50 protein-coding genes, 1 pseudogene and 1 riboswitch (1 of these 52 running past the window's edge) are annotated in these 57,230 nt (G+C 69.5%); of the genes and pseudogenes, 34 read left to right on the top strand and 17 right to left on the bottom strand.

Going from position 1 to position 57,230, the window contains the following annotated elements; all coding sequences use genetic code 11:
* The 3 genes from ACYVLQ_RS06590 to pheT all read left to right on the top strand — a co-directional run.
* Nucleotides 1-538: the final stretch of an FAD-dependent monooxygenase gene (locus ACYVLQ_RS06590; RefSeq protein ID WP_460696483.1), read on the top strand. It extends 905 nt beyond the left edge of the window; the window shows 538 of its 1,443 coding nt (coding positions 906-1,443); its start codon lies beyond the left edge, outside the window; its stop codon occupies nt 536-538.
* Between the two features lie 530 nt (nt 539-1,068).
* On the top strand, nt 1,069-2,130 hold the full coding sequence (gene pheS, locus ACYVLQ_RS06585) for a phenylalanine--tRNA ligase subunit alpha (RefSeq protein WP_460696482.1): 1,062 nt from the start codon (nt 1,069-1,071) through the stop codon (nt 2,128-2,130).
* Between the two features lie 36 nt (nt 2,131-2,166).
* Entirely contained in the window at nt 2,167-4,668 is a 2,502-nt protein-coding gene (gene pheT / locus ACYVLQ_RS06580; protein ID WP_460696481.1) for a phenylalanine--tRNA ligase subunit beta, read from the top strand.
* 52 nt (nt 4,669-4,720) lie between these two features.
* Here pheT and ACYVLQ_RS06575 read toward each other — a convergent pair whose 3' ends face one another.
* Together ACYVLQ_RS06575 and ACYVLQ_RS06570 are read right to left on the bottom strand one after the other, a co-directional pair.
* Complete coding sequence (locus ACYVLQ_RS06575) at nt 4,721-5,167, bottom strand: 6,7-dimethyl-8-ribityllumazine synthase (RefSeq protein ID WP_460696480.1); 447 nt, start codon at nt 5,165-5,167, stop codon at nt 4,721-4,723.
* A 75-nt stretch (nt 5,168-5,242) separates the two neighbouring features.
* Nucleotides 5,243-5,409, bottom strand: a riboswitch (FMN riboswitch).
* Nucleotides 5,410-5,434: 25 nt separating this feature from the next.
* A complete protein-coding gene (locus tag ACYVLQ_RS06570) occupies nt 5,435-6,175 on the bottom strand; it encodes a DUF899 domain-containing protein (protein WP_460696479.1) in 741 nt (246 codons plus the stop codon).
* A gap of 89 nt (nt 6,176-6,264) precedes the next feature.
* Here ACYVLQ_RS06570 and ACYVLQ_RS06565 point away from each other — a divergent pair, with 89 nt between their 5' ends.
* From ACYVLQ_RS06565 to ACYVLQ_RS06535, 7 genes are all read left to right on the top strand, one after another.
* Entirely contained in the window at nt 6,265-6,750 is a 486-nt protein-coding gene (locus tag ACYVLQ_RS06565) for a winged helix-turn-helix transcriptional regulator (RefSeq protein ID WP_460696478.1), read from the top strand.
* 100 nt (nt 6,751-6,850) lie between these two features.
* Nucleotides 6,851-8,176 (top strand): ABC transporter substrate-binding protein, encoded by a 1,326-nt coding sequence (locus ACYVLQ_RS06560; protein ID WP_460696477.1) that lies wholly within the window; start codon nt 6,851-6,853, stop codon nt 8,174-8,176.
* Nucleotides 8,173-9,069 carry a carbohydrate ABC transporter permease gene (locus ACYVLQ_RS06555; RefSeq protein ID WP_460696476.1) on the top strand — a complete coding sequence of 299 codons (897 nt, stop codon included), beginning with the start codon at nt 8,173-8,175 and terminating at the stop codon, nt 9,067-9,069. The genes ACYVLQ_RS06560 and ACYVLQ_RS06555 overlap by 4 nt, the downstream gene beginning before the upstream one ends.
* A 77-nt stretch (nt 9,070-9,146) precedes the next feature.
* Nucleotides 9,147-9,926, top strand: coding sequence for a carbohydrate ABC transporter permease (locus ACYVLQ_RS06550; RefSeq protein WP_460696494.1), 780 nt, complete (start codon nt 9,147-9,149; stop codon nt 9,924-9,926).
* 84 nt (nt 9,927-10,010) lie between these two features.
* Nucleotides 10,011-10,793 (top strand): alpha/beta hydrolase, encoded by a 783-nt coding sequence (locus ACYVLQ_RS06545; RefSeq protein ID WP_460696475.1) that lies wholly within the window; start codon nt 10,011-10,013, stop codon nt 10,791-10,793.
* A 92-nt stretch (nt 10,794-10,885) separates the two neighbouring features.
* Entirely contained in the window at nt 10,886-11,368 is a 483-nt protein-coding gene (locus tag ACYVLQ_RS06540; RefSeq protein WP_460696474.1) for a hypothetical protein, read from the top strand.
* Between the two features lie 27 nt (nt 11,369-11,395).
* The gene (locus ACYVLQ_RS06535; RefSeq protein WP_460696473.1) at nt 11,396-12,415 is read left to right on the top strand and encodes a hypothetical protein; all 1,020 of its coding nucleotides are present in this window, start codon (nt 11,396-11,398) and stop codon (nt 12,413-12,415) included.
* Between the two features lie 28 nt (nt 12,416-12,443).
* Here ACYVLQ_RS06535 and ACYVLQ_RS06530 read toward each other — a convergent pair whose 3' ends face one another.
* The 3 genes from ACYVLQ_RS06530 to ACYVLQ_RS06520 are packed head-to-tail and all read right to left on the bottom strand — an operon-like array spanning nt 12,444 to nt 14,718.
* A complete protein-coding gene (locus ACYVLQ_RS06530; RefSeq protein ID WP_460696472.1) occupies nt 12,444-12,851 on the bottom strand; it encodes a RidA family protein in 408 nt (135 codons plus the stop codon).
* The gene (locus ACYVLQ_RS06525) at nt 12,844-13,617 is read right to left on the bottom strand and encodes an IclR family transcriptional regulator (protein ID WP_460696471.1); all 774 of its coding nucleotides are present in this window, start codon (nt 13,615-13,617) and stop codon (nt 12,844-12,846) included. The genes ACYVLQ_RS06530 and ACYVLQ_RS06525 overlap by 8 nt, the downstream gene beginning before the upstream one ends.
* A 60-nt stretch (nt 13,618-13,677) precedes the next feature.
* Nucleotides 13,678-14,718, bottom strand: coding sequence for a sugar kinase (locus ACYVLQ_RS06520; protein ID WP_460696470.1), 1,041 nt, complete (start codon nt 14,716-14,718; stop codon nt 13,678-13,680).
* Between the two features lie 130 nt (nt 14,719-14,848).
* Here ACYVLQ_RS06520 and ACYVLQ_RS06515 point away from each other — a divergent pair, with 130 nt between their 5' ends.
* From ACYVLQ_RS06515 to ACYVLQ_RS06470, 10 genes are all read left to right on the top strand, one after another.
* On the top strand, nt 14,849-16,153 hold the full coding sequence (locus ACYVLQ_RS06515; protein ID WP_460696469.1) for an alanine racemase: 1,305 nt from the start codon (nt 14,849-14,851) through the stop codon (nt 16,151-16,153).
* A gap of 14 nt (nt 16,154-16,167) precedes the next feature.
* On the top strand, nt 16,168-17,772 hold the full coding sequence (locus tag ACYVLQ_RS06510) for an N-acyl-D-amino-acid deacylase family protein (RefSeq protein WP_460696468.1): 1,605 nt from the start codon (nt 16,168-16,170) through the stop codon (nt 17,770-17,772).
* 8 nt (nt 17,773-17,780) lie between these two features.
* Nucleotides 17,781-18,389, top strand: coding sequence for a bifunctional 4-hydroxy-2-oxoglutarate aldolase/2-dehydro-3-deoxy-phosphogluconate aldolase (locus ACYVLQ_RS06505; protein WP_460696493.1), 609 nt, complete (start codon nt 17,781-17,783; stop codon nt 18,387-18,389).
* Between the two features lie 8 nt (nt 18,390-18,397).
* Nucleotides 18,398-19,840, top strand: coding sequence for a GntP family permease (locus ACYVLQ_RS06500; RefSeq protein WP_460696467.1), 1,443 nt, complete (start codon nt 18,398-18,400; stop codon nt 19,838-19,840).
* A gap of 450 nt (nt 19,841-20,290) precedes the next feature.
* A complete protein-coding gene (argC, locus tag ACYVLQ_RS06495; protein WP_460696466.1) occupies nt 20,291-21,349 on the top strand; it encodes an N-acetyl-gamma-glutamyl-phosphate reductase in 1,059 nt (352 codons plus the stop codon).
* A complete protein-coding gene (gene argJ, locus ACYVLQ_RS06490) occupies nt 21,346-22,542 on the top strand; it encodes a bifunctional glutamate N-acetyltransferase/amino-acid acetyltransferase ArgJ (RefSeq protein ID WP_460696465.1) in 1,197 nt (398 codons plus the stop codon). Before argC ends, argJ begins: the two co-directional genes overlap by 4 nt.
* 35 nt (nt 22,543-22,577) lie before the next feature.
* Nucleotides 22,578-23,462, top strand: coding sequence for an acetylglutamate kinase (argB, locus tag ACYVLQ_RS06485; RefSeq protein WP_460696464.1), 885 nt, complete (start codon nt 22,578-22,580; stop codon nt 23,460-23,462).
* Nucleotides 23,459-24,649: an acetylornithine transaminase gene (locus ACYVLQ_RS06480; RefSeq protein WP_460696463.1), complete on the top strand. Its 1,191-nt coding sequence runs from the start codon at nt 23,459-23,461 to the stop codon at nt 24,647-24,649. The genes argB and ACYVLQ_RS06480 overlap by 4 nt, the downstream gene beginning before the upstream one ends.
* Nucleotides 24,649-25,581 carry an ornithine carbamoyltransferase gene (gene argF / locus ACYVLQ_RS06475; RefSeq protein ID WP_460696462.1) on the top strand — a complete coding sequence of 311 codons (933 nt, stop codon included), beginning with the start codon at nt 24,649-24,651 and terminating at the stop codon, nt 25,579-25,581. The genes ACYVLQ_RS06480 and argF overlap by 1 nt, the downstream gene beginning before the upstream one ends.
* A gap of 16 nt (nt 25,582-25,597) precedes the next feature.
* Entirely contained in the window at nt 25,598-26,089 is a 492-nt protein-coding gene (locus tag ACYVLQ_RS06470; RefSeq protein ID WP_460696461.1) for an arginine repressor, read from the top strand.
* Nucleotides 26,090-26,251: 162 nt separating this feature from the next.
* On the opposite strand, the gene ACYVLQ_RS06465 is transcribed toward ACYVLQ_RS06470, so the two are convergent.
* Nucleotides 26,252-26,509 (bottom strand): hypothetical protein, encoded by a 258-nt coding sequence (locus ACYVLQ_RS06465; RefSeq protein WP_460696460.1) that lies wholly within the window; start codon nt 26,507-26,509, stop codon nt 26,252-26,254.
* 252 nt (nt 26,510-26,761) lie between these two features.
* Between ACYVLQ_RS06465 and ACYVLQ_RS06460 the strand changes: the two genes are divergently transcribed.
* The 5 genes from ACYVLQ_RS06460 (at nt 26,762) to ACYVLQ_RS06440 (ending at nt 32,505) form a co-directional block, all read left to right on the top strand.
* Nucleotides 26,762-27,964: an argininosuccinate synthase gene (locus ACYVLQ_RS06460; RefSeq protein ID WP_460696459.1), complete on the top strand. Its 1,203-nt coding sequence runs from the start codon at nt 26,762-26,764 to the stop codon at nt 27,962-27,964.
* A gap of 96 nt (nt 27,965-28,060) precedes the next feature.
* Nucleotides 28,061-29,482, top strand: coding sequence for an argininosuccinate lyase (gene argH, locus ACYVLQ_RS06455; RefSeq protein ID WP_460696458.1), 1,422 nt, complete (start codon nt 28,061-28,063; stop codon nt 29,480-29,482).
* A gap of 197 nt (nt 29,483-29,679) precedes the next feature.
* A complete protein-coding gene (locus ACYVLQ_RS06450; RefSeq protein WP_460696457.1) occupies nt 29,680-30,441 on the top strand; it encodes an ATP-binding cassette domain-containing protein in 762 nt (253 codons plus the stop codon).
* Nucleotides 30,438-31,502 (top strand): ABC transporter permease, encoded by a 1,065-nt coding sequence (locus ACYVLQ_RS06445; RefSeq protein WP_460696456.1) that lies wholly within the window; start codon nt 30,438-30,440, stop codon nt 31,500-31,502. Before ACYVLQ_RS06450 ends, ACYVLQ_RS06445 begins: the two co-directional genes overlap by 4 nt.
* Nucleotides 31,503-31,530: 28 nt before the next feature.
* On the top strand, nt 31,531-32,505 hold the full coding sequence (locus tag ACYVLQ_RS06440; RefSeq protein ID WP_460696455.1) for an ABC transporter substrate-binding protein: 975 nt from the start codon (nt 31,531-31,533) through the stop codon (nt 32,503-32,505).
* Nucleotides 32,506-32,740: 235 nt separating this feature from the next.
* Here the strand turns inward: ACYVLQ_RS06440 and ilvA are convergent, their stop codons facing one another.
* The 5 genes from ilvA to ACYVLQ_RS06415 form a co-directional block, all read right to left on the bottom strand.
* Nucleotides 32,741-33,967, bottom strand: coding sequence for a threonine ammonia-lyase (gene ilvA, locus ACYVLQ_RS06435; RefSeq protein ID WP_460696454.1), 1,227 nt, complete (start codon nt 33,965-33,967; stop codon nt 32,741-32,743).
* 67 nt (nt 33,968-34,034) lie between these two features.
* On the bottom strand, nt 34,035-34,601 hold the full coding sequence (gene idi / locus ACYVLQ_RS06430) for an isopentenyl-diphosphate Delta-isomerase (RefSeq protein WP_460696453.1): 567 nt from the start codon (nt 34,599-34,601) through the stop codon (nt 34,035-34,037).
* A complete protein-coding gene (locus ACYVLQ_RS06425) occupies nt 34,598-35,470 on the bottom strand; it encodes a geranyl diphosphate 2-C-methyltransferase (protein ID WP_460696452.1) in 873 nt (290 codons plus the stop codon). Before ACYVLQ_RS06425 ends, idi begins: the two co-directional genes overlap by 4 nt.
* Nucleotides 35,467-36,927, bottom strand: coding sequence for a family 2 encapsulin nanocompartment cargo protein terpene cyclase (locus ACYVLQ_RS06420; protein ID WP_460696451.1), 1,461 nt, complete (start codon nt 36,925-36,927; stop codon nt 35,467-35,469). Before ACYVLQ_RS06420 ends, ACYVLQ_RS06425 begins: the two co-directional genes overlap by 4 nt.
* 15 nt (nt 36,928-36,942) lie before the next feature.
* Nucleotides 36,943-38,349: a family 2B encapsulin nanocompartment shell protein gene (locus ACYVLQ_RS06415; protein WP_460696450.1), complete on the bottom strand. Its 1,407-nt coding sequence runs from the start codon at nt 38,347-38,349 to the stop codon at nt 36,943-36,945.
* 437 nt (nt 38,350-38,786) lie between these two features.
* On the opposite strand from ACYVLQ_RS06415, the gene ACYVLQ_RS06410 reads away from it, so the two are divergent.
* Nucleotides 38,787-41,735 (top strand): AMP-binding protein, encoded by a 2,949-nt coding sequence (locus ACYVLQ_RS06410; RefSeq protein WP_460696449.1) that lies wholly within the window; start codon nt 38,787-38,789, stop codon nt 41,733-41,735.
* Nucleotides 41,736-41,850: 115 nt separating this feature from the next.
* On the opposite strand, the gene rffA is transcribed toward ACYVLQ_RS06410, so the two are convergent.
* Complete coding sequence (gene rffA, locus ACYVLQ_RS06405) at nt 41,851-42,987, bottom strand: dTDP-4-amino-4,6-dideoxygalactose transaminase (RefSeq protein WP_460696448.1); 1,137 nt, start codon at nt 42,985-42,987, stop codon at nt 41,851-41,853.
* On the bottom strand, nt 42,977-44,074 hold the full coding sequence (locus tag ACYVLQ_RS06400) for a glycosyltransferase (protein ID WP_460696447.1): 1,098 nt from the start codon (nt 44,072-44,074) through the stop codon (nt 42,977-42,979). Before ACYVLQ_RS06400 ends, rffA begins: the two co-directional genes overlap by 11 nt.
* 287 nt (nt 44,075-44,361) lie before the next feature.
* Between ACYVLQ_RS06400 and ACYVLQ_RS06395 the strand changes: the two genes are divergently transcribed.
* The 3 genes from ACYVLQ_RS06395 to ACYVLQ_RS06385 are packed head-to-tail and all read left to right on the top strand — an operon-like array spanning nt 44,362 to nt 47,241.
* Complete coding sequence (locus ACYVLQ_RS06395) at nt 44,362-46,554, top strand: hypothetical protein (protein ID WP_460696492.1); 2,193 nt, start codon at nt 44,362-44,364, stop codon at nt 46,552-46,554.
* Entirely contained in the window at nt 46,551-47,009 is a 459-nt protein-coding gene (locus tag ACYVLQ_RS06390) for a GtrA family protein (protein ID WP_460696446.1), read from the top strand. Before ACYVLQ_RS06395 ends, ACYVLQ_RS06390 begins: the two co-directional genes overlap by 4 nt.
* A 10-nt stretch (nt 47,010-47,019) precedes the next feature.
* A complete protein-coding gene (locus ACYVLQ_RS06385) occupies nt 47,020-47,241 on the top strand; it encodes a Trm112 family protein (protein WP_460696445.1) in 222 nt (73 codons plus the stop codon).
* A 208-nt stretch (nt 47,242-47,449) separates the two neighbouring features.
* Here ACYVLQ_RS06385 and ACYVLQ_RS06380 read toward each other — a convergent pair whose 3' ends face one another.
* The 3 genes from ACYVLQ_RS06380 to ACYVLQ_RS06370 are packed head-to-tail and all read right to left on the bottom strand — an operon-like array spanning nt 47,450 to nt 49,580.
* Nucleotides 47,450-48,067: a TetR/AcrR family transcriptional regulator gene (locus tag ACYVLQ_RS06380; RefSeq protein WP_460696444.1), complete on the bottom strand. Its 618-nt coding sequence runs from the start codon at nt 48,065-48,067 to the stop codon at nt 47,450-47,452.
* The gene (locus ACYVLQ_RS06375; protein ID WP_460696443.1) at nt 48,064-48,852 is read right to left on the bottom strand and encodes an ABC transporter permease; all 789 of its coding nucleotides are present in this window, start codon (nt 48,850-48,852) and stop codon (nt 48,064-48,066) included. Before ACYVLQ_RS06375 ends, ACYVLQ_RS06380 begins: the two co-directional genes overlap by 4 nt.
* Nucleotides 48,849-49,580 carry an ABC transporter ATP-binding protein gene (locus ACYVLQ_RS06370; RefSeq protein ID WP_460696442.1) on the bottom strand — a complete coding sequence of 244 codons (732 nt, stop codon included), beginning with the start codon at nt 49,578-49,580 and terminating at the stop codon, nt 48,849-48,851. Before ACYVLQ_RS06370 ends, ACYVLQ_RS06375 begins: the two co-directional genes overlap by 4 nt.
* Before the next feature lie 307 nt (nt 49,581-49,887).
* Here ACYVLQ_RS06370 and ACYVLQ_RS06365 point away from each other — a divergent pair, with 307 nt between their 5' ends.
* From ACYVLQ_RS06365 to ACYVLQ_RS06355, 3 genes are all read left to right on the top strand, one after another.
* Nucleotides 49,888-51,069, top strand: coding sequence for an NAD(P)/FAD-dependent oxidoreductase (locus ACYVLQ_RS06365; protein ID WP_460696441.1), 1,182 nt, complete (start codon nt 49,888-49,890; stop codon nt 51,067-51,069).
* 82 nt (nt 51,070-51,151) lie between these two features.
* Nucleotides 51,152-52,066 carry an RNA polymerase sigma-70 factor gene (locus ACYVLQ_RS06360; protein WP_460696440.1) on the top strand — a complete coding sequence of 305 codons (915 nt, stop codon included), beginning with the start codon at nt 51,152-51,154 and terminating at the stop codon, nt 52,064-52,066.
* A 119-nt stretch (nt 52,067-52,185) separates the two neighbouring features.
* Nucleotides 52,186-52,809 carry a DNA-3-methyladenine glycosylase gene (locus ACYVLQ_RS06355; RefSeq protein ID WP_460696439.1) on the top strand — a complete coding sequence of 208 codons (624 nt, stop codon included), beginning with the start codon at nt 52,186-52,188 and terminating at the stop codon, nt 52,807-52,809.
* Between the two features lie 69 nt (nt 52,810-52,878).
* Here the strand turns inward: ACYVLQ_RS06355 and ACYVLQ_RS06350 are convergent.
* Nucleotides 52,879-54,197, bottom strand: a pseudogene (locus ACYVLQ_RS06350) (2-isopropylmalate synthase); the annotation flags it as partial.
* A gap of 220 nt (nt 54,198-54,417) precedes the next feature.
* On the opposite strand from ACYVLQ_RS06350, the gene ACYVLQ_RS06345 reads away from it, so the two are divergent.
* Nucleotides 54,418-55,086 (top strand): FadR/GntR family transcriptional regulator, encoded by a 669-nt coding sequence (locus ACYVLQ_RS06345; protein ID WP_460696438.1) that lies wholly within the window; start codon nt 54,418-54,420, stop codon nt 55,084-55,086.
* 303 nt (nt 55,087-55,389) lie between these two features.
* On the top strand, nt 55,390-56,673 hold the full coding sequence (tyrS, locus tag ACYVLQ_RS06340) for a tyrosine--tRNA ligase (protein ID WP_460696437.1): 1,284 nt from the start codon (nt 55,390-55,392) through the stop codon (nt 56,671-56,673).
* The last annotated feature ends 557 nt before the right edge of the window (nt 56,674-57,230 follow it).

Genomic DNA, 57,230 nt, shown 5'->3' with positions numbered 1-57,230 from the left:
CATCCAGGACGCTTACAACCTCGGCTGGAAACTCGCCACCGGCAACGTCGACATCCTCGACACCTACGACACCGAACGCCGCACCGTCGCCGCCCGCGTCCTCGGCCTCAGCACCGAACTGCTGCGACGCGCCACCGACGGCGCCGCCGATGCGCACCGCCGCGACGACACCCACCAACTCGACATCACCTACCGGAAGCCGGACGCCACCGGCGCCCTCGTCCCCGGTGACCGCGCCCCCGACGCCGCGGTCACCAGCGCCACCGGACGACCCCTGCGCCTGTTCGACCTCTACCGCGGCCCGCATGCCACCATGCTCACCTTCGGCGAAACATCCCAGCCCCCAAGCGAATCCGACATCCACGCCTGGGCCGTGCTCCGACCGGGCGACCACGTGGCCGACCGTAGCGGCACCGGCCGATACGTCATCGACACCGACGGCCACGCCTTCAGCGCCTACTCCGCGGAACCAGGCACCCGCATCCTCGTCCGCCCCGACGGCCACGTCGCCCTGCGCATGGATCCGCCCCACCCCTGAACCGGCCGTCCGGCAGAACACGACCGGCAGGGACCGCAGCGTTGACAGCTCTGCTCCACCATCTCCCGCGACCGCTGCTGCCGGGGCCGCCTGCGCGCCGAATCGGCCATGCCCACGTCATCGAAGGACGGCGGGATCCCGGCCAAGAGCATGCCGGGATGACAAGAGCATGCCGGGGTGTCCGGGGTGTCCGGGGTGTCCGGGGTGTCCGGGGTGTCCGGGGTGTCCGGGGTGTCAAGGAGAAGGCGCCGGCCCCGAGCAGACCGCGATCCTGGGCGACGAGGCATCTGTCGAGCGACAGATTCGGGGCGTTTCCGAGGCTGGGGCGACGGGGTGGGTCGCGATGACGCCGGGTTCACCGGCCGAGCAGGTGGGTGTGGGTTGTCCCCTCGGGGGCGCTTGGGCCTCGTCGGTGGCAGGGGCGAAATGCCGGTGGGGTGGCCTGGGTGCATTGCGTACGATTCGACCAGCAACAATGTGGGTGGCAAAACCGCCTACAGCCGTACCAGCCTGGGGAGAGACGAAGCATCGTGGTCGACGACAACGCACGAGCCGAGCAGACCGCGGCACTGAGCGAGGAATCGCTGTCCGCCGCCGCAGCAGCAGCGGAGAAGGCGTTTGCGGCGGCGGCCGACCTGGATGCGCTCGCGGCCGCCAAGACCGAGCACATGGGCGGCAAGTCGCCCGTGGCGCTGGCGCAGCGGGCCGTGGGCGGCCTGCCGAAACAGGAGAAGGCCGAGGCCGGCAAGCGGGTCAATGTGGCGCGCTCCCGGGTGTCGGAGGCGTTCGAGGCGCGCCGCGCCGAACTGCTCGCCGAACGCGACGCCGCGGTGCTGGTCGCCGAGGCCATCGACGTGACGCTGCCCGCGGGGCGCGGTCCGGTGGGCGCGCGGCATCCGATCACGGTCTTGTCCGAACGCATCGGCGAGGTGTTCGTGGGCATGGGCTGGGAGGTCGCCGAGGGGCCCGAGGTCGAGACCGAGCATTTCAACTTCGACGCGCTGAACTTCCTGCCCGACCACCCGGCGCGCACCATGCAGGACACCTTCCACGTCGCGCCGGAGGGTTCGCGGCAGGTACTGCGCACGCACACCTCCCCCGTGCAGGTGCGGTCGATGCTGGAGCGGGACCTGCCGATCTACGTCGTGTGCCCGGGCCGCACCTTCCGCACCGACGAGCTCGACGCCACCCACACCCCGGTGTTCTCGCAAGTGGAGGGACTGGCCGTCGACAAGGGCCTGACGATGGCGCACCTGCGCGGCACGCTGGACGCCTTCGCGCGGGCGCTGTTCGGCCCCGATACCCGAACCCGCATGCGCCCCAGCTTCTTCCCGTTCACCGAGCCCTCCGCCGAAGTCGACGTCTGGTTCCCGGACAAGAAGGGCGGCGCGGGCTGGGTCGAGTGGGGCGGCTGCGGCATGGTGAATCCGAAGGTGCTCCTCGCCAGTGGCATCGACCCCGAGCAGTACAGCGGATTCGCGTTCGGAATGGGCATGGAGCGAACCCTGCAGTTCCGCAACGGCATTCCCGACATGCGCGACATCGTCGAAGGCGACGTGCGGTTCACGCTGCCGTTCGGCATCCAGTCCTGACCACCGGTCCACTCGAACGAGGAAGCGAAACGTCAAGTGCGAGTAGCGCAATCCTGGCTGACGGAAATTCTGCAGCGCACCACTCCGGAGTGGTCGGTGACGCCGGAGGAACTCGACGCGGGGTTCGTCCGGGTCGGGCTCGAGGTCGAGGAGATCGAGCAGTTGGAGCGGGTCGGCGGCGAGCCCGAGCATCCCCTGGTCGTGGGCCGGGTCGCGGAGTTCACAGAGCTGACCGAGTTCAAGAAGCCGATCCGGTTCTGCAAGGTCGACGTCGGTCAGCCTGAATTGCAGGAAATCATTTGCGGCGCAACCAATTTCGCGGTGGGCGATCTGGTCGTGGTGGTGTTGCCCGGTGGCGTGCTGCCCGGTGGCTTCACGATAACCTCGCGGAAGACCTACGGGCACGTGTCGAACGGCATGATCTGCTCGGTCGCCGAACTCGGCCTCGGCAAGGACCATTCGGGCATCCTGGTGCTCGAACCGGGGACCGCCGAGCCGGGCGCGGATGCCAATGCGGTGCTCGGCCTCGACGACACCGTCGTCGAACTGGCCATCACCCCGGACCGCGGCTACGCGTTCTCGGTGCGCGGTCTGGCCCGCGAGCTGGCCTGCGGCTTCGACCTGGAATACGCCGATCCCGCGGTGCGGTCGCTGTCCGATGATGATGCTGAGGCGTGGGCGGTGCGGCTGGAGCCGGAGTCGCTGTGCACGCGGTTCGCCGCGCGGCGGGTGACCGGGATCGATCCGCGGGCGGTGAGCCCGTGGTGGCTGCAGCGGCGGCTGCTGCTGTCGGGGGTGCGGCCGATCTCGCCCGCGGTCGACGTCACCAATTACGTGATGCTCGAGCTGGGCCAGCCGCTGCACGCCTTCGACGCCGCGAAGCTCAACGGCGGCTTGGTGGTTCGGCGTGCGCACAAGGGCGAGACGCTGCGCACGCTCGACGACGCCGAGCGGGTGCTGGACGCCGAGGACGTGGTGATCGCCGACGATTCCGGCGTCATCTCCCTCGCCGGGACCATGGGCGGCGCGACCACCGAGGTGAGCGACGCGTCCACCGATGTCCTGCTGGAGGCCGCGACTTGGAACCCGGTCGCGATCGCGCGCACCGCGCGGCGGCACAAGCTCTCCTCGGAGGCGTCGCGGCGGTTCGAGCGCATCGTCGATCCCGAGCTGAACGTCGCCGCGCTGGACCGGGCGGCCACGCTGCTGGTCGAGATCGCCGGTGGCACAGTCGAATCCGAGCTGACCGACGTGCGGGTACCGGTGCCGGAGACCGAGTCGATCCGGATGGATCTCGATCTCGCCGACCGCACGGCGGGCGTCATCTATCCGACCGGTACCTCGGCGCGGCGGCTGGCGCAGGTCGGCTGCGCGGTGGAGGTCGACGTCAGCGAGTCCGGGCACGGGCAGCTCGTCGTCACCCCGCCGAGCTGGCGGCCCGACCTGGTGCAGCCCGCCGACCTGGTGGAGGAGGTGCTGCGGCTGGAGGGGCTGGAGAAGATCCCGTCCGTGCTGCCGACGGCTCCCGCCGGGCGCGGATTCACCGCCACGCAGCGCCGCCGCCGCGCGGTGAGCCGGGCGCTGGCGTTCGCCGGGACCGTCGAGGTGCCCGCGCCGATGTTTCTGCAGGAGGGCGTGTTCGACGCGTGGGGACTGGACGCCGACGACCCGCGCCGCACTACGCTGCGCGTGCTCAATCCGCTCGACGTGGAGCGGGCCGAACTGGTGACCACGCTGCTGCCGGGGCTGCTGGAGGTGGCCTCCCGCAACATATCTCGCGGTGAGCGCGATCTCGCGATCTACAGCATCGCGCAGGTGGTGCTGCCGACCGGCGAAACCCGTGCCGTGCAACCGCTTCCGGTGGACCGCCGCCCCACCGACGAGGAGATCGCCACCCTGGTCGAGTCGCTGCCCGAGCAGCCGGTGCGGGTCGCCGCCGTGCTGACCGGGCGTCGCGACCCGCGCGGGCCGTGGGGCGCGGGCCGGACCGCCGAGGCCGCCGACGCCTTCGCGCTCGCCGATGCCGTGGCCGCCGCGGCCGGAGTGGTGATCGAACGCCGGGCGGCCGCGTACCAGCCGTTCCATCCGGGGCGCTGCGCGGAGCTGGTCGTGGACGGCACGGTCGTCGGGCACGCGGGCGAACTGCATCCGGCGGTGCTGGAGCGCGCCGATCTGCCGCCGCGCACGTGCGCCCTCGAACTCGACCTGGACGCGCTGCCGCTGCGCGAATCCCGGCCAGCCCCCGTGGTTTCCGCGTTCCCGGCGGTGCTGCAGGACGTGTCGGTGAGCGTCGCGGAGACCGTTCCGGCGGCCTCGGTGGAGTCGGCGCTGCGCACCGGCGCGGGCGAACTGCTCGAGGACATCGCGCTGTTCGACGTGTACGAGGGCGCCCAGGCGGGTGAGGGCCGCAAGTCCCTTACCTACGCCCTGCGCTTCCGCGCCGTCGACCGCACCCTCACCGAAGACGAGGCGAGCGCGGCCCGCGACGCCGCCGTGGCCGCCGCCTCGGACGCGGTGGGCGCGGTCCTGCGCGGCTGAGCGCCCGGACCGGCCGCGATTGCGGTCGCGGCCGGTCTCGAGACAGCTGCGGTCAGGCGGGGACCTCGGTGGAATTCAGGGTTGCCGCAATGGCGTCGGCCAACTCCGCGCCCTTGGCCTCGAAGTGGCGGGTGAAGTAGGTCTGGTGTTCGGCGTGTTCGTGGAAGTGGTGGGGGGTGAGCACTGCCGAGAAGACCGGGACGTCGGTGTCGAGTTGTACGCGCATCAGCGCGTCTACCACGGTTGCCGCGACGAAATCGTGCCGGTAGATGCCGCCGTCTACCACCAGGGCGCAGCCCGCGAGGGCGGCGTACTGCCCGGTGGACGCCAAACGCTTGATGCGCAAAGGGATTTCGAAGGCGCCGGGGACCCCGATGACATCGATGTCGGTGAATCCGTGCCCGGCGAGACCGGTGCGGCAGGCTGCCACCGCCCGGTCGACGATATCGGCGTGCCAGCGCGCGGCGACGAGGGCGATGCGGTGCGAGGTGGGTGACATGGTTCCTCCTGTTCGCAATGTCACCCAGGGCATAGCGACGCGAACAGGGCGCACCCGCACGCGGGCGCTCCGATGCCGCGTTCTCTTTCATCCGGACTGTGACCGTCGGCTCCGGAATCGCACCGGGATCTGCTCGACCCACGGCATCCGAGGACACCGTGGCGCTCGCGGGCTCGTGCACCCGGATCGGCCCGGATACCATCACCGCCGGTGGGGAGTTCCACCCCGCCCTGAGAACGTGTACCGAGCAGACTTTAACAACCGCGCTCAGTAGTTGAGGATCGGGTCCTCCGGATGCAGTTCGGGCGCGCGGCCCTTCGGCTCCTCCCACGCCTCCTGGCGGCCGAGCGGGGTGATGTCCAGCAGCCAGTAGGCGGGCATCATGACCTCGACGCCGCGGTGGTAGGTCGAATAGGTGTGGAAGACCTCGTCGCCGTCGCGGAGGAAGCTGCTGATGCCGGGCTGTTCGCCCGCGAAGTCGATCATCCAGTCCATGCCCGCCGCGACGAGTTCGCCGGCGTCGCGGTAGTTGTAGTACGCGGGCTGCACGGCCGGGTCGAGCGTGACGTGGAAGTCGTAGTTGAAATCGCTGTCGTGCGAGGAGAACCAGGGGAACGTCCACCCCTTGTCCCGGCTCACCGCCGCGAGCTTCGAGTACGGCGCGCGGGAGATCGCGGCGAAGGCCGTGCCGCGCAGGCGGAGCTGGGCGCGGACACGCTCGCCGAGCCCGTCGGCCATGGCGGTGCAACTGCCGCACGGCCCGTCCCAGGCCGGGTCGAACATGAGGTGCTGGACGATGAGCTGCGGCCGGTCGCCGAACAGGTCGAGCAGGCCGACCTCGCCCTCGGGTCCGGTGAACCGGTAGTCCTTGTCGATCCGGACCATCGGCAGCCGCCGCCGGTCGGCATTCAACGTATCGCGGGCGCGGGCGAGTTCCTTCTCGCGCCGCAGCAGTTCCCTTCTCTCCGTGAGCCATTCGTCGTACGAGACGATCTGCGGAAGTGCCATGATCACTCCTTCGGTGACAACTTGCGTGATGCAAGTAGGGTAGGCCGGTGACTTGCATCACGCAAGTGGTTTGTGGCTACTATTGACGTGTGCTGGGCCGGATGTACGAACGCGAGAACTGTTCCGCCGCGCGCGCCCTGGAGATCGTGGGCGAGCGCTGGAGCCTGCTGATCATCCGCACCGCCGTCTTCACCGACCGGACCCGCTTCTCCGAATTCGAGCGGCGTCTAGGGATCGCGCCGAACATCCTCGCCAAGCGTCTCGAGGGATTCGTCGCCGACGGGCTGATGGAGCTGCGGTCGTCCGGGAACGGCGCGGCGGCCCGCGAGTACGTCCTCACGCCGAAGGGCCGCGAACTGGGGCTGATCATCATCGCGCTCACCGAGTGGGGCGACCGCTGGGCGGCGCCGAACGGTGCCCCGATCCTGTTCGAACACCGGGAATGCGGCGGGCTGGTGCACGTGCGCACCGCCTGCGACCGATGCGGGCGGGCGCCGGATATGTCGGAGGTGACGGCCGTCGCCGGGCCTGGGGCGAACGAGCAGCAGGCTCGGCTGCCGCAGCACCGGGCCTGACTCGCTTCGGCGAATCCGGTGTGACCGCGCACACCTTCGGTTACCGTGATTGACGTTTCGTTTCAACGGGTTTCGAGGGGCGCGGTTTCGGGAGGGTCGGATGCTGAGTCGGCGGTCGGTGCTGCGGGCCGCCGCGGTGGCGGGCGCCGCGGCGGCCGTGCCCGCGATCGCGGGCTGCGCGGACGACTCCGATGCGCTGACGTTCTTCTTCCAGGCGTCGCCGAGCGAGGCGAAGGTGCGGTCGCGGCTCATCGAGGAGTTCGCGAAGGTGCGCCCGGATATCAAGATCCGGGTGCAGATGTCGGGCCCTGATCCGCAGCAGCAGATCATCACCTACTGCGCCGGAGGCAAGTGCCCGGACATCCTGATGCAGTGGGAATCGTATTCGCGCTTCGCCGAATTGGGCGTGCTGCAGGATCTGAACGTCTTCCTCGATCAGGATCCGCAGTACGCGGCGCGGCTGCGCGCGGACGCCGTGCCCAGCCTGCTGGAGACATTCCGATTCCGGGACGGGCAGTACGTGCTGCCCGAGCAATGGGCGGGGATCTTCCTCTATTACAACCGCGCGCTGTTCGAAAAGGCCGGATTGCAACCGCCGCCGGGGCGCTGGGAGGATGCCTGGACCTTCGCCGAATTCCTCGACGCCGCCAAGGCTTTGACCAAGCGGGACGGAAGCGGGCGGACCACGCAGTGGGGAATGGTCGACGCGTGGCCCGTGCCGCGATGGTCGGCGGCATTCTTCGGTATGAACAACAGCGGTGTCGAGGCGTTCAGTCCGCCGGTCGACCCGACACGCGCGAATATCGACGACGATCTCTTCATCGAGGGATATCAGTTCTACGCCGATCTTTCGGTGCGGCACAGGGTCGCGCCGCTGTCCGCGGACCTGCAGTCGCAGTCGGCGTCGATGGCCGCGCTGGACCTGTTCATCCAGGGCAGGGCGGGAATGGTGCTGACCGGGCACTGGCAGTACAGCGGGTTGCTGTCCGCGTCCGACCTGGACTTCGACATCACCGTGCTGCCGGTCGGGCGGCACGGCGCGGGCGCGAAGTCCGATATCGGAACCACCGGCCTGGCGATCGCCGCGGCGAGTCCGAAGAAGGAATTGGCCTGGGAGTTCGTGAAATTCGCGACCGGGCCGGAGGGGCAGCGGGCCGTCGCCGCGTCCGGGCTGTTCGTCCCGGCCCTGAAATCGGCGCTGCACTCCCCGGAATTCCTCGAGGCGCACCGGGGCATCGACAATCTGGAGGTGCTCACCGGCGGCCCGGACAACTCGCATCATTTCCCGGTGACTCCGCTGTGGCCGCAACTCGATGACCTGTTCCGCCGTTCGTCCGACCGCGTGCTGCGCGGCGGTGCTCCCGCGGCATGGTTCAAGGACGGGCCCGCCGACGACCTCAATCGCATACTGCGAGGCACGGTATGACCGCCGGATCGGGGCTGGCCCGCCGCAGGGCAGCGGCCGGGCGGGCCTTCGTCACGCCGAATCTGCTGGCCGTGCTGGTATTCCTGCTGTTCCCGCTGGCGTTCTCGCTGTATCTCAGCTTCCACCACTGGAATATGTTCGACCCGCCCGAATTCGTCGGGGCCGCCAACTATCGGCGGATGTTCACCGAGGATCCGCTGTTCTACCCGGCCTTGCGCAACACCGTGGTCTTCACCGTCGTCACCGTGGGGTCGACGATCGCCGTCAGTCTCGCGGTGGCCGCTGCGCTGAATACCAGGGTGCGGGGGATCGGGCTGTTCCGCAGCATCATGTTCATGCCGCTGATCGCCTCCACCGCGGCCATGACCATCATCTGGGGATTCATGTTCAACACCGAGGGCGGGCTTTTCAACACCGTCCTGGGGTGGGTCGGGCTCGGGCCGGTGCACTGGCTCGTCGAGCCCGGGTGGGCGATGGCGTCGCTGTGCCTGGTGAGCATCTGGAAGAGCGTGCCGTTCGCCGCCGCCGTGCTGCTGGCCGCCATGCAGGGCGTCCCGGAGGATCTGCACGACGCCGCCCGCATCGACGGCGCGAACGGGGTGCGGCGGTTTCGATCGGTCACGGTGCCACTGATCCGGCCCGCGCTCGGATTCGTGTTCGTGATCTCGGTCGTCAACTCGTTCCAGGCATTCGACCAAGCCTACGTGCTCACCGGCGGTGGCGGCGGGCCGGAATCGGGGACCTATGTCTTCGGCATCATGATGTTCCAGAACGCCTTCGCCTTCAACGATCTCGGCTACGCGTCCGCGGTCGCCTGGGTGGTGTTCGCGATCCTGCTGGCGCTCACGTATCTGCAGTTGCGGCTGAGCCGCAACCAGAGCGAGGAGGTGTGAGCTTGGCCGTGCGCGCACAGGCTGCTGCCACGATCGTCCGCCGCACCGGACGCGGTTTGCTGCTGTACGCGGTGCTGATGGCGATGGGCTGGTGCGCGCTGCTGCCGGTGCTGTGGGCGCTGTCGGGCTCGCTGAAGAGCCAAGGCGAGGTGTCGAGTACGACCCTGGTGCCGTCGGATCCGCAGTGGTCGAACTATCGCCTGGTCTTCGAGTATGTGCCGTTCGGGCGGATGTTCCTCAATACCGTGCTCTACGCCGGATGCGTGACCGCGGGGCAGGTGTTCTTCTGCTCGCTGGCGGGATATGCGTTCGCGCGCTTGCCCTTCAAGGGACGCGACGCCGTATTTCTCGCGTATCTGGGCACGTTGATGGTGCCCTTGGTCGTGACCGTCGTCCCGCAGTTCATCCTCATGCGGACCTTCGGCTGGGTGGACAGCCCGCTGTCGATGATCGTGCCGGGGCTGTTCGGCAGCGCCTTCGGCACCTATCTGATGCGGCAGTTCTTCCTCACCCTGCCACCCGAATTGGAGGAGGCCGCGATTCTCGACGGCTGCACCGTCTGGCAGACGTACTGGCGAGTGCTGCTGCCGCACGCCAAGCCCGCCGTGATGGTGCTCGCGGTGCTCACCTGGGTGACGGTGTGGAACGACTTCCTCTGGCCGCTGGTCATGGTGCAGCGCAACAGCATTGCCACGCTCAACCTCGGGCTGGTGTGGATGCAGGGGCAGTACACGGCGCACTGGCCGGTGTTCATGGCGGCGTCTTTGATGATGCTGGCGCCGATGTTGGTCGTGTACGCCTTCGCCAACAAAGCGTTCGTGCGGGGGATTGCCACTTCGGGACTCGCGGGGCGGTGAGGAGCGCGGCGCGGGCGGCCGCACAAACGGTTTTCCGGGAGCGTGAGGGGTGAGTCGCGGCCTCGCTCGAGGTAGAAAGAGCCCATGCGACATCCCGCCACGCGCATCCTCAATGCGCTGACGTTCATGCCCGAGCGGCGGATCGCGGTCACTCCCGCGGACGTCGGCATGGAGTACGACGACCTGTACTTCACGGCCGCGGACGGCGTCCGGGTGAACGGATGGTTCGTGCGGGCGGAGCGGCCGATCGGGCACATCCTGTTCGCGCACGGCAACGCGGGCAATATCGGGGATCGGTCGCCGGTGCTGGCCATGCTGGCGTCGGCCGGGTTCGACGTGCTGGTGTTCGACTATCGCGGGTACGGGCGCAGCGGGGGAAGCACCGGCGAGCACGGCAGCTACCTGGACGCGCGGGCGGCGCGGCGGGCGCTGCTGGAGCGGCCGGGAGTCGATCCGAATCGGATGTTCTACCTGGGCAAGTCGCTCGGCGGCGCGGTGATGATCGAGCTCGCCACCGAATTCCCGCCCGCCGGAATGGTTCTCATGTCCACCTTCACCGGCCTGCGTGACGCGGCGATGGCGGTATACCCGTTCCTACCCAAACCCTTTGTGCCGAACGCCTTCCCGAGCCTGCGCCGGATCCGTACGGTACGCACGCCGGTCCTGATCATGCACGGCGACAACGACGAGTTGCTGCCGGTGGATATGGGACGCGCGCTGTACGCGGCCGCCGCGGAGCCCAAACAGCTGAAGATCTACCCCGGCGCGGGCCACAACGACCTGATCATGATCCCGGGCTGGACGGGGGTCATCGCGGACTGGGCCCGCGGGGTGCTGGCGGACACGTCCAGGGCAGCGGGAGAATAGTCGGCCCACACGCCCACCCCCGTCATGTCCGGCACGCTGTTGGCCGGAATCCATATCCGCCGCGGGTCGCATCCGGTGCGTAGCCTGGTCTCATGTCGGAGACCAGTGATATGGCGGCGCTGCTCGCCGCGCTGACGGACGAGGATCTGCTGGCCGTCGTGGTGACCGCGACCGTGGGGCGGCCGGGGCTCGAACAGCTGCACCTGGCGGCCTCCGAACTGCTGGCGCAGCGCGGTCATGCCGCCCCGCGGCCGGATGTGACGTCTGCCACCGATGAGGCTCCGGTCGCGCCAGTGTCTGGGACATTCGGGCAGGTCGCACCGGCCTCCGGAATACCCCTACCGCCAACCGGTATTTTGGAGACCGCCGGATACTCCGCATCCGGAGTCCCTACTTTCGAGTCAGTTCGGGATAAGGTCGAGCATCGCTTCGGCACCGCGCAGGGGATGGGCGAACTCGATTCGCAGACGCCGGCGGGCCGCAGCGTCGAAGAACAATGGGAGGCGCGGGAGAAAACCGCGCGGGAACGCCTGGATCGAATCCGGAAGTCGGTGCGCCGCAACGATTCCGGGTGAGCCCAGGGACGAATTGAGGGTGGATCGATGACCGAGCCGCGGGAGATTGCCGAGCGCCTGCTCGATGCCCAGGTGGATTTCGTTGTCGCGGAGGTGAGCGGGGAGCGCTTCGCCGAGGTGGTCGCGCGCGATGTGGACTCGGTGATCGGCGTCGCCGACACCATCATCTTCCGTGACGTGGTAACCGTCGAGCAGGCCAAGCGGACCGTCCGCAAGGTGGTCGACCGCAGCGACAGCCCCATCGTGCGCGAGCTGGTCGGCGTGCTGTCGGACTCGCTGTACGACCATATCGCCGCCAATGACGGCCACACCCTCGGCGATGTGGTCGAGCGGGAGCCGGTCGAGGCGCTGCTGCGCAAGATTTTCGGCATGCACCACGCCCAGGAGCGCCTGCTGGACCGGCTGAGCGAGGCGCCGACGGCCGGGCCGGTCGCCGCGAAGTTCACCGACATGCTGATCGACGACATCCTCGAGGCGAACAAGAAGATCGCGGGCAAGGTGCCCGGCGTGAATTCGCTGATGTCCATCGGGCAGAACGCGGTGAAGTCGGCGCGCAAGGCCGCCGAGGGCAGCCGGGTCGGCGCCCTGGCCGAGAAGGGCACGCTCTACGCGCTGAAGCGGGTCACGAACGCGGTCCGGGAGACCCTGCGCGATTCGCCGGTGCACGGTGCGGCCATGGAGTTCTGGGATGTGCACGCGGGCGAGCCGGTCAGCGGCCTGCGCGACTACCTGAGCCAGGCCGACCTGCGGGAGCTGGCGCTGATCGTGCACCGCATCGTGGTGACCACCCGCAACAAGGAGTACGTCGGCCTGCTGCTCGACGAGTCGGTCGAGGTGTTCTTCGACAAGTACGGCGACCACACCCTGGCCGGGCTGCTGCCCGAACTGGGCGTGACACCCGACGACATCGCCGAGGAGATCCTGGCCTACGGCCCCGCGGTGATCGAGGCCGCCAAGCGAAACGGCGTGCTGGCCAAGCTGGTTCGCGAGCGCCTGGAGCCGTTCTACACCTCCGAGCAGGTGTTGGGGATTCTGGCTGAGGCCTGATCGGGCATTCTCGTTGTCCCCGGCGCGCTCAGTCTGTGGTGATGGCGAACGCGTCGATCTCCACGAGCATTTCCTCGCGCGGGAGGCCTGTGAAAACCGTTGTGCGGCTGGGGAGTACGCCGCTCTCGGTATGAACCTCGACGAACTTGCCGTAGGCCTCGTTCATGGCGGCGAAGTCCTCGCGCGCGGTGAGGTAGACGCGCAGCATCACCACGTCGTCGAAGCTGGCGCCGCTCGCCTCGACGACGGCGCGCACGTTCTCCAGGGTCCGGGTGGTCTGTGCCGCAACGTCTCCCGGGTACAGATACTCGTTGGTGGCGGGGTCGACCGGGCCCTGGCCGGAAACCTGGACGAAGGGGCCCTTGCGCACGCCCTGGGAGAACGTGTGCGCGGGGGCGGGCGCGGCGGTGGTGCGGACGGCGACTTTCTCACTCATGGTGGGCCTTTCGCGGTTCGGGGCTCGGACTCCAGCCGAGCTCGGCGGATATGGCGTCGGCCGCCACGCGCACGCGCGGGAGCAGGCCGAGCACCTGATCGTGATCGAGCAGCATGTCGGGCACCGACACCGACAGCGCGGACACCACGGCGCCGGTGCCGTCGCGGATGCCGACGGCGATACAGTTGACGAAGCTCTCGTGCTCCTCGTGGTCCTCGGCGAAGCCCTGGGCCGCAACGGTTTCCAGTTCGGACACGTACTGATCGGGGGTGCGGATGGACCGATCGGTGAACGGGTGGTAGTCGAGCCGCTCGGCGACCTCCCGCCACTGCGCGCGCGGCTGCCCCGCGACGAGCACCTTGCCGACGGCCGTGCAGTGCAGCGGCGCCGGGCGCCCGACCCGCGAATACATCCGCACGCTCTGGATGGCGTCGAGCTTGTCGATGTAGATCGCCTCACCGGACTCGTAGGTGGCCAGATGCACGGTCTGACCCGTGTCGGCGTTGAGCTGTTCGAGGTGGCGGCGGGCCACCGTGCGCACGTCGCGTCGCTCCAGCGACCGGTTCGCCAGCTCGAACAGCCGCGCGCCCAGGGAATATCGGTGGTCGGCGTCGTGGGTGACGAACCGCTGCGCCTCCATGGTCTGTAGCAGGCGCAGCACCGTGGACTTGTGCACGCCGAGCCGAGTCGCCAACTGGTCCAATGTCTTCTGGTCCTCGCCGAGCTCCGTGAGGATCAGCAGCGCGCGTTGCAGGCTTTGGCTCATGTGATCTCCTCGCCGGTCGGTGAGCCCGGCACGGTCGATGATGGGGTGTGGCCGCTGCGCTCACTCATAGCACAACGCCTCCCGGTCGGCCGACGGGTAACGCGCGGCCGCCCATTCGGAATCCGCTGCGGCGGCTCGATTTTCCAGGTGCGCCAGGGGTGGCAGCTCGGCGATGTCACCGGCGCCGGTGAGCGCGGCGGCGGCGCACAGATGCCCGAAACGCAGCAGCTGTTCGTGGGGCCGGCCCTGCAGCAGCGCGGCGAGATAGCCACCGGCGAAGGCGTCGCCCGCACCGATGGCCTCGGTCACCCGCAGCCGTAGCGCGGGAACCTCGCGGCGCTCGGCGCCGAGGAATCCGGTGACCGAATGTCCGCTGTTCTTCACCACCAGATGCCGTGGGCGCGGGAACATCTCACGCAGGCGAGCCGGGTCGCCGGTGCCGAAAACCTCCTCCGCCTCGTCCGCGCCGAGGAAGGCGATATCGCTTCCGGTCACCTGCCGGGCCAGCACGTCGGTGGCCGATTCGGTGCGGCGGATCCACAGTGCCGGGCGGTAATTCAGGTCGAAGCTGACCATCCGGCCCGGCCGCGGCAGCGTGAGCAGCCGGTCGGTGAGTTCGGTGGCCGACGCCGACAGTGCGGTGGTGATGCCGGTGTAGTGGATCAGCTCGCAGCCGTCGAGGAGGTCGGCAGAGGCCGTGAGGTCCGCCGGTGACAGCGCGCTGGCGGCCGATCCGGCCCGGTAGTACAGCATCCGGCTGGCGCCGCTCGCCAGATCGGTGGCCGCGCCGGACCCGCCGCCGCGCTCCTTGACGTAGATGCCGGTCGGCCGCGCCGGATCGGTGTAGACGGCGTCGGTGCGCACACCGCGCTCGGACAGGTGCCGCAACAGGTATCGGCCGAAGCCGTCGTCGCCGACCCGCGATATCCACGCCGTATCGATGCCGAGCTGCGCGAGCACCGTGGCGACGTTGACCTCGGCGCCGCCCGCGGCGCGCTCGAACAGCGGCGAATCCTCGAGCGGTCCCGGCTGTGCGACGAGGACACCGAGTCCTTCGCCGACGGTGACCGCGCGCGGCGTGGTCGGCGTAGGCCAGCTCACACAATCTCCTTCGAATGCTTGCGGCTAGGGGGCGTCTCGTGCAGACTAACCACTGAAAACACAAGGCGCAACATAAATTGCAGAATATGCAATATACAAACGCTATGAATTGATGTGTGAAGGGAGTGCCGTGGATAGTGCGCGCCATGCCGCCGGGCGCGGCATCGACGTCGCCGCGGTGGCGGACCTCGGTGACCGGGTGCTGGGGGTCGAGCACAAATCCGTGCCGCCAGCCGCGTGGGGGATGACCGCGCGCGAGTTCCTGTCCACGGCGCCGTATCTCGACGAGTTCGCGACCCCGGTACTCACCGTGGATCGCGCGGCGCTGGAATCGAATCTCACACTGATGGCCGACTGGGCCGCAGCCGCCGGAGTGCGGCTGGCGCCGCACGGTAAGACCACGATGTCCCCGCGGCTGTGGGCCGGGCAGCTGGCGGCGGGCGCGTGGGGGATCACACTGGCCACCGGATGGCAGGCGCAGGTCGGGCGTGCGTTCGGGCTGAGCCGGATCCTGCTCGCCAACGCGCTGGTCGATCCGGTCGGATTGCGCTGGGTGGCGGCGCAATTGCGCCGCGATCCCGACTTCGAGTTCCTGAGCTGGGCCGACAGCGTGGCGACGGTCGAGCAGATGGAGCGTCACCTGCCCGAGGGTGCGCGGCTGCCGGTCCTGGTCGAGCTGGGCGGTCCGCACGGTCGCACCGGTGCCCGCAGCGTCGAGGAGGCGCTGGAGGTGGCGGCGGCCATCGCCGGTTCGGAGCGTCTGGAGCTGGCGGGCGTCGGGGGATACGAGGGCGCCCTCGCGCACGACCGCACCGAGCCCGCCGTCGCGGCCGTGCGCCGCTATCTCGACGAGCTGGCCCGACTGCATCGCTCGCTGTCCGGCCGGTACGAGCGACCCGCGATCGTCACCGCGGGCGGCAGCGCGTATCCGGACCTGATCGTCGAACGGCTGTCCGGGCTCGCGGACGAGCAAGGCGCACACGGTGTTCCGACCACGGTGGTGCTGCGCTCGGGCGCCTATCTCATTCACGACGACGGCTTCTACTCCGGCATCTCGCCGCTGGCCGATTCGTCCGCCGGGCCCGCGCTGCGCTCGGCCATGCACGGCTGGGCGCGCGCGGTGTCGCGGCCGGAGCCGGGACTGGCGCTGCTCGACGCCGGGAAGCGGGACCTGCCGTTCGATGAGGGGCTGCCGGTACCGCAACGGCTTTCGGGCGGGGAAGGTGTGCCGCCGGGCGCGCGCGTGTCGGCGCTCAACGATCAGCACACCTTCCTGCGCTGGTCCGAAGGAGGCGACGTACCGGTCGGCAGCGTGGTGCGGCTCGGGTTGTCGCACCCCTGCACGGCCTTCGACAAATGGCGGCTCATCCCGGTGATCGACGACGCGGACGCCGCGCGGCCCCGGGTCGTCGACCTCCTGCACACCTTCTTCTGATCTGGCGGAATATCATGGGCGACTTGCTGATTCGCGACATCGACGTCGTGGACGGGACCGGCGATCCGCGGTACCGGGCCGACGTGGTGGTCCGTGACGGCCGGATCGCCGAGATCGCCCCGCCGCGCACGGCCGCCGCCGCGGGGCGCATAGTCGACGGCGAGAATCTGGCGCTGGCACCGGGTTTCATCGACATGCACGCGCACTCGGATCTGCACCTGCTCACCGAGCCGGAGCATCTGCCGAAACTGAGCCAGGGCGTGACCACCGAGGTGATCGGCCAGGACGGCCTGTCCTATGCCCCGATCGACGACGCGGCGCTGGCGGTGCTGCGCCGCCAGATCGCCGGGTGGAACGGCAATCCCGCCTACCTGGACATGTCTTGGCGCAGTGTCGGCGAGTATCTCGACCGGCTCGACGAGGGCATCACACCCAATGCCGCCTACCTGGTGCCGCAGGGCACGCTGCGCCTGCTGGTCGTCGGCGCCGAACAACGGCCCGCCACGGCGGGGGAGATCGCGCGCATGCGCGAACTGCTGGCGCAGGGACTGGCCGAGGGCGCGGTCGGCATGTCCAGCGGGCTCACCTACACGCCCGGAATGTACGCCGACACAGCGGAATTGGCCGCACTGTGCGAGGTGGTCGCCGAGGCGGGCGGCTGCTACGCGCCGCACACCCGCTCCTACGGCGCCGGGGCCCTGCGGGCCTACGCCGAGATGATCGAGCTGTCCCGCACGACCGGCTGTGCGCTGCACCTGACCCACGCCACCATGAACTTCGGCGTGAATCGCGGCCGCGCACCGGAACTGCTGGCCATGATCGACGCCGCGCTGGCCGAGGGCTGCGATATCAGCCTCGACACCTATCCGTATCTGCCCGGTGCGACGACGCTGTCGGCACTGCTGCCGAGCTGGGCGATGTCCGGCGGTCCGGACGCGGCGCTGGCGCGCCTGGCCGATCCGGAGCAGCGATCGCTCGTCGCCCTGGACGTCGACGTGCACGGTTCGGACGGGTGCCACGGTGTGACCGTGGAATGGGAGACCATCCAGATCAGCGGCGTCACCGATCCGGCGCTGGCCGGTTACGTCGGCAGGACGGTCGCCGATATCGGAGCCGCCGAGGATGTCGCGCCGGTGGAGATATTCTTCGACCTGCTGCGGCGCGACCAGTTGGCGACGACGATCCTGCAGCATGTCGGACACGAGGACAACGTGCGCGCCATCATGCGCCACCCGCGCCATATGGGCGGCAGCGACGCGTTGCTGGTGGGCGCCCGGCCGCATCCGCGCGCCTGGGGGACCTTCCCGCGCTACCTCGGGCACTACGTCCGCGAACTCGGGGTGCTCGGCCTGGAGGAGTGCGTCAATCATCTCACCGGCCGTCCCGCGCAGCGGCTGCGGCTGCGCGACCGCGGGCTGATTCGCCCCGGCTACGCCGCCGACCTCGTAATCTTCGATCCCGCAACAATTTCTGACACCGCGACCTTCGAGAATCCGAAGCAGCAAGCGCGGGGGATAGCGCATGTTCTCGTCAACGGGGAGTTCGCGCTCGACGGAGGAGTGCCGACCGGTGTGCGCGCGGGTCGCGCCCTGCGCATGGCAGGAGGGGAGACCCGGTGACCACCGCGATGGACGTGATTCGCGCCGACCGTGTGCTCACCGTGGTGCGCGCGCCGCAGATTCCTGATCCCCTCGTGCTGGCCGAAACTCTGGCCGACGCCGGAATCCGTGCTGTGGAGTTGACTTTCACCACGCCGGGCATCCTCGGGGCACTGCGTGCGGCGGCCGCGTCGGAGCAGGCTGTCGTCGGCGCCGGGACGGTGCTGACCGCGGAGCAGGCCGAACAGGCCATCGGCAGCGGCGCCCGCTTCCTGGTCACCCCTGGCCTGCGAGCCGAGGTGGCCGCGATCGCCGCCCGGCACGACATCCCGGTCGTGATGGGCGCTTTCACCCCGACCGAGGTCATGCAGGCGCTGGATCTCGGGGCGGCCGCGGTGAAGATCTTCCCCGCCCGTGCCCTCGGCCCCGGCTATCTGCGGGACCTGCGCGGACCGTTCCCCGATGTGGCGCTGATTCCCTCCGGCGGCGTGAACGCGGGCAATGCCGCCGACTTCCTCGCGCACGGCGCCGCGGCGGTCACGGCGGGTACCGATGTCGTCGATCCCGCCGACGTCGCGGCGGGCCGTTGGCCCGAGATCGCGACGCGCGCCGAGATTTTCGTTCGATCCATGAAGTGAGGTAAGACATGAGCGCCGCCGCCGTCGACTGGCTTCGGACCAGTACACCCGGACTGCTGGTGCTGTGCGGTCTGGCGATCGCCGTGCTGCTGCTCGCGATCATCCGGTACAAGCTGGAGCCGTTCGTCGCGCTGCTGCTGACCGGCCTGGCGCTGGCCCTGGCGGCCGGGCTGCCGGTGAGCCAGATCGTCGGCACGGCGCTGAAATCCGGTGACTCCCTGCTGGAGACGGGCTTCGGCAGCATTCTCGGGCATATCGCGGTCATCATCGGTCTGGGCACGGTGCTGGGCGCGATACTCGAACGATCCGGCGGCGCCGACGTTCTCACCGCGCGGCTGCTGAAACTGTTCGGCCCCAAGGGCGCTCCGGTCGCCATGGGCGTGGTGGGCCTGATCTTCGGCATTCCGGTCTTCTTCGACATCGGCATCTTCGTACTGGCGCCGCTGATCTACGTCGCCGCCAAGCGCGGCGGCAGATCGCTGGTGCTGTACGCCATGCCGATGGTCGCCGGTCTGTCGATGACGCACGCGTTCCTGCCGCCGCATCCGGGCCCGGTGGCCCTGGGTGGGCTGCTCGGCGTGAGCCTGGGCTGGCTGATCCTGATGGGATTGGTCTGCGGCCTACCGGGTTTCGTGGCCGCCGGTCTCGTCTGGGGCACCTATATCGGCAAGCGGGTGCACGTGGAGGTGCCCGACGAGTTTCTGGTGCGCCCCGAACGCGTCAGCGACGGTCCCGGCGCGACCGCGGCGCCGGAATCGGAACGCACGCTGGCGGGGCCGCCGTCGGTGGGCCTCATCGGGCTCATCATCGCGATCCCGCTGGTGCTGATTCTCGGGGCGACCTTCGGGAGCCAGCTGCTCGATGCCGGGTCGAAACCGCTGCAGGTGCTGACCTTCCTCGGCACGCCCGCGGTGGCGTTGCTGATCGCGGTGCTGGTGGCCTTCTACCTGCTGGGCGTGCGGCGCGGGTCGACCGTGCAGGAACTCGGCGAGATCACCGCGGAGTCGCTGCGCCCGGTCGGCATGCTGCTGCTGGTCGTCGGCGCGGGCGCGTTCTTCGGCAAGGTGATCTCCGCGACCGGAATCGGTAACGCCCTGGCGCACACCATGTCCGAGGCCGGACTGCCGGTCATCGTGCTGGCCTATCTGATCAGCTGCGGGCTGCGCATCGCGCAGGGATCGGCGACGGTCGCCATCGTCACCACCGGCGGCATCGTCGCGCCGCTGGTGGCCGGGCAGGGGTATTCGCAGATGGCCATCGCGCTGATCGCGATGGCGATCGCGGCGGGCTCGATCATCCTCAGTCACGTGAACGACGGTGGCTTCTGGATCATCTCGAAGTTCTTCAACCTCACCGTCAAGCAGACGCTGCAGACCTGGACCGTGCTCGAGACGATCCTGTCCGTGGTGAGCTTCGCGGTATCGGCGGCGCTGTTCGCGATCGTCGGCTGAGGACTGTGATTTCGGACTGCGTGCACGTGCGCACGTGCACGCAGTCCGCCGTGGCCGCCGGTCGGGGAGCGCCGCGCGGGATCCGTGTCGTGGGATGCGGAGGGACGGTGTGGCAGGTGGCGAGTACGCCGATCGAGATCGCGCCGGCGATCAGAACGGCTAGACAGAGCAGCAACGAACTCTCCTGACGGAGCGGTGATCTGGATGCCGCGGGCGAATGCCGCGAACAGCCCCGGTGTCGACCGGGACCGCGCTGACGTTCCCTGTCATGCAGTGAATCGGAACCGCTCGATCGCCGTTACCGCCGCCGCGTCACGTTTCGGCGTACCTCGGGCTATTCGGTGTGTCCGCCGACGGGCCCGCGGAGTTCCTCGCGGTGCTCACGCCCGGCATCGTGGGCGGATCTACCCCGAGAGTGAATGGCCTTGCATGATCGTGCATAATCATCACATGGCGGATACCTCGAGTGGGCCCGTGTTGCGGGTCGCGGTGGCTGGTGCGAGCGGATACGCGGGCGGAGAAGTGCTGCGTCTGCTGCTGGGCCATCCGGCCTACCGATCGGGGCGCCTCGAGATCGGGGCGCTGACCGCGGGATCGAACGCCGGGACCGCGCTCGGGCAGCTACAGCCGCAGTTGCTGCCGTTGGCTGACCGTGTGCTCGCCGACACCACGCCGGCGGTGCTGGCCGGGCACGACGTGGTGTTCCTGGGCCTGCCGCACGGCCAGTCGGCCGCGATCGCGCGTGCGCTGCCGGAGTCCACGGTGATCATCGACTGCGGCGCCGACTTCCGGCTCACCGACGCGCGGGCGTGGGAGAAGTACTACACATCGCCGCATGCGGGCAGCTGGCCGTACGGGCTGCCGGAGCTGCCGGGCGCGCGCGACCGGCTGCGCGGCGCCACCCGCATCGCGGTGCCGGGCTGCTATCCGACCGTGGCGAGCCTGGCCATGGCGCCCGCGGTGGCGGCGGGCATCGTCGAACCGTCAGTGAATGTCGTTGCGGTGACCGGTACTTCGGGCGCGGGCCGCAAACTCGATGTCGGCCTACTGGGTTCGGAGGTGATGGGTTCGGCCCGCGCCTACAACATCGCCGGTGCGCACCGGCACACCCCGGAGATCGTGCAGAACCTGACGGCGGCGGGCGGCGCCGACGTGACGGTGTCGTTCATCCCCGTGCTCGCGCCGATGCCCCGGGGCATCCTGGCCACCTGCACCGCACCGGTCCGCGTCGATGCCGCGCAGGCCCGGGCGGTCTACGAGAAGGCCTACGCCGACGAACCTTTCGTGCACCTGTTACCCGAAGGCGCACTGCCGCAAACGGGTTCGGTGCTCGGCTCGAACGCGGTCACTCTCCAGGTGGCCGTGGACGCCGACGCCGGGCTGCTGGTGGTGATCGGCGCGATCGACAACCTGACCAAGGGAACCGCGGGCGCCGCGGTGCAATCGATGAACCTGGCACTCGGCCTCGACGAGACGGCCGGACTTTCCACCGTAGGAGTGGCACCGTGACAAAACTCGTGCGCACCCAGGGCGTGACCGCACCGCTCGGCTTCCGCGCCGCCGGTATCTCCGCAGGCATCAAGGCGAGCGGAAATCCGGATCTCGCACTGGTTTTCAGCGAAGGGCCGGAATACTCGGCGGCGGGCGTCTTCACCCGCAACAAGGTCAAGGCGGCGCCGGTGCTGTGGTCGCAGCAGGTGCTGACCGGCGGCCGCCTGCGCGCGGTGATCCTGAACTCCGGCGGCGCCAACGCCTGCACCGGGCCGGGCGGCTTCCAGGACACCCACGCCACCGCCGAGGAGCTGGCGAAGGCGTTGAGCAACTGGGGAACCGATACCGGCGCCGGTGAGATCGCGGTCTGCTCCACGGGATTGATCGGCGACCGGCTCCCGATGGACAAGCTGCTCCCGGCGGTCACCGAGATCGTGCACGAGATGGGCGGTGGGCTGAACGGCGGGACCGATGCCGCCCACGCCATCATGACCACCGACACCGTGCCGAAACAGGCCGCGTATCACCACGGTGACAAGTGGAACGTCGGCGGCATGGCCAAGGGCGCGGGCATGCTGGCGCCGTCGCTGGCCACCATGCTGGTGGTGCTCACCGCCGACGTGGTCGCCACCCCGGAGCAACTGGACCGGGCGCTGCGCAACGCGACCGCGCGCACCTTCGACCGGCTCGACGTCGACGGCTCCTGCTCCACCAACGACACCGTGCTGCTGCTGGCCAACGGCGCCAGCGCGGTCGCGCCCAGCCAGGAGGAACTGGACGCCGCGGTGCTGGCGGTATGCGACGACCTGGCCGCGCAGTTGATGGCCGATGCCGAGGGCGTCACGAAGCGGGTGCTGGTCACCGTGTCCGGCGCGGTGAGCGAGGACGAGGCGCTGATCGGTGCCCGCACCGTCGCCCGCGACTCGCTGGTGAAGACGGCGCTGTTCGGCTCGGATCCGAACTGGGGCCGGGTGCTGGCCGCGGTGGGCATGGCGCCGATAACCCTGGAGCCGGACCGCATCTCGGTGTCGTTCAACGGAAATCCGGTGTGCGTCAATGGAACGGGCGCCCCCGGTGCCCGCGAGGTCGACCTGTCCGGGGCCGACATCCACGTGGTGATCGAGCTGGGTCAGGGCGAGGGCGCCGCCACCATCCGCACCACCGATCTGTCGCACGGGTACGTGGAAGAGAACTCGGCCTACAGCTCATGAGTACCGCAGAGACACAAGGGCTTCCGGCGACACCGATGAGTCTGACGGCCCTGGACAAGGCGCACGTGCTGGCCGGGGCGCTGCCCTGGCTACAGAAGTTCCGCGACAAGATCGTGGTCGTGAAGTACGGCGGCAACGCCATGATCGATGACAACCTCAAGGAGGCCTTCGCCGCCGACATGGCCTTCCTGCGCACCGTCGGCGTGCATCCGGTGGTGGTGCACGGCGGCGGCCCGCAGATCAGCGCCATGCTCCAGAAGCTGGGCCTGCAGGGCGAATTCCGTGGCGGCTTCCGCGTCACCACGCCCGAGGTGATGGAGGTCGTGCGCATGGTGCTGTTCGGCCAGGTGGGTCGCGAGCTGGTCGGGCTGATCAACACGCACGGCCCCTACGCGGTGGGCATCTCCGGTGAGGACGCGCGGCTGTTCACCGCGACTCGCCGCACCGTCACCGTCGAGGGCGTGGCCACCGATATCGGCCTGGTCGGCGACGTCACCTCGGTCGACCCGGACGCGGTGCTGGATCTCATTCGGGCGGGCCGCATTCCGGTGGTGTCGACCATCGCGCCCGACGCCGACGGCGTGGTGCACAACATCAATGCCGACACCGCCGCCGCGGCGCTCGCCGAGGGCATCGGCGCGGAGAAGCTGGTGGTGCTCACCGATGTCGAAGGGCTGTATACGAATTGGCCCGACCGGTCGTCGCTGACCACTCGCATCGACACCGATGCCTTGGCGGCGCTGCTGCCCGCCCTGGACGCGGGCATGGTGCCGAAGATGGAGGCCTGCCTGCGCGCCGTGCGGGGCGGCGTGCCGACCGCACACGTGATCGACGGCCGGGTGCCGCACTCGGTCCTGCTCGAACTGTTCACCGGGGAAGGCATCGGCACGATGGTGACCCCGCCGGAGGAGAAGCCATGAGTACACAGGACTTACAGCGGCGGTGGTCGGCCGCGCTGATGAACAACTACGGCATCCCGAAGGTGGCGTTGGAGCGCGGCGCGGGCGCGGTCGTCTACGACGCCGACGGCAAGCGCTATCTGGACTTTCTCGGCGGTATCGCGGTCAACAGTCTCGGCCACGCGCATCCGGCGATCCTGGAGGCGGTGTGCGGGCAGCTCGGCACGCTGGGGCATGTGTCGAATCTGTATGCGAGCGAACCGGTTATCGAACTGGCGGAGCGGTTGCTGGCGCATTTCGGCAACGGCTCCGGCAAGGCGTTCTTCTGTAACTCCGGCACCGAGGCCAACGAGGCGGCGTTCAAAATCGCGCGGCTGACCGGGCGGCGCAAGATCATCGCCTGCGACGAGGCGTTCCACGGCCGGACCATGGGCGCGCTGGCGCTGACCGGGCAGGCGTCGAAGCGGGCGCCGTTCGAGCCGATGCCGCCGGGCGTGGTCCATATTCCGTACGGGGATTCGCTCGCCCTGGCCTCCGCCGTCGACCAGGACACCGCCGCGGTGTTCCTGGAGCCCATCATGGGGGAGAGCGGCGTCGTGGTGCCGCCGCCGGACTATCTGGCGAAGGCGCGGGCGATCACCGCCGACCAGGGCGCGCTGCTGGTGCTCGACGAGGTCCAGACCGGCATCGGGCGCACCGGTCACTTCTACGCCCATCAGGCCGCCGGGGTCGTGCCCGACGTGATCACCCTGGCCAAGGGGCTCGGCGGCGGGCTGCCGATCGGCGCGGTGCTGGCCCAGGGGCCCGCGTCGGAGCTGCTGACTCCCGGACTGCACGGCACCACCTTCGGCGGGAATCCGGTCTGCGCGGCGGCGGCGCTGGCGGTGCTGCGCACCATCGACGAGACCGGCCTGCTGGCGCAGGTGGAGGCCGTCGGCAAGACCCTCACCGACGGCATCGCCGAACTCGGCCATCCGCTGATCGACCACGTGCGCGGTGCGGGGCTGCTCATCGGAATTCAGCTGGCACAGAACGTTTCGGCCCAGGTGGAGGAGTCCGCCCGGGCGGCGGGCTATCTGGTGAACCCGGCGAAGCCGAACGTGATCCGGCTGGCCCCGCCGCTGATACTCACCGAGGCACAGGCCGGGAACTTCGTCTCGGACCTGCCCGCGATTCTCGATGCCGCACAGGCGAAGGGGGAGAAGTGATGATTCGCCATTTCCTGCGAGACGACGATGTCACACCGGCCGAACAGGCCGAAATTCTGGCGCTGGCAGCGGAATTGAAGCAGGCGCCGTTCTCGCGTCGGCCGCTGGAGGGGCCGCGCGGAGTCGGGGTGATCTTCGAGAAGAACTCGACCCGCACGCGGTTCTCGTTCGAGGTGGGCATCGCGCAGTTGGGCGGCCACGCGGTGGTCGTGGACGGCCGCGACACCCAGCTGGGCCGGGAGGAGACGCTTGCCGATACCGGCCGGGTGCTGTCGCGTTACGTCGACGCGGTGGTGTGGCGCACCTTCGAGCAGCAGCGGCTCGACGAGATGGCCTCCACCGCAACGGTTCCCGTGGTCAACGCGCTGTCCAACGAGTTCCACCCGTGCCAGGTGCTGGCCGACCTGATGACGCTGGCCGAGCGCAAGGGCGGCCTCGCCGGGCGCGGCCTCACCTATCTCGGCGACGGCGCCAACAACATGGCGCATTCGCTGCTGCTGGGCGGGGTGACGGCCGGACTGAACGTAACCATCGCCGCGCCCGCGGGTTTCGAGCCGCTGGACTGGGTGGTCGACGCCGCGCGCAAGCGTGCCACGGAGACCGGCGCCACGATCACCGTCACCGGGGATCCGATCGCGGCGGCCACCGGTGCCGACGCGCTGGTCACCGACGCCTGGACCTCGATGGGACAGGAGAACGACGGCCTGGATCGGGTCGGGCCGTTCCGGCCGTTTCAGGTCAACGGCGAGCTGCTGGCCCGCGCGGCGGCGGACGCCGTTGTGCTGCACTGTCTTCCGGCGCATCGCGGCGAGGAGATCACCGACGAGGTGCTCGACGGCCCGCACAGCGCGGTGTGGGACGAGGCGGAGAACCGGCTGCACGCCCAGAAGGCGCTGCTGGTGTGGCTGCTGGCCAGGCGGGAGGCGCGATGAGCGGCGAGGTGAAGTGGTGACCGAGGGCCCGGCGACCGCGCGGACCCGCGCTGGGCGCCAGCAGCGCATCGTGGTGCTGTTGTCCGCCAATGCCGTTCGCAGTCAGACGGAGTTGGCGGCGCTGCTGGCCGCCGAGGGGATCGAGACCACCCAGGCCACGCTGTCGCGCGACCTCGACGAACTGGGTGCGGTGAAACTGCGCGCGGCCGACGGTGGCGCGGGAATCTACGTGGTGCCCGAGGACGGCAGCCCGGTGCGGGGCGTCACCGGGGGCACCGGGCGGCTGTCGAAACTGCTCGGCGACCTGCTGGTCTCCACCGACCACAGCGGCAATATCGCGGTGCTGCGCACGCCGCCGGGCGCCGCGCACTTCCTGGCCAGCGCGCTGGATCGCGCGGCGCTGCCGGAGATCGTCGGGACCATCGCGGGGGACGACACCGTCGCGGTCATCGCCCGCGAACCCCTGACGGGTGCGGAACTGGCCGCCAAGATCGAGCAGTGGGCCTGAGCGGCAGCGCTATTCGGAAGTGACAGGGGCCCGAATCCATCGAGGACGCACTGTAAACCCTGCTCGAAGCGCTGCGTGCGATCACCGCTCGGGGCCGCGGCGGTACTCGCGCCGAGGACCGTGAGAGCAGCTCGGACGGTATCGTCCGGGCTGCCGGAACCGCTATGCGAGCGGGTACTGGCCCGGTGGATAATGGCCGCCGCCGTGGCCCGAGGGGCCCGAACCTCCGAGACCGATGATGTCTTCGATGAGACCGATAATCGCCTCGCCGATACTCAGCACATCCCGGCCGATCACGCCGAAATACTCCGCAAACGTCGAATACATCCGCCCGCCCTTCTGCTGACCGTGTTCCCTCAGCGTGGCACACCTGGGCTCGCCAACCCCGCAAGGCTCTTGCAGCCCTTGGGGTTTCGCCACATTTGTCTCAATTGTCCCGGAGTGTCGCCCATCGTGTCGCAGCCGACGGCGCCGATCGCGCGGTGCTGATGTGGCTCGCCGGAACCTCCGGCGGCCGGGCCGCTCCCACCCCGGTTATGAATGGCCTTGCATCGTCATGCATAATCATTTGCACGTGGTGGGAGCCGCTCGGGGAGGGCCGTGCTCCGCCGCCTGTCCCGTGGATCGGGCACCGCAGACTTGGACACGCACGAAACCTGAGGAGCTACAGATATGGCCGATCGCGTCGTACTCGCCTATTCCGGTGGGCTGGACACCTCCGTCGCCATCAGCTGGATCGGCAAGGAGACCGGGGCCGAGGTGGTCGCGGTCGCGATCGACCTGGGCCAGGGCGGCGAGGACATGAACCTGGTGCGCCAGCGCGCGCTCGACTGCGGCGCCGTCGAGGCCATCGTCGTCGACGCCCGCGACGAGTTCGCCGACGAGTACTGCCTGCCGACCGTGCAGGCCAACGCCCTGTACATGGGCCGCTACCCGCTGGTCTCGGCGATCAGCCGCCCGCTCATCGTCAAGCACCTGGTCGAGGCGGCCGAGTACCACGGCGCCTCCACGGTCGCGCACGGCTGCACCGGCAAGGGCAACGACCAGGTGCGGTTCGAGGTCGGCATCGGCGCGCTGGCCCCCGACCTGAACGTGATCGCGCCGGTGCGCGACTACGCCTGGACCCGGGAGAAGGCCATCGCCTTCGCCGAGGAGAACAGCCTGCCGATCACGGTCAGCAAGAAGTCGCCGTTCTCCATCGACCAGAACCTGTGGGGCCGCGCCGTGGAGACGGGCTTCCTCGAGGATCTGTGGAACGCGCCGACCAAGGATGTCTACGACTACACCGTCGACCCGACCGTGAACTTCGAGGCGCCCGACGAGCTGATCGTCACCTTCGACAAGGGCGTGCCGGTGGCCATCGACGGCCGCCCGGTCAGCGTGCTCGAGGCCATCACCGAGCTGAATCAGCGCGCGGGCCGCCAGGGCGTGGGCCGCCTGGACATGGTCGAGGACCGCTTGGTCGGCATCAAGAGCCGCGAGATCTACGAGGCGCCCGGCGCGATCGCGCTGATCGCGGCGCACCAGGAGTTGGAGGCCGTCACCATCGAACGCGAGCTGGGCCGCTACAAGCGGCAGGTGGAGCAACGCTGGGGCGAGCTGGTCTACGACGGTCTGTGGTTCTCGCCGCTGAAGCGCGCCCTGGACGCGTTCGTTCAGGACACGCAGCAGCATGTCTCCGGCCAGATCCGCATGGTGCTGCACGGCGGCAACGTGGTCGTCAACGGCCGCCGCAGCGAGGAGTCGCTCTACGACTTCAACCTCGCCACCTACGACGAGGGCGACAGCTTCGACCAGTCCCTCGCCAAGGGTTTCGTGCAGATCCACGGCCTGTCCTCGAAGGTCGCGGCGCGGCGGGACCTCAACAAGAAGTAGCAGGTCTCCGGCCCGAGGCGTGATCGCGCAGGACAGAGGAGGCCTCGTGCAGCACAGTCCGATGACCACGACACGAGTACCAGGAGACGACATCCGATGAACCAGGGCGGCAGCACCAACGAAGGGGCGCTGTGGGGCGGGCGGTTCGCGTCCGGACCGGCCGCGGCGATGGCGGCGCTGAGCAAGTCGACCCATTTCGACTGGGTGTTGGCCCCCTACGACATTCGCGCGTCCAAGGCGCACGCGCGGGTGCTGCACAAGGCCGGGCTGCTCTCCGAGGGCGATCTCGGGACCATGCTGGCGGGCCTGGACCGCCTTGCCGCGGATGTGGATTCGGGCGCTTTCGCCCCGGCCGAGTCCGATGAGGACGTGCACGGTGCGCTGGAACGGGGGCTGATCGAGCGGGTCGGCGCCGAACTCGGCGGGCGACTGCGGGCGGGTCGTTCCCGCAACGACCAAGTGGCGACCCTGTTCCGGATGTGGCTGCGAGATGCGGTGCGGCGCATCGCCTCCGGACTGCTCGACGTGGTGGACGCGCTGGTGGCGCAGGCGGCCGCGCATCCGGAGGCGGCGATGCCCGGCAAGACCCACCTGCAAGCGGCCCAGCCCGTGCTGCTGGCCCATCAACTGCTCGCCCACGCGCATCCGCTGCTGCGCGACGTCGATCGGCTGCGGGATTTCGACAAGCGAGCGGCCGTATCCCCCTACGGCTCCGGCGCGCTGGCGGGCTCGTCGCTGGGCCTGGATCCGGAGGCCATCGCCGCCGACCTGGATTTCGATGCGGCTGCGTCCAATTCGATCGACGCCACCTCCGCCCGCGACTTCGCCGCGGAGGCCGCGTTCGTGCTGGCCATGATCGGGGTGGACCTGTCGCGTATGGCCGAGGAGGTGATCATCTGGAGCACACCGGAATTCGGCTACATCACCCTCGCCGACGCCTGGTCCACCGGGTCGTCGATCATGCCGCAGAAGAAGAATCCGGACGTGTCCGAGCTGACCCGCGGCAAGGCGGGCCGGTTGATCGGCAACCTCACCGGCCTGCTCGCCACCCTGAAGGCGCAGCCGCTGGCCTACAACCGGGACCTGCAGGAGGACAAGGAACCGGTGTTCGACTCGGTGGCGCAGCTGGAGTTGCTGCTGCCCGCCATCGCCGGGCTGGTGTCCACGCTGACGTTCCACACCGACCGGATGGCCGAACTCGCCCCCGCCGGTTACACATTGGCCACCGATATCGCCGAATGGCTGGTCCGCCAGGGCGTTCCGTTCCGCGTCGCGCATGAGGCCGCGGGCGGCTGCGTGCGCGCCGCCGAATCCCGCGGCGTGGGCCTCGACGAACTCACCGACGAGGAGTTCATCGCCGTCGACCCGGCCCTCACCCCCGGCGTCCGCGAGGTGCTGACGGTCCAGGGCTCCATCGCCTCCCGCAACGCCCGCGGCGGCACCGCGGGCGAACAGGTCGCCAAGCAACTCGACGAGGTCCGCTCGGCCGCGACCACCGCCCGCACCTGGCTGGGCTGAACCCAGGCGCGAGCCCCGGTTTCCCGCACCCCGCGTTCGTTCCCGCACCCGCTGCATCGCTTGTAGGGGGTGCGGGAGTACGCACGGGGTGCGGGGGTGGCGATCTTCGCGAATATCGTCCGGGGGCGAGAAGGTGAGCGTTAACATCGGCGGGCGGACCGGACGTCCGTTCAGTCGATGTTGCCGGGGTGATGATCATGCCTTCCGTCGTGTTGGAAGCCGAGGGGTTGGTCAAGCGCTACGGCGGCGTCGCGGCCCTGCGAGGCGCCAACTTCCAGGTGCATGCCGGTACGGTCACCGCGCTCGTCGGCGATAACGGCGCGGGTAAATCGACGCTGGTGAAATGCCTTTCGGGCGCCGAGCAGCCGGACGACGGACGGATCCTGCTCGACGGCGAGCCGGTGCGGATGGCCTCGCCCACGGCTGCCCGCCGGCTCGGCGTCGAGACCGTCTACCAGGATCTGGCGGTCGCGCCGGACCTGGATCCCGCCGCCAACCTGTTCCTGGGCCGGGAGCTGTTCCGCCGCGGCCTGGCCGGGCGGCTGGGCATGCTCGACCGCAGGAGGATGAGGTCCGAAGCCGCCGAGCACTTCCGGCGCCTGGGTGTCACCCTGCCCCGGGCGGACGTGCCGATCGGCGCGCTGTCCGGCGGGCAGCGCCAGACCGTCGCGGTGGCCCGGTCGGTGATGTGGGCGAGCAAGGTCGTCTTCATGGACGAGCCCACCGCGGCGCTCGGCGTCGTCCAGCGCGAGCGGGTCCTCGGCGTGATCCGGCGCGTGCGCGACCAGGGCGTGGCGGTGGTGCTGATCAGCCACAACATGCCGGAGGTGCTGGCGGTCGCCGACCGCGTCGAGGTGCTCCGGCTGGGAAAGCGGGTGGCGCGCTTCGGATCCGACGCCACACTGGAACAGCTGGTCGGTGCCATGACCGGCGCCTTGACCCACGAGGACGCGGCATGAACGAACGCGGCGAGGGCTCCGGTGTGACCGGAGACTCGGCGGCCGCTGACAATGCCGCCCTGCCCGAGAGGGCAGCATGGCAGCGGCTCGCCGGGGCCAGCACGCTGTGGATCGGGCTGGTGCTGATGGTGCTCTACGCGACGTTCGGTCTGCTGCGGCCGGACGCGTTTCCGACCCGGTTCACGCTGCAGACGCTGCTGATCGAGACCGCCGTGCTGCTGGTGCTGTCGATCGGGATGACCTTCGTGATCATCACCGCGGGCATCGACCTGTCGGTCGGCATGGTGCTGATCTTCGCGGGCGTGATCGGCGCGAAGACGATGGAATGGCTCAGCCCGGGGCAGGATGCCACCGACGCCGGGTGGGGAATCATCGGCGTGGGCTTCGCGGGTTCGCTCGCGGGCGGGGCGCTCTGGGGCCTGGTGAACGGATTCCTGGTGGCCAAGGCCAGGATTCCGCCGCTGATCGTCACTTTGGGCTCGTTCGGTGCGGCCCTGGGATCCGCCCAGCTGATCACCGGGGGCGTCGACACCCGCACGGTTCCCGAGAACCTGCGCGACTCACTGGGTTTCGGCACACTGCTGGGCGGTGTCCCGATTCTGGTGCTCGTCGCCGCGGCGGTCACGCTGGTCGGCGCCTGGCTGCTGCACACCACCCGCTTCGGCCGCTACACCTACGCCATCGGTTCCAATGCCGAGGCGGCGCGGCGGGCCGGTATCGGCGTCACCCGGCACCTGATCCTGGTGTACCTGATGGCCGGGACGCTCGCCGGGCTGGCCGGTTTCATGAATCTCGCCTACTTCGGCACCACCACCATCGCCGGGCACACCACCGACAATCTCGACGCCATCGCGGGCGTCGTGATCGGCGGCACCAGCCTGTTCGGCGGGGCGGGTTCGGTGCTGGGCACCGTGATCGGGGTGTTCATCCCGTCGGTGCTGCGCAAGGGCTTCGTCATCGCCGGGGTGCCGGTGTTCTGGCAGCCGGTCGCGGTGAGTGTGGTGCTCGTGGCCGCGGTGTGGTTCGACCAGATTCGGCGGCGGTCACGAGACCGTAAGTAGCACAATCTATCTCGGAGGTGAGGCGGAGATGAGGACCGGACGACGGAGCGCCGCGATGGTCGGCGCCGCGCTGGCGGCCGCGGGGATGCTGGCCGGATGCGGTGGGCAGGTGGGGGATTCGGGCGGTACCGACGCGCAGAAGTTGGTGCTGATACCCGGCGTCGCCAACGAACCGTTCTACCTTTCGATGCAGTGCGGCGCCGAGGAGCAGGCGATGAAGCTGGGATTCGAGCTGGACACCCAGGCGCCCACGCAGTTCGACGCCGCGCAGCAGACCCCGATCGTGACCGGGGTGATCGCCAACAAGCCGGGCGCCGTGCTGATCGCACCGACCCACGCCACGGCGATGGCCAGCCCGCTCGAGCAGGCCAAGGACGCCGGCATCAAGGTGATCGAGGTCGACACCGCCCTCGACGACACCTCGGTGGCGCTGTCGTCTGTCTCCTCCGACAACCGCAAGGGCGGCCAACTCGCTGCCCAGACCTTGTCGAAACTGGTGGGCGGCAAGGGATCCGTGCTCGTCATCAATACCAAGGCAGGCACCTCCACCACCGACCTGCGCGCCCAGGGCTTCGAGGAGGAGCTGAAGAACCAGGCCGGGTTGACGTCGTTGGGCGTGCAGTACAACAACAACGAGGCCGCCCAGGCCGCGTCGATCGTGACCGCCACGCTGGCCGCGCACCCGGACCTGGCGGGCATCTTCGCCACCAACCTGAGTTCGGCGGAGGGCGCCGCCACCGGCCTGCGCAATGCCGGGAAGCTCGGCCAGGTAAAGCTGGTCGGCTTCGACGCCAGCCCGAAACAGGTCGAGGACCTGAAGGCCGGAACCGTGCAGGCGCTGATCGCGCAGGATCCCGCCGCCATCGGCGCCAAGGGCGTCGAGCAGGCCGCCGCGGCGATCGAGAACAAGCCGGTCACCCGCAATATCCAGACCGGCATGGTCGCCATCACCCCGGCGGATATGGACGCCAACGCCAAGTACCTCTACCGGAGCAGGTGCTGACCGCGCTCACGCGCGCCCCAGAGGTTGCGGATCAGGGCCCAGACCTGGTCCTGGTCGGGAGTCCGTCCGTCCCTGAGTTGCCGTGCGCCCCAGGCGTCTCCGGCCCGCAGGACCGCGGCCGTGGCCGCGACGAGGAGGTCGCGGTCGCACGCGGAACCGTGTCGACCCCGCGCTCGTGCAGGATGATTACGCGCGGTCCGATCGGCCACGGGCATGAGCGCCGTAACCAGGTCCGTCAATCCTGAACGCGCACAGCGTATCCCGCGCCCTCCAGGGCGTCGAGGACATCGTCGCGATGGGCGGGGCCGCGAGTCTCGAGGGTGAGCAGCACCTCGACCTCGTCGATCGCCAGCCAGGCGCCGGTGCGGGAGTGGACCACGTCCAGGACGCTCGCACCCGTGCCGCCGACCGCGGCCAGTAGCGTGCCCAGGCTGCCCGGGCGATCCGAAATCGTCACGCGCACCGCGAGATAGCGTCCGGCCGCGCTCAGCCCGTGGCCGATCAGGCGGGTCAGCAGCAGCGGGTCGACGTTGCCGCCGGACAGGATCGCGCAGACCGGCCCGCGCAGGTCCAGTTCGTCGGCGCGATGCATCAGCGCCGCCACCGCGGCCGCCCCGGCGGGTTCGACGATCAGTTTGGCCCGCTCCATGCACAGCAGCATCGCGCTCGACAGCGCGTCCTCGTCGACGGTGGTGACGGCCGGGAGGTGCTCGGCCACGTGCGCGAACGGGACCTCGCCCGGCAGCCCGACCGCGATACCGTCGGCCATCGTCGACATCCGTTCCAGCGCAATCGGTTTACCGGCCGCCAGCGAATCCGGCCAGGCGGCCGCCTGCGCGGCCTGGACGCCGACGACGCGCACCCGCGGCGCGAGGTGGTGCAGCGCCTCGGCCACGCCCGCGAGCAGCCCGCCGCCACCGGTGGGCACGATGACCGTGCCGACCTCGGGAAGCTGCTCCAGGATCTCCAGCGCCACCGTCGCCTGCCCGGCCACGATATCGGGGTGGTCGAACGGGTGGATCAGGGTCGCGCCGGTCTGCTCCGCGAAATCCAGTGCGGCGGTGAGGGATCGGTCGATGGTGTCGCCGACCTGGTGCACGGCGGCGCCGTAGGCCCTGGTGGCCACCAGCTTCGGCAGCGAGGCGCCCACGGGCATGAACACAGTCGACTCGATGCCCAGAGTCGTTGCGGACCAGGCCACTCCCTGCGCGTGGTTGCCCGCGCTGGCGGCGACCACCCCGCGGCGCCGGGCGGCCTCGGGCAGGTTCGCGATCCGGTTGTAGGCGCCGCGCGGTTTGAACGATCCGGTGCGTTGCAGGTTCTCGCACTTGAGCCGCACCTCGACGCCGGTGCGCTCCGACAGCACCCGCGACGCCACCAGTGGCGTGCGCCGGATGACCGGCCCCAGCAGTTTCGCCGCCGACTCGATGCGATCCAGCCCGATCAATTCCATGGCCGACATGCTGCCAGACAATCGCTGCCCGGTCCGCGAGCGCGAGGTCGGCTGGGCGGACTGCCCCCTTGCCGCCCTAGGTGTTCCACCCGGTGCCGGACCGGCCGACCACCGCCAGCACCCCGGAGAGCCACGGCGTGTAGGCCTCCGGATCGGCGGCCATGGCGGCGCGGAGATCGTCCGGCCACATCCACGTGTGGGCGGCGATCTCGGCCGGGTCCGGGCGTGGCGGCGCGCCGTCGAAACGGCCGACCAGCACGTGGTCCCACTCGTATTCCACGCGGCCGGTCTCCGGATCGCCGGCGCGGTAGGTGAACGTGCCGATCTCGGTCAGCGGGACGCGGATCCCGAGCTCCTCGACCAAGCGCTCCGCCGCCGCGTCGGCGACGCCGGCGCCCGGCGCGGGATGCCCGCAGCAGGTGTTGGTCCACAGTAGGGGGAATCGCGTCTTGACCCCCGCGCGTTGCTGCAGCAGCACCCGCCCGTCGGTGTCGAACAGCAGCGCCGAGAACGCCCGGTGCAGCCGCCCGGGGGCGGTGTGCGCCTGGGCCACCGGGCACGCCCCGATCGGCCGACCCTGCTCGTCCACCAGCTCGACGGGCAGGGTCTCGCGGTCGATCGTGGTCGGTGCTTCGGGAATCACCGACCTACCTTATCGGCGGCGATCAGCAGGTATTGGAAGCTGCCCTCCCGATACGCGGTCAGGAACGGCTTCTCCACCCCGGTGGCCAGCTCGGAGTGGGTGCGCAGCTCCCAGTACGGGATCGTGGCCGGGGTCAGGTCGGTGACGGTGATCGGGACCAGTCCGTGCGCGGCGAGCGCGCGGAAGTACTCGCCGCGCGGATGGATCATGCACCCGTAGTGCGCGTCGATCCAGCTCACCGAGGACGAGCGGCCGCCGATGACATCGTTGGAGCAGCCGGTGATGCAGACGTAGCGCCCGCCCGGCGCCAGCGCCCGCGCGAACTCGGCGAACAGGTCGTGCAGGTCGACGTACATGGTGGTCTCGTCGGTCCACAGGCCGCGCATGCTGCCCGCGTCGAATCCGGTGTCGAGCATGTTCTTGAAGTGGAACCGCACCCTGTCGTCGACCCCGCGCCCGCGGGCCTGGTCGTTGGCGAAACCGGCTTGGTACTCCGAGATCGTCACGCCGTCCACCCGGCAGCCGAAACGCCGGTTGGCCATGATGCTGGTGCCGCCGCGCCCGCAGCCCGCGTCGAGCAGCCGGTCGCCGGGGCGGACGTCGCCGAGCTGGTCGAGCAGCAGGTCGGCCTGGGCGGTCTCGAGCCGGTGCAGTTCCCGCACGATCCGCTCCTGGCGGGTCTCGGCCGGGCCCTCCAACACCGACAGGTCGGGCTCGCCGACGCCGTAGTGGTGGTGGTAGAGGCCGTCTACCTCGCCGAGGCGGGTATTGACGCGGTCGTCGTTGGGGTTGTCGTTCCAGTAGGCGGCGACCGACCGCTGGTAGCTGGTGCGCAGGACGTTGTCGGTCTCATGCTCGAGCATGGTCATCGCGGATCATCCTCTCGGTCCTTCTCGTGGTATCGGCGGCTGTCGGCGTGCCAGGCGCGATTGCCGCCCATCCACGCCCACAGCCCGCCCAGGAAACGCCGCAGCTCGGGTGAGCCGGTGGCCGCGAGGGTCGTCGCCTCGCGTTCGAAGCGGTGCACCAGTTCGTCGTGGACCTCCGCCGTGCGGCGGACCGCGACCCGGCGCGGGCACCGCTCCTCGGCGGCGAGCACCGTGGGCAGGTTGAATTCCCTTCCGCCGGAAAGGTCTTCGCGCGCCATCGAGTACAGGTCGTTGACCATCTGCGCCGCCAGCGCCGCCGTGGTGACCACCCGCCGTACCCGGGGATCGGTGTACTCGGGCGCGGACAGCTCGTAGCCGCCGACCACGTCGATCGGGGCCATGCACGGCAGGAAGCTGTGCGGCTGGCGGTTGGTGAGGTACTCCCACACCGGCGGCATCCGATCGGCGGCCCGCCAGCCCGCCTCCGCGCCCAAGGCGATGAACCAGCCGCCGATCTCGGTGCGCAGCCGCGCCAGCTGCGCCGGTGTCGCGTAGTGCGACAGGTGTTCGAACGACGTGCGGAAGGCCCGCAGGATCGGGTCCGCCTGCTGGGCGCGTTCCAGTTGTGCCTGATACCGGGCCGGTAGATGCACGGGATCGATGGCGGCCGCGGCCAATTCGAGTCGCGGCCCCAGCTCGGCCTCCGCGCTGGACGGGGTGCCGTCGGGGGCGCGGTCGTCGGCGTCCTCCTCGCAGTAGTAGTCGTCCACCGACCATTCCGACACCGCGCACTTGGCCGCGGCGAGCAGCCGGTCCGGATCGTCGCAATCCGGGTGCGCCAGCATGATCAGCCGCCCGAAGTCGGCCTTGCGCAGCTCATCGAGCTTGCCCTCGTAGAGTCCGATCGTCTCGGCCCACAGCAGAATTCCCTCGTTGACCGCCTCGGCGAGCGCGGGGTCGTCGCGCACGGGTGGCGGGCAGTACAGCGGCGGGATCGCGGCTCGCTGTGCCGAATCCGGTTCGGCGGTGGCGGGCCCCCTCGTGAATCGAGTGAGATCTGTTCTGCCCGATAGTAATTTGCCGAGGGGAGTGTCAGCCTTACCTGCGGACGATGGCCCCACGAGGGGAGGCGTCCCGTCGTCGGCACCGGCGGGCAGGGCATCTGCTTGTCCCGGTGGTCTCGGCAGGTAGGGGGCGCCCAGCCCGCTCGGGCCGAGAAGCCGACGCGGCACAGCGGCGCCCGACATATCGCCGAGCGGGGATGAAGGAGCCGAATCAGGCTTGGGCGCTTCGGGTTCGACGTCCTCCGGGCCCGGTTGGGAAGACTCGTGTTCCCCCTCGTCCGGCGCCGCGAGCCGGGCCGGGGGTGCGTGGTCGAAATTGCTCAGGAGCGCGGCGACGACCGCGGCCACCTCTCCGGTGGCCTGCGGTGCCGCGGCGCGCGACAGCACCGACATGATTGCCCGCTCCCGTCACTCGGCCTGCCGGGCGACCAGGACATTGTCGAGTATGCCCAGCGCGTCGGGGACCAGGACGGCCGCCGAGTAGTAGCAGCTGACGAGGTAGGAGATGATGGACTGATCGTCGATGCCCTTGAACCGCACGTTCAGTCCGGGCTCGAACTCGTCGGGGATGCCGGTCTGGTGCAGGCCCACCACGCCCTGATCCTTCTCGCCGGTGCGCATGGCGAGGATGGAGGTGGTGCCGGTGTCGCTGACAGGGATCTTGCCGCAGGGGAAGATCGGCACGCCGCGCCAGGCCGGGATGCGGTGGCCGTCGACGTCCACCGGGTCCGGGTAGATGCCGCGGCGCGTGCACTCGCGACCGAATGCGGCGATCGCTTTCGGGTGTGCCAGAAAGAGTTTCGTGCTGCGCCGCATGCTCAGCAGCTCGTCCATGTCGTCCGGGGTGGGCGGGCCGGACTCGGTGTAGATGCGCTGCTTGAGATCGCAGTTGCGCAGCAGGCCGAACTCGGGGTTGTTCACCAGGTCGTGTTCGCGACGCTCGTAGAGGGCCTCGATGGTCAGCCGCAGCTGCTGCTCGATCTGGTTGTGGGGCTCGTTGAACAGGTCCGCGACACGGGTGTGTACCCGCAGCACGCTCTGGCCGATGCCCAGCTCGTATTCGCGCGGGGCGGCGTCGTAGTCGACGAAGGTGCCTTGCAGCAGCGGCTCGCCGCTGTGGCCGGAGGAGATCTCGATATTCGCCTCGCCGTGCTTGTTCTGCGGGCGGGTGCGCGCGGCGGCGTACTCGGACAGGTGCCTGCGCAGCGCGGGCGCCTCCTCGATCAGCTGGTCGAGGGCGGCGCGCGGCAGGCTCAACAGCGTCGTGCGCGTGACGGTCTTGACGGTCACCGGCCAGATGGCGCCGCGGTCGACGAGCATCTCCTCGCCGAAATAGGCTCCGCCGGAGAGCATTCCGAGCATCGTGGTCTCGCCGTAATCGCCGGTGCCGATCTTGCTCAGCTTGCCGTGCACCACCAGCAGCAGTTGATCGACCGGATTGCCGAATTCGGCGACGATCGTTCCCGGGTCCAGGTCGCGCTGTTCGCAACGCTCGGCGAGCGCGCGCAGTACATCGTCGTCGTCGAAGCCGCGCAGCTGCGGCAGCTCCCGCAGCTCCTGCGGGATGACGTGGGCCTTCCCGCCGTCGACGGCGAATTCCACCTTGCCGTCGCCGAGAGTGTGTGTCAGGCGCCGGTTCACCCGGTACACACCGCCTTTGACCTGGACCCACGGCAGTGCCCGGGTCAGCCACCGGGAGCTGATGCCCTGCATCTGGGGTTCGGATTTGGTGGTGTGCGCGAGCTGGTGGGCGGCGCCGGTGGACAGGCTCCTGGGGGCGTGATTCTCGGTCTCCGCGGGCATTTCGACGGTCATGCGGGATCCTCACCTCGAGATGGGGTGCGACGACGGCGGTGGCGACGCTCACGGCAGTGCGACAGGCGGCTACGGGCCTGCGGAATACTGGTCACTCGAGCGAAATGCTGTGCGCAACAGTGCGTTCCAGCGTCACCGATGATAGTTGCGAAACGGTTGCGGTGCAGCGGAACTGGAATACTCGGAGGAAACCCCCGCCGGATGGTTACGACACGCGTTCGATCGGGGGAACTGCCGGTGACATCATGGGACGAACCGGATCGGTGCGGGCGGTCGACTCGGGTCCGCGGCACGTCGTCGGCGGCTCCGGTGATAGCCGCGCACGGCATGCGTCTGATCACAGCCGCAGCGCAGTAGGGTAGGTGTGTGGCAAGCTCGGAGAAACGCGGCGGAAAGTGTGATGCACGCCACATGCAGGGTGAGGGCTGGGAGTAACCGTGAAGTTCGATACGAGGTTCGTCGCGCAGTCGGTGCAGCGGTTGATGGCGACCGCGCAGAACGGCCTCGAGGTCGTCCGGTTCGGGGGGCTGACGCACGACGTGGAGTCGTCGCCCTACGAGGTGACCGAGCGCAAGCGCATGTACCGGCTGCGTCACTACTTCCCGGACGACACCACGCCCGGCCGCCCGGTGGCGCTGCTGGTCCCGCCGCTGATGGTGAGCGCCGACATCTACGACGTCAATGCCGAGGGCGGCGCGGTCGGCATCCTGCAGCGGGCCGGAATCGATTGCTGGGTCATCGATTTCGGCTCCCCGGCCAGCGAGGAGGGCGGCTGGCAGCGCGATCTGGCCGACCACGTGCTCGCGCTCAACAGCGCCATCGATACGGTCAACGAGCTGACCGGGCACGGCGTGCACCTCATGGGGTATTCGCAGGGCGGCATGTTCGCCTATCAGAGCACGGCCTACCGCTACGGCAAGGGCGTGGAGAGCATCGTGACCTTCGGCAGCCCGGTCGATATCGTGGCGGGCCTGCCGTTCGGCCTCCCGCACGGCCTGGTGTCCGAGGTGGCCGATTTCGTCGCCGACCACGTGCTCAACCGGCTGCCGATCACCGACGCCATGGTGCGGGTCGGCTTCCAGATGCTGGACCCGGTCAAGACGGCTAAGGCGCGCATCGACTTCCTGCGCCAGCTGCACGACCGGGAGGCGCTGCTGCCCAAGGAGCGGCAGCGCCGCTTCCTCGAACAGGACGGCTGGGTGGGGTATTCCGGACCGGCGGCCGCGGATCTGCTGAAGCAGTTCGTGGCACACAACCGAATGATGCTGGGCGGGTTCGTGATTCGCGACCAGCCGATCTCGCTGGCGGAGCTGAAGTGCCCGATCCTGGCGTTCGTCGGCGAGGTCGACGACATCGGGCAACCGGCGGCGGTGCGCGGCATCGTGCGCGCCGCGCCGAATGCCGACGTCTACGAGGCATCGCTGGTGGCCGGGCATTTCGGCCTGGTGGCCGGGAGTATGGCCACCCAGCAGACCTGGCCGCTGGTGCGCGGTTGGGTGCGGTGGCTCGCCGGCCGGGACGACCTGCCCGAGCAGATCGCACCGATGCGCGAGCACGTGGCGAGCAACCGCCCGCGCTCGGCCGCGACACGGGTCGTGCACACCGCGGCTACCCTGGCCGAGGCGGGCGCCGGGCTGGGGGCGGCCCTCGGCAGCATCGCCACCAGCACGCTGCGGGGCTCGGTGGAGCTGACCGGCGAGGCGGCACGTGCGCTGCCGCGCCTGACGCGCCTGGGGATGATCCAGCCGCACACCCGAATCTCATTGGGGCGCTTGCTCTCCGAGCAGGCACGGCGGGCACCGCTGCGCGACCTTTTCCTGTTCGACGATCGCGTACACACCAACGCCGCGGTGAACGTGCGCATCGACAACGTGGTGCGCGGGTTGATCTCGGTGGGGGTGCGGCCCGGCACCCGGGTCGGCGTGCTCATGGAGACCAGGCCCAGCGCGCTCGCGACGGTGGCCGCGCTGTCGCGGCTGGGCGCGGTGGCGGTGCTGCTCGCACCCGGTAGCGAACTGCGGCGCGCCGTCGAGCTGACCGGCGCCAAGACGGTCGTGTCCGACCCGGAGAACCTGCGCGACGCCGCCGACACCGGCGCGCGGGTGCTGGTGCTCGGCGGCGGCGACGCGCGCGAGCTGGACGTGCCGCCGGGCCGCGAGGTGGTCGATCTCGAGCGGATCGACCCGTCCCGCGTGGTGCTGCCCGGCTGGTTCCGGCCGGACCCGGGCCTGGCGCGGGAGCTGGCGTTCGTGCTGGTGACCGGCACCGGCGACAAGCTCGACATCAAATACATCACCAACCACCGGTGGGCGGTGTCGGCGTTCGGCACCGCGGGCTCCGCCGACCTCGATCGCCGCGATACCGTGTATTGCCTTGCGCCCCTGCACCATTCGTCCGGTCTGCTGGTGAGCCTGGGCGGCGCGGTGGCGGGCGGCAGCCGGATCGCGCTCGCGCATTCGCTGGATCCCGCGCGGTTCGCCGAGGAGGTGCACCGGTACGGGGTCACCGTCGTCACCTACACCTGGACGATGATGCGCGACATCCTCGACGCCGACACCTTCCCGAACGGTCACCCCCATCCGATCCGGTTGTTCATCGGCTCCGGCATGCCCGCCGGGTTGTGGCGGCGCACCACCGAAAGGTTCGCGCCCGCACGGGTTCTGGAGTTCTACGCCTCCATCGAGGGCGATGTGGTGCTGGCCAATGTGGCGGGTGCGAAGATCGGCAGCAAGGGGCGACCGGTGCCCGGGGCCGCGCGGGTGGAGCTGGTGTCCTACGACCCGGCGACCGACGAGATCGTCACCGACGCACAGGGTTTCGCCCGTCGGGCGGCCGACAACGAGGTGGGTCTGCTGATCGGCAAGGCGGCCGATACCGTCGATATCTCGCGCGGCGGCCTGCGTGGGGTGTTCACGCCCGGCGACGCGTGGATGCCGACGGAGAACCTGTTCCGCCGCGACAGCGACGGCGACTACTGGCTGATGGATCGCCGCGACACGGTCATCCAGACCGCTCGCGGCCCGGTGTACACCCAGCCGATCGTGGACGCGCTCAACGACATCACCGCGGTCGACATGGAGGTGGCGTTCGGCCTGCGCGCCGATTCCGGCCGCACGTTCGCCGTCGCCGCGGTCAGCGTGCGCGGCGGCTACCGGCTGGAGCCGAAGGACGTCACCGAGTGCCTGCGCGCCCTCGACCCGGCCCGGCGCCCCGATCTGATCTATGTCGTCGACGAGATTCCCCGCAGCTCGACCTACCGTCCCTCCACCCGTGCCGTGCAGTCCGCGGTGCGCCTGGAGCCGGGCGAGCGCACCTGGTGGTACCACGGCGCCACCGACTCCTACGAGGTCCTCACGGCCGAGGCCCTCGACCGCCTGCTCGCCTAGGAGCCGGGCCACGGCTCCCGGACCCGCCGCTGGCATCCTTCCCGCACCTCGTGTTCGTTCCAGCATCCCGTGCAACGCCTGCAGGGGGTGCGGGCCCGGGTTCGATGCTGCGGGGTTAGACCGTGAATGCCGTTACGGCTTCGATGACGCGGGTCACCTGGTGGTCGGTGAGGTTCGGCCAGAGGGGGAGGCGGATGAGGGTGCTGGAGAACTCGGCGGTGCGGGTGCACGGGTTCGGGGTGCGACCGAGTTTGAGGCCCGCGGGGCTGGAGTCCAGGGGGACGTAGTGGAACGGGGCCGAGACGCCCCGGGCGCGCAGGTGATCGATGAGGTCGTCGCGGCTGCGCTCGGTCGGGGTGCGCAGGTAGTACAGGTGGGCGGTGTGCTCGCGGTCGTCGGGGACCTGCATGAGGCGAATGTCGTTGCGGCGGGCCCAGTCCGGCAGTGCGGCGGCGTAGGCGTCCCACACCCGGAACCGCCCCGCCTGGATGGTGTCGAACTCCGCGAGCTGCGCGTCCAGCACCGCCGCGTTCAGTTCGCTGGGCAGATAGCTGGAGCCGATGTCCTGCCAGGAGTACTTGTCGACGGCGCCGCGCAGGAACCGGGCCCGGTCGGTGCCCTTCTCCCGGATGATCTCCGCCCGGCCCATCAGGATCTCGTCGGTGAGCAGCACCGCGCCGCCCTCGCCGCAGTGCACGTTCTTGGTGTCGTGGAAGCTGAGCGCGCCCGCGGTGCCGATGCTGCCGAGTGGTCTGCCGCGCCAGGTACCGCCCAGCCCGTGCGCATTGTCCTCGATCAGCGCCAAGCCGTGCGCGTCCGCCAGCGCCAGCAGCCGGTCCATCTCGGCGGCGACGCCGCCATAGTGGATCACCACGAGCGCCTTGGTGCGCTCGGTCACCGCCGCCGCCACCGACTCCGCGTCGAGGTTGCCGCGCTCGTCGATATCGGCGAAAACGCAGGTGGCCCCGCGCAATGCCATCGCCGTCGCGGTCGAGGTGAACGCGAAGCTCGGCACGATCACCTCATCGTCGGGCCCGAGTTCGAGCAGCAGCCCGGCCATCTCCAGAGCGTGTGTGCACGAGGTGGTCAACAGCGCGTGCGGCGCGCCGGTGATCTGCTTCAGCTTGTGCGTGGCCGCCTCGGTGAACGGCCCGTCGCCGTGGCTCTGATCGGAGGCCAGCACGGTCTCGAGGTTGGCCAGTTCCCGCGCGGCGCGGTAGGGCCTGCTGAAGATGATGCGGTCAGTGCTCACCCGGGTCGTTCCCCCCGATCGCTGCGGTCGTGGACAGGGCCGGTGCCCGATGCTCGTCGGGGCGCGGTGTCGGCGAATCTACCGTCAGGTAAAGGGGTTTGCCCACCAGCACATGCAGCGCCACGCCCAGATATTCGGCGATCAGCCCGAGCGAGAACAGGATCGCCCCGGACACGAGCAGCAGCACCACGATGGTCGAGGCCCAGCCCTCCGGATTGTTCCCGCTGCCGAACAGCACCTGCCCCACCACGATCGCCGCGTAGACCACGCCCGCCAGGGCCAGCGTCACCCCGAGCAGGCTCACCATTCGCAGGCCGCGAGTTCCGCTGCACAGCACCATCTTCCAGAACAGCGAGAACAGCCGGCGGTAGTTGTAACCGGACTCCTCCCGGCCCTCCGCGCGCAATTCCACCGGCGCCTGCGCGGCGTTGTCGACCACCCAGGTGAGTGCCACATCGAGATAGACGCCGTTGGAGGCGACCTCGGCCAGTTGCCGCCCGATATCGCCGCGGATCAGCCGGTAGCTCTCGAATCGGGTCGAATCCGGGAACGCGAACAGCGTCGCGAGTACCAGCTTGGCGCCGCGCGAGGTGAGGTTGCGCAGGAAGCCGTGTGGACGGGTGTTGGTGGGCTTGGAGTAGACCAGATCGGCCCGCTGCGCCAGCGCTGTGTCGATGAACGCGCCGATGTATCCCGGGTCGTGCTGCCCGTCCTCGTCCATGGTGACGATCCACTCACCGCGGGCGGCCGCCATACCGGCGATGGTGGCGGCGTCCTGCCCGAAATTGCGGCTCAGCCAGACCACCCGCACCCGGTCGTACTCGTCGTCGAGCCGCTGCAGCACCACATCGGAGCGGTCCGGTCCGTGGTCGTGCACCAGCACTATCTCCGTGACGGCGAAGGTGCTGCCGCCCGGGGTGGCGGTGGGCTCGGTCAGCCGCTGCAACTCGGCGACCAGTCCGGCGATGGTGTCCTCGCCGCGATACACCGGGACGACGACCGATACCGCGTGGACCCGGCCGGGATGACCGTTGGCCCGCGCCTGATCGATGGCGGCGGAACGCGGTCGTGCGGAGGGAATCGGCATCAGCTGGTTCGACTTTCGGGGACGACGGTGCGCGCCGGAACTCCTCGTTGCAGTGCAGAGCCCGAATCGCGGTGAACTCTAACACGCAGCAGGGGACGGGTTCCGGCGCGGCGAGGCATCCCGACATCATCACCGGATCGCGGGTGAATGCCAAGCGTCACCCGGGCCTGTAGGGTCTGTGACTCGTGGTGGAAAGTGCAGTGTCGACGGCGCTGGCCGAACCTCCCGCGCCCGCCGAGTCCCGGGTGCCGCCGGAGCGTGCCGCGGACGGGCCGTCGCGCGGAAGCGTGTACCGGTGGGGAGCGATCACCGCGGTCGGGGTGGTGCTCGGCTATGTCGCGGTGCTGCTGGCCAACGCGCGCCATTTCTTCACCGACGACACCGAGTCCCAGTACACCCCGCTGTGGGTGATGCTCGGCCGCCACCTGCGCGAGGGCAATCTGCCGGTGCTCATCCCCGAGCAGTGGATGACGGGCAACTACACGATGGAGGAGGCGGGCCTGTTCAACCCGCCGCAGCTGCTGATCGATCTGATCGCCCCCTCGGTCGACAATCTCGCGGTCTACGCCACGGTCGTGAAGCTGATCTTCGCGATCATCGCCGCGCTCGGCGTGTACCGGGTGTGCCTGGCCTACGGCGGGCGCGTGCAGTGGGCGGCCGTGGCCGGCGTCGCCTTCCCGTTCACCGGCTGGTTCCTGTTCTTCGACCAGGCCAGTTGGATGACGTCGCTGACCGGCACCGCGTGGATGGTGCACGCGTGGGCGTCCGCGGTGCGCTACTCGCGCGGCAGGAGCGGGCCGATTCCGGTCTTCGTGTTCCTGTACCTGGCGATCTCGGTGGAGTACGTCTTCCCGGCGGTGGAGTCCGCGCTCATGCTGGTGGCGGTCGCGGTGGGGGAGCTCGTCTACCAGCGGCGGTGGCAGCCGGTCGCGCGGCTGACCGCGGTGGCGCTGTGCGCGGGTCTGGCGGGCCTGCTGACCTATCTGCCGAGCATGCTGTCGGCGAAGGTGAGCTGGCGCGGCACCGCCCAGATCAACAACGACCAGTTCCTGACCGTGCCCTGGTCGGAGTCGCTGAACGCCAGCCTGCCGTCCACGTTGCCCGCGCTGAACTCGTGGTGGGGGTACATCCAGCCGCTGCCGATGACCTACATCGCCTGGTTCCTGATTCCGGCGCTGGCGTTCGTCGACTGGGGCCGGGCGCGCGCCGCGTGGCGGGAGCTGACCGCGGTGGCGCTGTTCGCGATCATGTTTCTGATGTGGGCGGCGGGCCCCGGCACCGTGGGCCCGCTGCGCTGGCCCGCCCGGGTGCTGCCGATGCTGGCGCTGGGCCTGCTGGTGCTGGTGTGCGTGCTGCTGGGCCGCTTCGGCACCACCGCGGGATGGCGCAACCGCGGCATCGCGGCCGCGGTGTCGATCGGACTGCTGTGGGTGCGCACCTTCTCCGCCGATCCGCACAATGTGGGATGGCATGTGCTCTCGGCGGTCGTCGTGGCCGCGTTCGGCGCCGCCGCGGTCTGGCTGGCGCGCACGCGCGGGGCGACGGCCGCGGCGCTGCTGGTGATCGCGGCGATGCTCCCGATCGCCTATGTGCAGGTGGACCGCGCGCAGCCGACCCCGATGAGCTGGAATCTGCCAACCAACCGCTCCGACGCCAAGGCGGCGTTCCCGAAGTTCGACGGCATCACCCTGCAACTCGGCGATCGCGGCCTGCTGCGGCCGGAGGACCGGACGCTGCAGGGCGCCTACGGCTCGCTGGCCTTCGGCAATTACGCCAAGGACGTGGAGCGGCACTACGTCAACGGCTACACCCCGAACGGGCATTTCTGGTTCGGTGAAATGCTGTGCATGCGCTGGGATTCCAGCGTGTGCCCCGATGCCTACCGGCGCCTGTTCACGCCGGAGCCGACCACGGGGCGCACGGTCGCCGACCTGATGAAGCTCGACCGGATCGTGCTGCAGACGGCCATGTTCCCCGACGCCGGGACCCAGCCCGCGCCCGAGGGCTGGCAGTGGGTCGACTATCCCGGCCACGAGCGCTACATTAGGGTGCTCGAGCGCGTCGGCGGGCCGATCTCGACGGTGAACGGGCGGGTGGCCGACGCCGCGGGCGTCACGGCGACCTCGACCTCGGAGTCCGACACCTCCAGCAAGCTGCGGGTGACCTCGGCCGACGGCGGGCGCGTGGTGTTCGCGCGGCTGGGCTGGCCGGGCTACCGGGTGCACCTGAACGGGCACGAGATACCGTTCGACACCGTCGCGAAGTCCTTTGTCGCCGTGGATATCCCGGCCGGGACCCAGAACGCCGAACTGGAGGTGACCTGGCGCCCGCCGGGCTGGAAGATCGGTATCGGCACGGCCGTGTCGGGGCTGGCAGGGTTGGGTATCCTGCAGTGGATGTACGTGCGATCGCGCCGCCGCGACGAGCCGGATACGGCCGGGCTCGAGGCGGAATCTCCACGGGCGGAATCGATCCCGTGAATGCCACCGAGACCGCCACGCTCGCGCCGGGTCTGCTGCTGCGGCTGATCCGGCGGCAGGAGATCGCCTTTGCGGCGGTCGGCGGCTGTAACACGCTGCTGGGCATGGTGTTGACGGTGATGTGGCTGAAGATCCTGCCCGACGGCTGGCCGCCCGCCGCGGCCGTCGCGCTCGCCTACTGCATCAGCATCGTGTTCGCGTTCGCCGCGCACCGGACCCTGGTGTTTCGGGTGCGCGGGCACGTCGTGCGGGATTTCGTGCGGTTCGTGCTGGTGAATTCCGGTGGGATGCTGCTGAACATGGCCGGGGTGCAGCTGGCGGTCGGGGCTCTGCACCTGCCGGAGACGCCCGCGACGGTGGCGGTGATGGGCCTGGTGGCGGTGGCCAGCTTCTTCGGTCACCGGCACTTCTCGTTCCGGCGGGCGCCGCGCGGGGCAGTCGCGGCGGAGCGGTAAGTTATCGGTCATGGCGGAGGAAACCTTGGACCCGACCCTGCTGAGCCTGCTGGCCTGCCCGCAGGACAAGGGCCCGCTGTCACTGGTACGCGACGGGAACGGCGACAGCGTGCTCTACAACCCGCGCCTGCGCCGCGCCTACCCGATCGACAACGGCATCCCCGTCCTCCTCATCGACGAGGCCCGCGAGGTAAGCCCCGAGGAACACAAGGCCTTCACAGCCCGGCCCTAACCCAAACCGCGTCCACCCCATGCCTTCTCGGCGCGCTGTCCCGTGCCGCCGGCAAGGCGCTCGCACCGGTGGCGCCGACCACGCATTACCAGCGCGCCGTCCCGTGCCTTCCTGGCGCGATGCCCCACGCATTACCAGCGCGCTGTCCCGTGCCTTCCTGGCGCGCTGTCCCATGCATTCCCGGCGCGCTTTTGGCCGGGATCCCCGCTCACCGAATCGCAGACCCTGGCAACTCCAATTCCCCAGTCAGGTAACGCTGCAGCGTCGGCCCGACCAGCACGGCCAACTCGTCCGCGGTCAGCGACGCGATCGGCTCCACCCCGACGATCTTGCGGGCGATCAGCAGCCCCATCATCTGCGAGGCCGCCAGCAGGACCCGGGTGACACCCGAGCCGGGCGGCGAATCGATCCGCGGCAGGACATCTTTCAGCACCACCTCCAGCAGGAAGTTGCGCGCGAGTGCGCCGTCACCGCTGTCGATGATGGTGCGGAACGCGACGATCGCGGGCGTACCGCTGGGGGAGTCCCACACGCCGAGCACCGTGCGCACGATGGTCTCGCCGAGCCGGTCGACGGGTGTGGTCGCGAGTTCGGCGCGGATCTCGTCCGGATCCATCGGCAGATTCAACGCCGCGATGAGCAATTGCTGCTTGGTGCCGAAGTAGTGATGCACGAGAGCGGGGTCCACGCCCGCCGTCCCCGCGATCGATCGAATGGACGCCTTGTCGAAACCGACCTCCGCAAACCGGGCCCGGGCGGCATCGAGGATCGCTTCCCGCGTCCCCGATTGCCCGGGCCGCCGCCCGCTGCGGCCGGCCGCCGTCACGCCGTCCGCCGCCGTAGCGTCGCCGCGCCCAAGGCCAGTGCGACGGCGGCGAAGGCGGCCACGATCGCCAGGTCCCGCCACATTTCACCGGTGGCCCCCGGATTGCTGGAGACCTGTTGCAGCGCGTCGACGGCGTAGCTCAGCGGCAGCACGTTGCTGATGACCTCCAACCAATCCGGCAGCTGTCCGCGCGGCACCAGCAGCCCGCACAGGAAGAACTGCGGCCCCACGACCACGGGCATGAACTGTACAGCCTGAAATTCGGTGCGCGCGAAGGCACTTGCCAGCAGCCCCAGCGCCACCCCGAGCGCGGCGTCCACGACCGCGATCAGCAGCACCAGCCACACGCTGCCCGCCGACTCCAGCCCCAGCAGCCCGAACGCCACCAGGCAGGCCAGACCCGCCTGGGCCGCCGCCGTGGTCGAGAACGCGGTGCCGTAGCCCGCCAGCAGATCCAGCTTCGACAGCGGGGTGGTCATCAGCCGTTCGAGCGTGCCCGAGGTGCGTTCGCGCTGCATGGCGATGGCGGTGATCAGGAACATGACGATGAACGGCAGGATGCCGAGCATGCTGATCCCGACCCGGTCGAACAGGCGCGGCATCCCCGGCACGGTCGGGGAGTCCTGATACACGAAGTACAGCAGCGCCAGCAGTAGGGCCGGGACGAGCAGCAGCATCGCGACGGTCCGGTGATCGGCGCGCAGTTGCCGCAGGATTCGTACGGTGGTGGCGGTGTAGCAGCGCAGCGGCCGCGGTGCCGCGGGCTGAACCAGGGTCGTGGTCATCGGGCCCCTCCCATCTTGATCAGTGCGAGAAACGCGTTCTCCAAGCTGGATTCGCCGGTGTCGGTGCGCAGTTCGTCGGGGCTGAGCTGGGCCAGGAGATGGCCGTCGCGCATCAGCAGCAGGCGGTCGCAGTGCTCGGCCTCGTCCATCACGTGGCTGGACACCAGCAGGGTGCGGCCCTGCTCGGCGAGGGCGTGGAACTGGTTCCACAGCTCGACCCGCAGCACCGGGTCCAGGCCGACGGTGGGCTCGTCGAGCACCAGCAGTTCGGGATCGGCGACGAGCGCGCAGGCGAGCGAGACGCGCGTGCGCTGTCCGCCGGAGAGCTGGTTGCCCCGCTGGCGAGCATGGTCGGTGAGGCCGACCGCATCGATCGCGTCGGCCACATCCGCGGGCGAACGGCCGTACAGCGCAGCGAAATACGAGACGTTCTCGGCGACGGCGAGGTCGTCGTAAATGCTCGGCGCCTGCGTCACGTAGCCGACCCGCGCCCGCAGCCCGGCCGACCCGGCCGGTTCGCCGAGCACGCGCACGGACCCCGATTCGATGATCTGGGTGCCGACGACGCCGCGCATGAGGGTGGTCTTGCCGCAGCCGGACGGGCCCAGTAGCCCGGTGATGGAGCCGGTCGGCACGGTGAGCGAAACATCGTGCAGCACTTCGCGTCCGCCGCGGCACACCCGCAGGTCGTCGATCTCGATCGCGGGCGGGGAACTCGGTGCCGTCATGGTCACCTCAATTCATCGAGTGTTGAATTCATTATGTGTTGAATTCTGCACCTCGAGGTGTTTCCGGCGCAACCCCCGGTTCCTGATGACCGCCGTGGTGCGGTGTTCGGCCCGCATCGCCGCCCGGCTCCGCCACCACGAACTGGCCCACCCGGATTCGCCCCCGAGAGACGCGTGACCGATCCCCGGGATTCACCGGACCAGCCAGCCGCTTATGTGTCACAGGTCACATTTTGGATGTGTCACGTTCCGCGCCCCTGTCCTGTCCAATGGCCGACTTCGCACAACGAGCGCATGGGAGAACATCATGAACGCCGACAAGATCCACGAGATCGTCGTACTGGGTGGCGGCTACACCGGCATGCTGGCCACCGTTCGGCTGGCGCACCGCACCCGCCGGGAGAACGTGCGTATCACGCTGGTGAACCCCTCGGATCGGTTCACCGAGCGGCTGCGTTCGCATCAGATCGCCGCTGGGCAGGAGCTGGCCGACCACCGCATCCCGAAGCTGCTCGAAGGCTCCGGCGTGGAGTTCCGGCGGGCCGCGGCGACGGCCATCGACCCGCTCGCCCACCGCGTGACCCTGGACGACGGCACCGAGTTGAACTACGACACGCTGGTGTACGCGCTGGGCAGCGGCACCGACACCACGCTGGTGCCCGGCGTGGCCGATCACGCCTGGACGCTGAACGATCCGCGCCGGGCGCACCGCTTCTCGCGGCGCCTGACCGAACTCGCGGCCACCGGCGGCACGGTGACCGTGGTCGGCGGCGGCCTCACCGGAATCGAGGCGGCCACCGAGATCGCCGAGAGCCACCCCGAGCTGACCGTTACCCTCGTCGCCACCACCGAGCCCGGCTCGATGATGGGGGAGCGGGCCCGTGCCTACCTGAACCGGGCGCTGGATCGCCTCGGGATCGTCCGCAAGGTCGGCGTGCAGGTGACCAAGGTGCTGCCGGACGCGGTGGAACTGGGAACCGGCGAATCGGTGCCGTCGAACCTGACCCTGTGGACCGCGGGCGTGCGGGTGCCCCGGCTGGCGGCCGATGCCGGAATCGACACCGACGCAAAGGGTTTGGTGATCACCGACCCCACGCTGCGGTCGGTCTCGCACCCGGACGTCTACGCGGTCGGGGACGCCGCCGCGGTGCGCATGAACTGGGGCCCGATCCACGGCACCTGCCAGAGCGGTATGCCCACCGCCGCATTCGTCGCGGACGCCATCGCCCGGCGGCTGCGGGGCAAGACGGTCAAGCCGTTCCGGTTCGGCTACATCCATCAGCCGCTGAGCCTGGGCCGCAAGGATGCGGTCATCCAGTTCACCAACGCCGACGACACTCCGAAGCGGTGGTACCTCAAGGGCCGCCCGGCGATCTTCTACAAGGAGAGCGTCAGCAGCAGCCCCGTGCCGGTCTTCAAGGCGAGCAGGAAGATGAACGTCACGGTGACCGTGTCCAAGCGCGGTTACGTGACCCGGCAGGTCGCTTGACTCCCGTCCGGCCGCCGATGGCACATCCGAGCCATCGGCGGTCCTTGCCGATATCGCCCACCTCCCGGAAGCATCGACCCTCATGCAGGACGACACGCGCGGCACCGATCCGGCCGGTCCGGACGCGGCCACCGACCCCTTCATCGAGCACCGGCGTCTGCTCTTCGGCACCGCGTACCAGATGCTGGGCAGCGTGTCCGACGCCGAGGACGTCCTGCAGGACGCCTGGCTGAAATGGCATGCCGCCGCCCGCGACGCGGTCGAACATCCGAAGGCCTACCTGGTGCGCACGGTGACGAATCTGTCGCTGAACCGCCTCACCTCAGCCCGGGCCACCCGCGAAACCTATGTCGGGCCCTGGCTGCCCGAACCGCTCCTGACCACGACCGACGCCGCGGAGGAGGCCGAGATGGCCGACAGCATCTCGACCGCGATGCTGGTCGTATTGGAAACGCTCACGCCGGTGGAACGCGCCGTGTTCGTGCTGCGCGAGGTGTTCGGTTTCTCGCACGGCGAGATCGCGGGCTACCTCGAGCGCCCCGAGGCGACGGTGCGCCAGATCTCCCACCGCGCCCGCGGCCACGTACAGTCCCGCCGCCCACGCTGCGATACCGATTCCGCTGTGCGCCGGGAGGTTACGGAGAAATTCATGGCCGCCGCGCACGGCGGTGACGTCAACGCCCTGATGGAGCTGCTGGCGCCCGATGTCACGCTGTGGAACGACGGCGGCGGCAAGGTGACCGCGGCGCGTCGCCCGCTGCACGGCCCCGACCACGTGGCGCGCTGGATGCTCGGCGCCATGGCCAAACCCACCTCCGCCGGTGCGTATATGGCCCCGGCGACCATCAACTGCGAACTCGGCCTGCTGGTGCTCGTCGGCGACCACCCGATCGGCGCACTGACCTACGACATCGTCGGCGGCCGCGTCCTGAACATCCGCTTCCAGGTCAATCCCGACAAGCTCGCGGGGTTGCGCGACGGTGGCGCCGCCAGCTGACCTTCGCCCAGAGGCGCAGGACCGCCGGGGCGCTCGTCGACCTGCCCGAAGTTGGGGAACGACCGTGCGAAATGGCCCAGCACGTCCCGATGACGTGCGGTTTGCGACAATGGACCGCTGTGTCTGCCGAGGAGCTTGCCGTCGAACCGTTGGAGGCCGCGCGTCGTCTGCTCGGTGCCACGCTGTGGTCCGGGCCGGTCGGCGTACGGATCGTCGAGGTCGAGGCGTACGGTGGCGACCCGGCCGGGCCGTGGCACGACCCGGCCGCGCACTCCGGCCGCGGCCGCACCCCGCGCAATGCCGTCATGTTCGGTCCGCCCGGCGTGCTCTACGTCTATTTCAGCTACGGCATGCACACCTGCGTGAACGTCACCAGCGGTCCCGACGGCATCGCCAGCGCCGTCCTCATCCGGGCCGGTGAGGTGATCGCCGGGCACGAGACCGCCCGCGCCCGCCGCCCGGCCGCCCGCGCCGACGCGGGTCTGGCCCGGGGGCCAGGCAATCTCGGCAGCGCCCTGGGAATCACCTTGGCGGACTACGGAATCGGCCTGTTCGACCCGAAATCGCCGATCCGGCTCGAACTGGGCTCGGAGATCACGGACACCGGAGCGCTCGGCGTCGGGCCCCGCGTCGGCGTCAGTCTCGCCGCCGACCGGCCCTGGCGGCTGTGGCTCCGCGATTCCCCCGCCGTGTCCGCCTACCGCCGCAGCCCGCGAGCACCGCGGGCCGAGCGCTCGGCCTGAACGCCGAGGTCAGCTGAGCCCTGACTTGCCGCCGCGCCTCACCGCCCGTGCCGCTTCCGGATCGAACTCGGTGAACAGTTCCCACAGCGCCTCCGCCGATACCTCCGCGCCGGTCTCGTCGGTATGGCGCTGCACGTGTCGCGCGAACTCGACCTGCTCGGACCGCGACAGCGTCACCCCGAACTCGGTCTCCAGCAGGTAGGCGATCCCGCCCTTGCCGGACTGTGAATTGACCCGGATCACGGCCTCGTAGGAGCGGCCGACGTCGGCCGGGTCGATCGGCAGATACGGTATCTCCCAAGGTGTTTCGCTCTCGGGCAGGCCCTGCCGCGCGGCTCGCGCACGATGGTCGGCGAACCCCTTCTTGATCGCGTCCTGATGTGTCCCCGAGAACGCGTGTACACCAGGTCGCCCGCGTACGGGTGCCGTGGGTGGGTCGGCAGGCCCGTGCAGTACTCGACCGTCGCGCGGACCGCGTCGATATCGGAGAAGTCGATCCGGGGATCCACGCCCTGCGCGTGCAGGTTCAGCGCCAGCGTCGCGATGTCGACATTGCCGGTGCGCTCGCCGTTGCCGAACAGGCAGCCCTCCACGCGCTGCGCCCCGGCCAGTACCGCCAGTTCGGCGCAGGCGATTCCGGTGCCGCGGTCGTTGTGCGGATGGACCGACAGCACCACGCCGTCGCGCCGGGCCAGATTGCGGTGCATGTACTCGATCTGGTCGGCATAGACATTGGGTGTCGCGACCTCCACTGTCGCAGGCAGATTCAGGGTCACCGGTCGCTGCGGCGTCGCGTCCCACAGCGTGGTCATCGAATCGCACACCTCCAGGACGAAATCCGGCTCGGTCAGGATGAAAACCTCGGGGGAGAACTGGAATCGGACGTTCGGCAGATGTCCGGCCAGCTCCAGCACGTCGCGCCCGCCGGACCGGATCAGCTCGGCCACCTCGTCGCGGGAGCGGCCCAGCACCACGTCCCGCCACTGCGGCGCCGTGGCCGTATACATGTGGATCACCACGTCATTGGTGATTCCGTCGATGGCCTGTACGGTGCGCTCGATCAGATCCCGCCGCGCCGGGGTGAACACGACCAGCGTGACGTCCTCCGGTGCCAAGGCGGCATCGCGGATCAGCCGCACGAAATCGAAATCGGCCTGCGAGGCGCTCGGATAGCCGACCTCGATCTCCTTGTAGCCCATGGCGACCATCAACTCGAAGAACCGGCGCTTGCGGGCCGGATCCATCGGTTCGGCCAGCGCCTGATTGCCGTCGCGGAGGTCGACCGGTACCCACAGCGGTGCCTCGGTGATGCGGTTCGACGGCCACTGCCGGTCGGCGATCGGTATCGAAACCCGTTCGTGCACACTGCGGTAGCGGTGCGAGGGCATGGCGGACGGGCGCTGGCGATTTCCCATGGGGGGGAGGAAGTGAACATGTCTGTGGTTGCTTTCGCGTCGGGGGGAGATGACCGGCGCAGCCCAGCGACCCGCGGGCAGGGTGCCGGTCGATCAGACCCCGCCGCGGCGGCCGAGAAGAAGCAGACCCTGTCCCATGTGGCATAGACTAACCAGGGATAACTCCTCAGACAAGTAGAGAGGTAGGAGGGTCTTGGCGCACGTACAGAGGCATCCGTTGGCCGCCCAGGCCGCGGAAGTGCTTCTCGACAGGATTCGCGGCGGTGAATGGCTGCTCGGTCACAAGCTGCCGGGGGAGACGACCCTGGCCGCTCAGCTGGGTGTCGGCCGCTCCACGCTGCGCGAGGCCATCCGCGAGCTGTCCGGCAAGGGTGTGCTCGAAAGCCGCCAGGGCGCAGGGGTTTTCGTCACCGCGCTGGAGGTGGCCGAGGACTGGGACACGGTGCTGCGCCGGGCGGACATCGTTACCGTCATCGAGGCGCGCATCGCGATCGAGGCGGAGGCGGCGGCGCTTGCGGCGAGCCGCCGCACGCCCGCCGATCTGCGGGCAATGTGGCGCGCACTGGCCGCGCGCGCCGAGGCCACGGTGTCGGTCGAGGAACTCGTGGACGCCGATGCGGACTTCCATCGCGCGGTCGTGACGGCCGCCCACAACGACGTGCTGACCGGGATGTTCGACGCCTTCGTCCCCCGCCTGCGCCGCGCCATGATCGACATGCTCCGTCTGCGCCCGCTGCCCGACGAACGCGCCGACCACGCGGCCCACGAGGTCCTGCTCGATGCCGTCCGCGCCCGCTCGCCCGAGGCCGCGGCATCCGCGAGCCGAGTGCATCTGACCAGCTTGAAGGCCGCGCTAAGGTAGCGAGCCACAGGCTGGGAGCGCGTACCCGCCCAGGGGGGCGGATCGCCTGCGAGCGCCGGACACCATCGCCTCCCCGGCGGCAGCGTCGTCGGACGCACGCGGTATTCCCGTCGGCATTCAGTGCCGAAGATCGCGGGATGGGGGCGCCGGTCCGCCGCTTGCTGTATCGCAGCCGCGCACCTTGGCGCAGTGCAGTAGCCCGGCCGGTCTCACGCCGAAACCGGTTGCCGGGGGACGCTCCCGCAGATCAGACTCGGTACCTGCACATCAGCCCGGAAAAACCGTGCGGAAAGATAGGACGGCGTGAGCGTCGACATCATCGATGAACTGACCTGGCGTGGCTTGATCGCGCAGTCCACCGACCTGGACGAGCTGCGGTCGGACCTGGAGAAGGGGCCGATCACGCTCTATGCCGGTTTCGACCCCACTGCGGCCAGTCTGCACGCCGGGCATCTGGTGCCGCTGCTGACGCTCGAGCGTTTCCAGCGGGCGGGCAACCGCCCGATCGTGCTGGCAGGGGGCGCCACCGGTCTGATCGGCGATCCCCGCGACGTGGGCGAGCGCGTCATGAACTCCAGCGACACCGTGGCCGAATGGGCGGAGCGGATCCGCGGCCAGCTCGAGCGCTTCGTCGACCTAGGCGACGGGCCGACCGGTGCCGTCATCGCGAACAATATGGACTGGACCGGCTCGCTGACCGCGGTGGACTTCCTGCGCGATATCGGCAAGCACTTCTCGGTGAACGTCATGCTGGCTCGCGACACCGTCAAGCGCCGCCTGGACGGCGAGGGCATGTCCTACACCGAGTTCAGCTACATGCTGCTGCAGGCCAACGACTTCGTGCAGCTGCGCCGTCGCCATGGCTGTCGGCTGCAGGTCGGCGGCTCGGACCAGTGGGGCAACATCATCGCGGGTGTCGAGCTGAACCGCCGGATCGACGGCGAGCACGTCCACGCGCTGACCACGCCGCTGGTCACCTCCGCGGACGGCAAGAAGTTCGGCAAGTCCACCGGCGGCGGCAGCCTGTGGCTCGATCCGGAGATGACCAGCCCGTACGCCTGGTACCAGTACTTCGTCAACACCGGTGACGCGGATGTCATTCGGTACCTGCGCTGGTTCACCTTCCTCGACCGCGAGGAGTTGGCCGAGCTGGAGCAGGCCACCGAGGAGCGGCCGCACGCACGGGAGGCGCAGCGCAGGCTGGCCGCCGAGATGACGACGCTGGTGCACGGCGAGGCGCACACCAGGTCGGTACAGCTCGCCAGCCAGGCCCTCTTCGGCCGCGGTGACCTGCACGAACTCGACGAGCCGACGCTGGCATCGGCCCTCTCGGAGGCCGCGGTGGACGGCACGGTGGCCGAGGCCGCCGAGGGCTCCACCATCGTGGACCTGCTGGTCGCGTCCGGTCTGTCGGAGAGTAGGGGCGCGGCCCGCCGCGCGGTGACCGAGGGCGGTGCGTCGGTGAACAACACCCGTATCCCCGATCCGGAGTGGACTCCCGCCGATTCCGATTACCTGCACGGGCGGTGGCTCGTGCTGCGCCGGGGCAAGAAGAACTTCGCGGGTGCGCGGCGCGCGGGTCGCTGATCTCGTTATGGTCGGCGCGCGGGTCGCCGATCTCGTTATGGTCGGCGCGCGGGTCGCCGATCTCGTCATGACCTGAGTCACAAAGGTGTGACTCAGGTCTGCCGTGGCCCGAATCGCGGTGCCGCGACCTGCGAAAACACCCGCTGTCTTGGGGATTTGACGTTCCGTTTCCCGCCACGTAACTTATTCCAAGTCAGAGCGACACGGACGCCGACCCGGGCCGAGAGGCCGGGGACACGAGGTAGGACGAGGAGCGCCTGACGCCAGCAGAACCGTCTTCGATCCGGGGCTTGACTCCATGGGTCCGAGTGGTTAGGCTGGAAAAGTTGCCTCTTGAGAGGGTCGGGTTTCCGGCCGGATCAGGTGTGCGTGTGTTCTTTGAGAACTCAATAGTGTGTCGATGAATGTCAGTGCCAAATTGTTTTTGGTTCCGGCGCTTACACCCCCGTGTGGGTGTCGGATTTTTTGTCAGCTATTTTCCGGCTGGCGTTTAAGTTAGGTTTTCGGACTCTGGTTCGAGATACTTTTGATTGGCCTTCGGGCGAGTCTAGAGTCTT

The organism is Nocardia thraciensis, from assembly GCF_054782435.1.
The sequence above is the reverse complement of the archived record's forward strand: the minus strand, read 5'-3'. Positions and strand labels throughout refer to the sequence as shown.

What these genes read in the sequence shown, in the direction of transcription:
- ACYVLQ_RS06575 (WP_460696480.1), bottom strand. Translation starts at nt 5,167, where the DNA reads ATGTCACCCACCTCGCACCGCATCGCCCTCGTCGCCGCGCGCTGGCAC.
- ACYVLQ_RS06570 (WP_460696479.1), bottom strand. Translation starts at nt 6,175, where the DNA reads ATGGCACTTCCGCAGATCGTCTCGTACGACGAATGGCTCACGGAGAGA.
- ACYVLQ_RS06560 (WP_460696477.1), top strand. Translation starts at nt 6,851, where the DNA reads ATGCTGAGTCGGCGGTCGGTGCTGCGGGCCGCCGCGGTGGCGGGCGCC.
- ACYVLQ_RS06555 (WP_460696476.1), top strand. Translation starts at nt 8,173, where the DNA reads ATGACCGCCGGATCGGGGCTGGCCCGCCGCAGGGCAGCGGCCGGGCGG.
- ACYVLQ_RS06550 (WP_460696494.1), top strand. Translation starts at nt 9,147, where the DNA reads ATGGCGATGGGCTGGTGCGCGCTGCTGCCGGTGCTGTGGGCGCTGTCG.
- ACYVLQ_RS06545 (WP_460696475.1), top strand. Translation starts at nt 10,011, where the DNA reads ATGCGACATCCCGCCACGCGCATCCTCAATGCGCTGACGTTCATGCCC.
- ACYVLQ_RS06540 (WP_460696474.1), top strand. Translation starts at nt 10,886, where the DNA reads ATGTCGGAGACCAGTGATATGGCGGCGCTGCTCGCCGCGCTGACGGAC.
- ACYVLQ_RS06535 (WP_460696473.1), top strand. Translation starts at nt 11,396, where the DNA reads ATGACCGAGCCGCGGGAGATTGCCGAGCGCCTGCTCGATGCCCAGGTG.
- ACYVLQ_RS06530 (WP_460696472.1), bottom strand. Translation starts at nt 12,851, where the DNA reads ATGAGTGAGAAAGTCGCCGTCCGCACCACCGCCGCGCCCGCCCCCGCG.
- ACYVLQ_RS06525 (WP_460696471.1), bottom strand. Translation starts at nt 13,617, where the DNA reads ATGAGCCAAAGCCTGCAACGCGCGCTGCTGATCCTCACGGAGCTCGGC.
- ACYVLQ_RS06510 (WP_460696468.1), top strand. Translation starts at nt 16,168, where the DNA reads ATGGGCGACTTGCTGATTCGCGACATCGACGTCGTGGACGGGACCGGC.
- ACYVLQ_RS06505 (WP_460696493.1), top strand. Translation starts at nt 17,781, where the DNA reads ATGGACGTGATTCGCGCCGACCGTGTGCTCACCGTGGTGCGCGCGCCG.
- ACYVLQ_RS06500 (WP_460696467.1), top strand. Translation starts at nt 18,398, where the DNA reads ATGAGCGCCGCCGCCGTCGACTGGCTTCGGACCAGTACACCCGGACTG.
- argC (WP_460696466.1), top strand. Translation starts at nt 20,291, where the DNA reads ATGGCGGATACCTCGAGTGGGCCCGTGTTGCGGGTCGCGGTGGCTGGT.
- argB (WP_460696464.1), top strand. Translation starts at nt 22,578, where the DNA reads ATGAGTCTGACGGCCCTGGACAAGGCGCACGTGCTGGCCGGGGCGCTG.
- ACYVLQ_RS06480 (WP_460696463.1), top strand. Translation starts at nt 23,459, where the DNA reads ATGAGTACACAGGACTTACAGCGGCGGTGGTCGGCCGCGCTGATGAAC.
- argF (WP_460696462.1), top strand. Translation starts at nt 24,649, where the DNA reads ATGATTCGCCATTTCCTGCGAGACGACGATGTCACACCGGCCGAACAG.
- ACYVLQ_RS06460 (WP_460696459.1), top strand. Translation starts at nt 26,762, where the DNA reads ATGGCCGATCGCGTCGTACTCGCCTATTCCGGTGGGCTGGACACCTCC.
- argH (WP_460696458.1), top strand. Translation starts at nt 28,061, where the DNA reads ATGAACCAGGGCGGCAGCACCAACGAAGGGGCGCTGTGGGGCGGGCGG.
- ACYVLQ_RS06450 (WP_460696457.1), top strand. Translation starts at nt 29,680, where the DNA reads ATGCCTTCCGTCGTGTTGGAAGCCGAGGGGTTGGTCAAGCGCTACGGC.
- ACYVLQ_RS06445 (WP_460696456.1), top strand. Translation starts at nt 30,438, where the DNA reads ATGAACGAACGCGGCGAGGGCTCCGGTGTGACCGGAGACTCGGCGGCC.
- ACYVLQ_RS06440 (WP_460696455.1), top strand. Translation starts at nt 31,531, where the DNA reads ATGAGGACCGGACGACGGAGCGCCGCGATGGTCGGCGCCGCGCTGGCG.
- ilvA (WP_460696454.1), bottom strand. Translation starts at nt 33,967, where the DNA reads ATGTCGGCCATGGAATTGATCGGGCTGGATCGCATCGAGTCGGCGGCG.
- ACYVLQ_RS06425 (WP_460696452.1), bottom strand. Translation starts at nt 35,470, where the DNA reads ATGACCATGCTCGAGCATGAGACCGACAACGTCCTGCGCACCAGCTAC.
- ACYVLQ_RS06420 (WP_460696451.1), bottom strand. Translation starts at nt 36,927, where the DNA reads ATGTCGGTGCTGTCGCGCGCCGCGGCACCGCAGGCCACCGGAGAGGTG.
- ACYVLQ_RS06415 (WP_460696450.1), bottom strand. Translation starts at nt 38,349, where the DNA reads ATGACCGTCGAAATGCCCGCGGAGACCGAGAATCACGCCCCCAGGAGC.
- ACYVLQ_RS06400 (WP_460696447.1), bottom strand. Translation starts at nt 44,074, where the DNA reads ATGCCGATTCCCTCCGCACGACCGCGTTCCGCCGCCATCGATCAGGCG.
- ACYVLQ_RS06385 (WP_460696445.1), top strand. Translation starts at nt 47,020, where the DNA reads ATGGCGGAGGAAACCTTGGACCCGACCCTGCTGAGCCTGCTGGCCTGC.
- ACYVLQ_RS06375 (WP_460696443.1), bottom strand. Translation starts at nt 48,852, where the DNA reads ATGACCACGACCCTGGTTCAGCCCGCGGCACCGCGGCCGCTGCGCTGC.
- ACYVLQ_RS06370 (WP_460696442.1), bottom strand. Translation starts at nt 49,580, where the DNA reads ATGACGGCACCGAGTTCCCCGCCCGCGATCGAGATCGACGACCTGCGG.
- ACYVLQ_RS06365 (WP_460696441.1), top strand. Translation starts at nt 49,888, where the DNA reads ATGAACGCCGACAAGATCCACGAGATCGTCGTACTGGGTGGCGGCTAC.
- ACYVLQ_RS06360 (WP_460696440.1), top strand. Translation starts at nt 51,152, where the DNA reads ATGCAGGACGACACGCGCGGCACCGATCCGGCCGGTCCGGACGCGGCC.